This is a genomic window from Pseudomonas sp. BCRC 81390 (assembly GCF_030341915.1).
Classification (GTDB): domain Bacteria; phylum Pseudomonadota; class Gammaproteobacteria; order Pseudomonadales; family Pseudomonadaceae; genus Aquipseudomonas.
Genome location: NZ_JATAAG010000033.1, coordinates 46,190 through 101,376, shown reverse-complemented (window position 1 = coordinate 101,376; position 55,187 = coordinate 46,190). Strand labels below are relative to the sequence as shown.

Here is a 55,187-nt window from a genome sequence, read left to right as displayed (position 1 = left end):
ACTACAGCAAGGAGACATTCGCCTTCGACCCGGCGAGCAACCTGCTGGATCCCGACGCGCCGCCTGGACCGAACCCGCACTCACCGCGCAAGATCAACGACAACGTGCTCCGCAGCTACTGCGGCACGCAATATCGATACGATGAACGTGGCAACCTGCTGGAGCGGATCGAGAACGGCAAGGCAGGTCATTTCACGTGGGACCTCTACAACCGGCTGCGGCGTTACGAAGATGATCGGCTGATCGTCAGTTTCGCCTATGACGCATTGGGCCGTCGTCTATACAAGAACTCACGCGCCAAGTACCGGGATCGGCCTCAGGCAGGGCCATTGTGGAACGAGAACGCTCGACGGCAGCGGGATGAGGAACTGGGCTGCGGATTCACCTGGTTTACCTGGGAGGGCGACACGCTTGCCACGGAATGCCGTGATCAGAAGGAACGGGGCGGCAGCACCACTCACTATGTGTTTGAGCCAGGGACGTTCATACCTGTAGCCCAAGCTGTGACCAATACTGTCTTGGACCTCCTGCCACAGCCCCTCTATGGCGATCATTACAGCATCGATAGAGATCCGATCTGGCTGCACAAGCCCAAAGCAGGGCCGATTGATGCGTTTGTTTGGTATCAATGCGATAAGCTCGGTACGCCTATGGAGCTGACTGACGAAGATGGGCGGATAGCCTGGAGCGGAGTTTATAAGTCTTGGGGATTTGCTAAAGAAAAGCTAAGTGACAAAGCTGGATTGGTGGATATTGGAAATCAGTTGCGCTTTCAGGGACAGTACTTTGATATTGAGACAAGGCTACATTACAGCAGACATAGATATTACGACGCGAATATTGGCCGATTCATCAGCACGGATCCGATTGGATTAAAAGGGGGATTAAACCCATATATTTATGCACCCAATCCATTTGAGTGGATCGATCCACTAGGTCTGGCAAAAGTTAAACCAAGCGGCACGCCAAAACAAGCACAACAAAAAGTAAGAAGAGAACAAGCTCCCACGGAAATTACAAGAATTGACGCCCCGGAAAAGGACGTACCCAAAAGCCAATGGCATGCACATTGCCCCTGCGGCTCGGGGTACAACCTAGACGGATCCATTCACGACAAAGGAAAAGGAGAAGTCACATTCTCGAAAAAGACTATAGAATGGCTTAATACTCATGGTTGGAGAATTGAAAAATGATGAACATACAAAGCACTTTCAAAGAAATAACTCAAAACGAACCTTGGAACGAATTAAGCACATTTTTTGACGAATACGAATCATTTGAGGAGATCCCTCTTGTATCTCGATACAAAAAAATATTCAAACTAACCCGTGAATTCCAAACTCCAGCCATCACAGCATTCCTAGTAAACACTGCTTTTTTCACTTTAAACTCAGCCATGCTTTTCGCTCGACTAAACAGAATTCGCACCAACACCCGATTCTACGCGTTAACCTTTACTGATTTCACCACAACCAACCCTGAAGAACCCCCGATACCTAACTTCTTCATACACGCAAGAGAGTCAAGAGAAATTTTCTTAAAACGCTTAACTTCAAGTGGATCACAAAACAATTCGCCAGAATTAAACCTGATCAAAGAGATATTTATAGAGTGCCACTTAGAACCTATATTTTCCTTCTACGAAAGTAGATTTTTCGACGACGCATGCAACGAAGAATTCGTCAGAGTCTTTGCAGTACTTCGATAGCCATATTTGCATGATATTGAACGGAGCATCAATTGATGCTCCGCCCCAATGCCCGCCAATGCATCAACTCACAGAGATCAAGCCACCACGCCTTTCCTAAAACACGGGATGCCGAGGGGGGATTATGGCGATATGACTACGATCAACGCGGCAACATCATCGAAGCCATAAGGGTGAGCGTTTTTTCTCAACGCTGAGCGAGAAGTGGATCAAGTGCCAGACAGAAGTCTGCGTTGAGGATCTGGAGGCGTCGATCGACACTACCTGTAACCTACACCCAAAACCCAAAGCCATTTCGGGGGCACAAGAAGGCCGAGGACATCCTTGCCTCAGTCGCTCGTGCGGCACGAGCGCTGGGCAAATGATTTTTCAATGGCATTTTCTGAAACACCACAGCTGTGCGGAAGCGGGTGTGACCGCGACGAGGCTGCTAAGCAGCCGTTCGGTCAGCCCTCGAGTGTGGCCATGTCGATGACGAAGCGGTACTTCACATCACCGGCAATCATCCGCTCGTAGGCCTGGTTGATGTTGCGAATATCCAGCAATTCGATATCGCAGCGAATGTCATGCTCGGCGCAGAAATCCAGCACTTCCTGGGTTTCGGCGATCCCGCCGATCAGGGACCCCGCCAGCACCCGACGCTTCAACACCAGATTGGCCGCGTGCACAGCCGGGTCGATCGGTTCGATCAGGCCTACCAGAATATGCACGCCATCGAACTTCAGTGTTTCCAGGTAGGGATTGAGATCATGCTGCACCGGAATGGTGTCGAGCAGGAAGTCGAACCGCCCGGCTGCTGCGCGCATCTGCCCGGCATCGGTGGACACGATCACATGGTCGGCACCCTGGCGACGCGCTTCCTCGGCCTTGGCTTGCGAACGGGTGAACAGCGTGACCTCGGCGCCCAGGGCCTTGGCCAGCTTGATGCCCATGTGGCCAAGGCCGCCCATGCCAAGGATGCCGACCTTGTGCCCGGGACCGACGCCATGGTGCTTCAGCGGCGAATAGGTGGTAATGCCGGCACACAGGATCGGCGCGGCGCTGGGCAGGTCCATGCCGGCTGGAATGCGCAGCACGAAGTGCTCGCTGACCACGATGCTGCTGGAGTACCCACCCATGGTATTGCTGCCGTCGACCCGGTCCGGGGTGGCATAGGTCATGGTCGGGCCTTCCAGGCAGTACTGTTCCAGGTCCTTGGCACAGGCTTCGCAGTGGCGACAGGCGTCGACCATGCAGCCGACCCCGACCAGGTCACCGACCTTGTGCGCAGTCACTTTATCGCCCACTGCGGTGACGCGGCCGATGATTTCGTGGCCAGGCATCAGCGGGTACACGGCAATGCCCCACTCGTTGCGTGCCTGGTGGATGTCGGAGTGACACACGCCGCAGTACAGGATCTCGATGGCGACGTCGTCCGGGCGTGGGCTGCGGCGCTCGAAAGTCATGGGCGCCAGGGGGCTGGTGGGCGTCTGGGCGGCGTAACCGATGGCGGTATACATACAGGACCTCGCTGTGAAGTGAAACGGTTCAGTCGGCGCATTTTGCGCGCCATGGACCGCCCCGCCCACCGCTGATCCTCCGGCATTCATGCCTGATTCTCCGAACATGTCTTGCCGCAGCTGGCGCCCAGCCTACAATCTGCGATGATCAGGCTGTCTGATTCTCTGCCCTGGTTGACCATGCAACTGACCCGCCACGTCGACGCCAATGCAGCGCTTTGCGTGCTGATCCGCCGCCTCGCCACACGCCCCGGCTTCGTGCCGACACACCTGCCCCAGGTGCAGGTACTGAGTTGGGACCATTACGTGGCCAGCAGCCCGCAGATCTACGAACCCAGCCTGATGATCCTGGCCCAAGGCAGCAAACTGGCACGCCTGGGGCTTCGAACCCTGGAGTACGGCGCCGGGCATTATCTGGTGCAGGCATTGTCGGTGCCGTTCATGTGCGAAACCTTTGCCACCCCCGAAGCGCCGCTGTTGGGCGTAGCGGTACACATCGACCGCGGCGTGCTCGGGGAGCTGGTGCAAAGCATGGACCTGGCGCCGGATGCAGCGGTGCAGGCACAAACGCCGCAATCGATGACTTCCGCGGCGCTCGATGCACCGATGCGCGAATGCGTGGAACGCCTGTTGCACTGCCTGCAGGACCCGCTGGATGCCAAGGTGCTGGGGCCGGCGCGGGTACGCGAAGTGCTGTATACCGCTTTGCGTGGCCCACAGGCGGGCGTATTGCGGGCATTGGTCGAGCAACAGGGGCATTTTGCCCGCATTGGCGCCGCCCTCGCCCACCTGCGCGAGCACTACGCCGAGCCGCTGAGCGTGGAGGCGCTGGCCGCGCGTGCCAACATGAGCGTGTCGACCTTTCACGAGCATTTCAAGCGCTGCACTGACATGGCGCCGATGCAATACCTCAAGCGCCTGCGCTTGCTCAAGGCCCAGCAGATGCTGATTGGCGAAAGCCTGGGGGTGGCCCAGGCGGCCCACCGGGTGGGGTACCAGAGCACCTCGCAGTTCAGCCGCGAATACAAGCGCCAGTTCAACCGCAGCCCAGGCGACGAATTACCCTATCAAAGCTTGCCGGTTTGAGCTGAAGGGCTTTGCCGCCGGGCAATCTCGAACCGTCACTGGCGCTCGACCATCGCCATGATGGCCGCCTGCAGTTCGGCCTTGGCCGCCTCAGCTTCCAGTTCTCCCGCCGCAGCCGCCTGCGACAAGGCGTCCGCTGCCCCCACCAACAGGCGCATGCCAGCAGCCCCGACGGTACCACTGGGAGAAAAGCCGGCCAGCGCCTCCCGACACTTGTCCAGAAAGGGCTGCTCATAGGTCCGCTTGAGCGCTTCCATCTCCGGCGACCCGGCCAACGCGGCCGAGACGCCGGGTATTTCCGCCCCCTGGCTCACCACGCAGTCGACGTAGGCCTCGGCTATCACCCAGGCGCGGCTGGCCAGGCTGGCGTCACAGCGCGCCAGGGCCTGTTCCAGCATGCGCGACTGGCGGGCATCGTATTCCTGATACAGCGCCACCAACAGCCCGGTACGGGTTTCGAAATGGTCGTAGACCACCGGCTTGGTCACCCCCGCCTGCTCGGCCAGACGGCCCAGGCTGAGGGCATCGGTGCCCTCCTCGCGCACCAGCTGCCAGGCCATGTCGAGCAGCTGGCGACGGCGCTCGTCACGGCTCAGGCGCTTGCGCGTGCGGGTTGGATCATCGCTTGACATCGTTTACCTACCAAAAGTAACTTACTAGACGTAACTTACCTTGAGTATATAGCGCTGAAGGTCACCCTGCATCCTCATCCAGGAGATTTACCATGCATGCTTTGATCGTCATCGGTCATCACGACCCGCAGTCCCTGACCCACGCCTTGGCCCGCCAGGTTGCCGATGGCCTCGCCCAGGCAGGCCACAGCAGCGAAATCGCCGACCTGGCCAGCGAAGGTTTCGACCCACGGTTCGGTCTGGCCGACCATGCCGTGCACCGCCGGCTGGCTGCCCCGCCAGCGGATGTAAGCAAGGAGCAGGCACGCATCGAACGCGCCGATGCCCTGGTGCTGGTGTACCCGATTTACTGGTGGTCGCTGCCGGCCTTGCTCAAGGGCTGGGTTGAGCGGGTGTTCAGCAACGGTTGGGCGTTCGACTATGACGGCAGCTCCACCGTGAAGAAATTGCGCGGCATGAAGGTGCACCTGGTCGGCGTCGCCGGCGCCGACCGCGGTACCTTTGAACGGCATGGTTATGGCGAAGCGATGCGCGTGCAGATCGAGCACGGCATTTTCGACTATTGCGGCGCCGAGGTGCTCAGCTCCACCCTGCTGTACGACAGCGAAGGTATCGACCCGGCACCGCACCTGCGCACCGCGTGCGCACTCGGCGAACGGTTGTTCGCCGCTTGCAAAGTGACGGCCTGAGTCAGTTCGACAGTGGCCACTGCGCCAAGGGCCAGTAGGCGCCCTTGCGCGACTCGTAGAGGGTGAAATGGCGGGCAGCGAGGAAGAAATCCGGCGTGCTGCTGGCTTCTGGCGGCTGGCCGCGAAAATCCCTGGCCAGTGTCAGGTGCGGGCGATAGTCACGGCTGGCCGCTTCCACGCCTAGCGGCAACAGCGCTTGCTGCAGGCCGTACACCAGCTGCAACAGCGCCGCAGGAGGCTGTTGTGCCTCCAGCACCAGGGCGTTGGCCCGCTGCCACACCTGCAAGCGATCAAGCAGCAGACGAGGGGGTGTGGTGGGTAGCGCCAGTTGATCGACCGCCGCGCAAATCGCAGGCACCTGAGCGGCATTCACATCGCCGAGAAACAGTAGTGTCACATGGAAGTTGGCGGCTGGTACCGGCTTGCCGCTGCGCAGGTTAAGACCGCGTCGCCACTCGGCCAGCGCCCGGCGCTGGGCATCGCTGACCGGCAAGGCGAAAAACAGCCGCTTGAAAGGGGTGCTGCTGCGTACATCCTGACTCATGAGAGCTCCCGAACATGAAACGTTTGCGCGAAGCCGTAGCGTATTACACCTAAGTCGCCCCGGTGTTTCGTAACAATAGGTACAAACTACCCCCATGATTGTTTATGCTGGCTGGCTAACGCCATGGCGCATGGCTATTTTTCGACAAGTAAACGTCCATGAAAATTGCACTCGTACTCCTCTTCGCCCTCTCGATCGCCTATGTTCACCTGCGCGGTCGGGTTCGCCACAAGCTGACCCGTCAGTTGGGCGACCACTCCAGTTTCCTGGCCCCGGTCAACAGCTTCCTGTACTTGTTTTCCAAGCACCCGGCCAAGCCTTACCTGCCGGTGGAAGCCTTCCCGGAACTGCAAACGCTGCAGGACCACTGGCAGGAGATCCGCGAAGAGGCGCGCCAGCTGCTGCATGTGGGCGAGATCAAGAAGTCCGACAATTACGATGACGTCGGTTTCAATTCCTTCTTCAAGACCGGCTGGAAGCGCTTTTATCTGAAATGGTACGGCGAAAGCCACCCCTCGGCGATGACCCTGTGCCCGCGCACCACCGAGTTGCTCAAAGGCATCGGCACGGTCAAGGCCGCGATGTTCGCCACCCTGCCACCGGGCGCCAAGCTGGTGCGTCATCGTGACCCGTATGCCGGCTCGTACCGCTACCACCTGGGCCTCGACACACCCAACGATGACGGTTGCTACATCGACGTCGACGGCGAGAAGTACTCGTGGCGTGATGGTGAAGGTGTGGTCTTCGACGAGACCTACATCCACTACGCGGCCAACACCACCGAGCACAACCGCATCATCCTGTTCTGCGACATCGAACGCCCGCTCAAGTACCGCTGGGCAACCGCGTTCAACCGCTGGTTCAGCCGCAACGTCATGGCGGCCGCCGCCGCGCCGAACGATGCTGGCGACAAGACGGGTGGCATCAACCGGCTGTTCACGCGTATCTACAAGATCCGCGAACGGGGCAAGGCGCTGAAAAAACGCAACCGCACCCGCTACTACCTGGAAAAGTGGGCGTTCGTCGCCGCGCTGCTGCTGGTGTTCATCTACATCTGACCGGCCCTCGGGCGATTGCAGAAGCGGCCTTGCTGGGCCGCTTCAAGCCCGCCAGCACCAAAGTACAAGTCTCACTTCCCGCGCTTCGACTAGCCTGAAAGCTCCACTCGCAACCTTACCAAGGTGAAGACAATGAGCATGATGGACTGGGACGCCTACCGTAAGCAGTTGATGGCCGGTATCGGCGATCTCAAGCAACTCTCCCCCGACACCGTTGCCGGCTACATGACCGCCAGCGGCGCGGGTGCCAAGACCAACCACCTGGACGCCAAGACCCGCGAGCTGATCTCCCTCGCCGTGGCCGTGACCACCCGCTGCGATGGCTGCATTGCCGTGCACTCGCAGCAAGCCGTCAAGCACGGCGCCAGCCGCGAGGAAATCGCCGAGGCTCTCGGCGTGGCCGTGGCGATGAACGCCGGTGCCGCGCTGGTGTATTCGGCGCGGGCCCTGGATGCAGTGGGCAAGGCCACCGACTGAGGGCAACCGGCGCCGTCGCCCTTGCGCGACGGCGCCGCGCCCACCAGACTGGGCAGCCCAGCCCTTTCAGGTACCCGCATGATCCATATCCGCCCCATGACGGCCAAAGACTTCGAGCACTTCTGGCCCACCTTCCAGACTGTTGTCCAGGCCCGGGAAACCTATGCATTCGACCCGGCGCTGAGCTTCGAACAGGCGCGCCAGCTGTGGCTGGAAATGCCGTTGCGCACGCTGATCGCCGAGGCGGACGGCGAACTGCTTGGTTCCTATTACCTCAAGCCCAACGCCGCCGGGCCTGGGGCGCACGTGGGCAATTGCGGCTACATGGTCTGCGAACGCGCCCGTGGCCGGGGTGTGGCGCGGTTGATGTGCGAACATTCGCAGAAACTGGCACGCCAGGAAGGCTTTCTGGCCCTGCAGTTCAACTCGGTGGTAGCCAGCAACGAAGTGGCGGTGGCGCTGTGGCACAAGCTCGGTTTCGAAACCGTTGGCCGTTTGCCCAAGGCCTACCGCCATGCCAGCCTCGGGTTGGTCGACTGCCTGGTGATGTACAAGTGGCTCGCTGATGAACCGGTGGTGGAAAAACCGCCGCTGCTGATCGGGCGCAAGAATATCGAGGCGCGGGTTTCGCGGCGACGCGGGCGCTAAGCGCTTCTTCCTGAACCGGCCTGTTCGCCGGCCTACCCGCGAAGGGGCCGGCACGGGCAAAAATCTCTACCAACCCGGAAGAATTTAGTTATAAGATAACGTTTCATTTGACATCCATTCCTAGCAGCGACCCGCCATGACCAGCGCCATTGCCACTCCCACCCTGCTCACCCAGCGCCTGCAGAGCATCGATGCCCTGCGCGGCCTGGTGATCCTGTTCATGCTCCTCGACCACGTGCGCGAGACCTTTTTCCTGCATCGCCAGGTCAGCGACCCGATGGCCATCGACACCACCGAGCCCGCGCTGTTCTTCAGCCGCACCCTGGCCCACCTGTGCGCCCCGGTGTTCGTCCTGCTGACCGGCTTGTCGGCCTGGCTGTACGGCGAGAAACACCAGGGCCGCGGCGATGTCTCGGCATTCCTGTTCAAGCGCGGGCTGTTCCTGGTCGTACTGGAGTTCACCATGGTCAACTTCGCCTGGACCTTCCAGCTGCCGCCAAGCGTCATCTACCTGCAGGTGATCTGGGCCATCGGTATCAGCATGATCGCCCTGTCGCTGCTGGTGTGGCTGCCACGTGGCGCGCTGATCGGCCTGGGCGCGACCCTGGTCGCCGGGCATAACCTGCTCGACACTGTGCACTTCGAGGTCGGATCTACCCTGCATGTACCTTGGGCGATCCTGCATGATCGCGGCTGGCTGGAGGTCTCCGACAGCCTGCGCCTGCGCACCTCCTACCCGGTATTGCCGTGGATCGGCGTGATCGCCCTGGGCTATGGCCTGGGCCCTTGGTTCGCCCGTAGCAGCGATAGCGCTCAGCGCCAGCAACGCTTGCTGCTGGCCGGCCTGGCTGCGTTGCTGGGCTTTCTCGTGCTGCGCCTGTTCAACGGTTACGGCGAGGCACCGTGGGGCGTTTACCCCACGCTTACACAAACCCTCATGAGTTTCTTCAACATCACCAAGTACCCGCCCTCGCTACTGTTCCTGGCACTCACCCTGGGTTGTGGCCTGCTGTTGCTGCGCGCCTTCGAACGCGCCGGCCAGGCGCGCTGGCTCAATGGCCTGGCGGTATTCGGCGCGGCGCCGATGTTCTTCTACCTGCTGCACCTGTATGTGCTCAAGCTGCTGTACCTGGCCAGCGTGGCGCTGTACGGCCGCAACCAGGGTGACTACTTCGGTTTCGATGGCATCGGTGCCGTATGGCTGTGGGCGGTGCTGCTGGCGGTTTCACTGTACCTGCCGGTGCGCTGGTTCGCCCGTCTCAAGGCGCGGCGACGTGACATCGGCTGGCTGAAGTACTTGTGAAAAGCGTTTCACCCGGCGGCACGATGGTCTACCATGCCGGCCGCCGGTTTCCATCACGGAATCAATAGGGAATCCCAGGCCCAAGCAAACGGGCCAAACGGAACTGCCCCCGCAACTGTAGGTGCCGAGCCTGCTCCACCGATGCCACTGGGTCGCTGACCCGGGAAGGCCGGAGCCAGGCCATGACGCATCAGTCAGGAGACCTGCCGGCCTACATTCACCAACCGGCGGGGTGTCCGGGATTGGCCATCAGTGTTGCCCCTGCCGTCAGCAGGGGCCCGGCGATGCCTGTCCGTGCGTTCCTCACCCGAACTGTCCGATAGGAGATCGCCCAGCATGCTGCCCCGTTTCGCCACCTTGCTCGCCGGCCTCGGCCTCACTGGCCTGGCCCAGGCCGCAGCCACCCATTATCCGCTGACGATTGAAAACTGCGGCAAGCCGCAAACCTTCGTCCAGGCACCGCAACGCGCCGTCACCATTGGCCAGGCCAGCACTGAAATGCTCTACGCACTGGGGCTGGGCGACCGGCTGGCAGGCACCTCGCTGTGGTTCAACAACGTACTGCCCGAGTACCAGGCACAGAACGCCAAGGTGCCACGCCTGGCCGACAACGAGCCCAGCTTCGAGGCGGTGGTCGGCAAGCGCCCGCAACTGGTGACCGTGCAGTTCGAATGGATGGTTGGTGCCCAAGGCGCGGTGGCCACCCGCGAACAGTTCGACGAATTGAACATCCCCACCTACCTGCTGCCGTCGGACTGCGAAGGCAAGGACAACCTGGTCGGTGCCGACGGTACCCGCCTGCAGGCGTTTCAGGTCGAAAGCATTTACAAGAGCATCAGCCAGCTGGCCGAGATCTTCGACGTACAGGCACGCGGCAGTGCCCTCAACGCCGAGCTGAAAGGCCGCCTGGACAGTGCCAGGGCGCAGTTGGCCGGCAAGGACCTGTCCAGCACCTCGGCGCTGTTCTGGTTCTCCAGCGCCGACCTGGGTATCGCACCCTATGTAGCGGGCCGCCAGGGCGTTGCCGATTTCATGCTGCGCACCCTCGGCGTGCGCAATGTGGTGACGTCCACCGAAGAATGGCCGACCGTAGGCTGGGAAACCCTGGCCAAGGCCAACCCCACCTGGCTGATCATCGCCCGCATGGACCGTCGCCGCTACCCCGCCGACGACTACCAGAAGAAGCTGACGTTCCTGCACAGCGACCCGGTCACCCGTAACATGGAGGCGGTGCAGCACAACCGCATCATCATCCTCGATGCCGACGCCATGCAGGCTGGCATTCGCCTGTTCAGCGGCCTGCAGACCTTGTCCGCGGCCTTCGCCAGCGGCAACGCAGGCCAGTGATGATGCGCCTGTCATTCGCCGTCGCAATGGCCCTGGCAGCGCTGCTGCTGGCCGTGCTGGCCGGTACCGCCATCGGCGAGAGCGACCTGCCACCCACTGTGGTCGCCCAGGTCCTGGCCAACCAGCTGTGGCAGGCCGGCTACCCGGTCGACCCGATCGATGCAGGGATCGTCTGGAATTACCGCCTGACCCGGACCCTGGTTGCCGCGGCCTGCGGCGCCGGCCTGGCTACCTGCGGCGTGGTCCTCCAGGCGCTGTTGCGCAACCCGTTGGCCGAGCCCTACCTGCTGGGGTTGTCCGCCGGCGCCTCGACCGGCGCGGTGCTGGTCGGCTTGCTGGGCTTCGGTAGCCTGGCGTTGAGCATGTCCGCCGGTGCCTTCCTCGGCGCCCTGGCGGCGTTCGCCCTGGTGCTGGTACTGGCGCGCACGGCCGGCGGTGGCAGCGGCAACGCCCAGGTCATCCTTGCCGGAATCGCCGGCTCGCAACTGTTCAACGCCCTCACCGCGCTGCTGATTACCATGTCGGCCACTGCCGAGCAGGCACGCAGCATCCTGTTCTGGCTGCTGGGCAACCTCAGCGGCGTGCGCTGGCCTTCGGTGTGGCTGGCCGTGCCAGTGGCATTGTCCGGGCTGCTGGTGTGCCTGTGGCACCGCCGCACACTGGATGCGTTCACCTTCGGTGCCGACTCCGCGGCATCGCTGGGCATACCGGTACGGCGTACCCAGTTGCTGCTGATCAGCTGCGCAGCCCTGGTCACCGCAGTCATGGTATCGATCGTCGGTGCCATCGGTTTCGTCGGGCTGGTGATTCCCCATGCGCTGCGCCTGCTGCTCGGCCCCGGGCACAGCCGCCTGCTGCCAGCCAGCGCACTGGGTGGCGCATTGTTCCTGATTGCCGCCGACATCCTGTCGCGCATCCTGATTCCCGGCCAGGTGATTCCCGTGGGAGTGGTTACCGCACTGATCGGCGCGCCGGTGTTCGCCTTGATCCTGGTCAGCCGTCGGGGGCGCCCATGACCGCCATGACCACTGTGGCCGTTTCGCCCCTGAGTTGCCAGGGCCTGGGCCTGCAACTGGCTGGCAATGCCGTGTTGCGCGAGATAGACCTGCATGTCGTCGCGGGCGAAACGCTGGGTATCGTCGGCCCCAACGGCTCCGGCAAATCCTCATTGCTGAAGGTGCTTGCCGGGCTGCGCAAGCCAGGCAACGGCAGCGTGCAGTTGCTGGGCGAACCGCTGGCGCAGTTGCCCCGCCGGCGTATTGCGCAGGCCCTGGCGCTGGTCGAACAACAGGCAGACACCCTCGATGCAATCAGCGTGTTCGACGCCGTTGCCCTCGGCCGCACCCCCTGGCTGTCGGCATTGGCGCCGTTCTCGCGGGAGGACCAGGCCATCGTCGAGCAGGCCTTGGCCGACCTCGACGCGCTGCACCTGCGCACGCGCCTGTGGGGCTCGCTGTCCGGTGGCGAACGCCAGCGCGTGCACATCGCCCGCGCCCTGGCGCAGCGGCCGCAGGTATTGCTGCTGGACGAGCCGACCAATCACCTGGATATCCAGCACCAGCTGAGCCTGCTGCACCAGGTACAAGCACTGCCGGTCACCACCCTGGTGGCGCTGCATGACCTCAACCAGGCGCTCACCTGCGACCGCCTGGCGGTGCTCGACAAGGGCCGCCTGGTTGCCCTTGGCAAACCCCTCGAGGTACTGACGCCCGAGCGCCTGTTGAGCACCTTCGGCGTGCATGCCCATTACCTCACCGACCCCTTCGACGGCGCGCGCATCCTGCGTTTCCGCGCCCCTTGAACAGGAAGTTCCACGCATGTCGCGCCCTGTTGCCCTGCTGCTCGCCAGCACCCTGCTGGCCCCGATCGCCCTCGCCGATTCCGCGCAATCGCAAAGCAACGGCTTTCTTGAAGATGGCAGTTGGAACCTGCTCAACCGCAGCGTATTCGACCAGCGCGACTACCGGCACGGTGGCCGCAACAGCGCAGCGCGCAACGCCTACAAACCGCGCAATGAACGTAACGGCAAGGCTGAGGAATGGGCCTATGGCCTGATGGCAACCTTGCAGTCCGGTTTCACCCAGGGGCTGATCGGCGTCGGGGTCGATGCGCATGCCTACCTGGGCGTGCAGCTCGACAGCGGTGGCGGGCGGGCGGGCAAGGCGCGCCTGCTCGCGGTCGATAACGACGGGCACCCCAAGAGCAACTACAGCCGTGCCGGCGCGGCACTCAAGCTGCGCTGGTCCGATACCGTGCTGGCCTACGGCGAGCAGAGGGTCAAGACCCCGGTGTTCAGCGCCTCCGACAGCCGCCTGTTACCCGAGACCATGACCGGCCTGTTGCTCACCAGCAACGAACTCGACCACCTCAAGCTGGTGGCCGGGCACTTCACCGAAAACACCGACCGCAATGCGTCCAGCCATGACCAGGGCTTCGTGGTGAACTATTCCAACGGCCGCCAGGGCAACAGCTTCGACCTGGCTGGCGTGGTGTGGAACCCGGGCGCCGCTTTCCGCGGCAGTCTGTACACTTCACGCTACCAGGATAGCTGGAACCAGCATTATCTCGGCAGTACCTTCAGCCACGCCTTTGACGAACGCCGCAGCCTCAGCCTGGACCTCAACCTGTATCGCACCACCGACACCGGCAAGGCGCTATCCGGGCGCATCGACAACACCACCTGGAGCCTGGTCTCGCGTTACGACCAAGGGCCGCACGGTTTCAGCGTGGGCTGGCAGCAGGTACATGGCGATACGCCGTTCGATTACGTGACGCGTGGGGCGATCTACCTGGCCAATGCGGTGCAGATGTCGGACTTCAACGCGCCGAACGAGAAATCGTGGCAGGCACGCTATGACCTGAACCTGGGCGCCTATGGCGTGCCGGGTCTGAACCTGACGGCGTTGTACGTGCGCGGGTTCGATATCGATGGCACGCATGTCGACCCGGCGGGTGGCTATGCCTACCTGGGGTACGGTAAGGGTGGCAGGCATTGGGAGCGCGACCTGGAAGCGCGCTATGTGGTGCAGAGTGGCAGGGCCAAGGGCGCCGCGTTTTCGTTGCGGCATAACCTGCATCGAGGGAATACCGCCCAGGCGGAGCTGGACGGGGACCAGATCCGCTTGGCCGTGGAATGGCCATTGTCCGGCGCGCTCTGATCGCCCCCTCAGCTGAACCGGGGCTGCCAGGCAGCCCCGGCCCCCGTCAGACCACCGAACTGGCAGCAGGCTGCAAGCCCCACTGCGCCCACTCCTGGACCTCCATCGCCTTCACCACCTCGGCAAACGTGCGCTCCAGTTCCGCACTGACATTGCCGAACGCCTGGTAATTGGTCAGCAGGTAGCGTTTTACCGTCCTGGGCCAGCGCCGCTCCTGGTGCGCCGCATTGATGATGCTCTTGGCATCATGGTAAGTCGCGCCACGCCAGAGCGCCGTCAGGCGGTTCTCGAAATCGGCGAAGGTCCACAGGTCATTGCGGTCTTCGAACTCGTCCAGCAGTTTGAGTTTGTACGGGGCCATATGTGGCATCGCGAATCTCCCTTGGTGCATTCGAACAATCCGTGCACCGTGGAAGGTACGCAAGGCAGGCAGGTTTTGAAATGAACGCGTCGATCACCCAACCAGGCGTTTTGTAGGCATTTTCTGAACCGCCATCGCCGCCACCCGCGCATGCAAAGGCAGATGACGGGGTCGTCGCGGCCCGGCCGACATCGGTATAATCCCCACTATCACTGCCCGACCAGGCCACACCATGCCGCGCCTTCTCACGTTGCTGTTACCCCTGCTGCTGGCAGCCGCCCTCACTGCCTGCGACCAGAAGCCCTCGCGTGAACAACAGATCCTCGCTCAGCTGCCCCTGCAGGACGCCTACGCGCACAACATCGCGCGCATGGCCGCGCTGCTCGGTCGCAGGCACCCGCAGCTGTCGCAGGCGACCATCGAGGATGTGCTACGCAAGCACCTGACCGTCGAAGACCAGCGCCAGGACCTGTTCCGCCTTTACAGCGAAAAGAACTTCAGCGACGCTGAGTTTGCCACCCTCGTCGAGGCCACCCAGGATCCGGCCAAAGCCCGCGCCCTGGAAGACACCGAAGCCGGCAAGCGCCTGGGCGAGAAGCTCACTGCCCTGATGCGCGAGACGGCCCGCGACGTGAAGGTCCAGGCCCTGGCCGAGCAACGCATGCAGCAAGTGGAAGACGAACTCGAAGCGCTGGAGAAGGCAGGTTCATGAATACGGTTTCCCATCGCGCGCATAACGCGTAAGGTTATTCCTGTTTCGTAGATGCTTATTCCATTATTCGAGGTCAGGATTGCCAAACAGCAAGCACGGATTGCGCCTGGATCTACGCACCCTCATCCTGGTGCTCTGCGCCCTCACCGCCTTGGTCATGCTGTGCGCCAGCTATTTCGCCAGCTACCGGGTGCAGCGCCAGCTGTTGATCGATCACGCCCTGGAAGCCAACCGGGTGTATGCGACCAAGCTGGCCAGCATCACCGAGACCTTCATCAGCAATGCCCAGCAACAGTTGTCGTTCAGCGCCGGGGTGCAAGGGCGGCAGCTGGCTGATGCCCAGGCACTGCAAGCCGAAACAGAACGCGTGCTGAACCAGAGCATGGCCTTCAATTCCACCTTCGTGCTTGATGCCGACGGGGTGCTGCTGGCCATTTCCCCGGCGTCACTGCGGCATCTGGTTGGCAGCCGCATGCACTCGCCCGGGGTCGAGGAAGCGCTGAATGCGCGCAGCCCACTGGTGTCGACGCCCTACATATCGGCGGCCAACAACCTGGTAGTAGCCTTGTCGCACCCGATTTTCGACAGCAACGGTCGCTACCGGGGCTACGTTGGCGGCAGCTTGTACCTGCGTGAGCGCAACATCCTCAACAGCTTGCTGGGTGAACATTTCTACAAGGACGGCTCGTACCTGTACGTGGTCGACCGCAACCGTCGCCTGCTCTATCACCCCGACGGCCAACGGGTGGGCAAAGTGGTTGAAGGCAATGTCTTGATCGACCAACTGGCGACCTTGGGCAACGGCACCCGCCAGCTGACCAACAGCCACGGGGTGGCAATGGTTGCCGGTTTCGCCACCGTGCCCAGCGCCGGCTGGGGCGTGGTGGCGCAGCAGCCGCTGGCGCAGACCGTCGCGCCGTTGAACCGGCTGATCCTGAACGTGGTGGGCACCTCGGTCCCCTTGGCGCTGGTTGGCAGCCTGTTGCTGTGGTGGCTGGCCATGATCATTGCCCGACCACTGTGGCAACTGGCCGCCGGCGCCCGCTCGATGGACCGCGCCGGCACTGCCGAGCGCCTGCATCGGGTGTCGGCCTGGTACTTCGAGGCTGCCCAGCTCAAACGTGCGCTGCTGTTCGGCCTCAACTTGTTGCATGAGCGCATCGGCCGGCTCAACCGCGACGCCCAGACCGACCCGCTGACCGGCCTGGGTAACCGCCGCGGCCTGGAGTTCAGCTTGTCATTGCTGGAGGCCGAAGGGCGGCCGTTTGCCGCCATCGTACTGGATATCGATCATTTCAAGCGGGTCAATGACAACCACGGCCATGAAGTGGGTGACCAGGTGCTGCGCCGGCTGGCGGAGTTGATGCGCCGCTGCTGCCGGGAAGGTGACCTGCTGTGCCGTACCGGCGGCGAGGAGTTTCTGATGCTGCTGCCCGGGGCCAGCCCGGACGTGGCGGCGGTAGTGGCCGAGCGGCTACGGGTGACGGTCCAGGATACCCCGGTCGAGCCAGTAGGTGCGGTGACGATTTCGCTGGGAGTGGCACACTGGCAGGGCGAGACTGGTGGCGAGCCAGGCTATGTGCTGAGTGCCGCCGACCGGGCGCTTTACCGGGCCAAGCAGGAAGGACGCAACCGGGTGGTCATTGCCTGAGCCACTGGCCCTGGAATACCAGAAGACCGCGAAGAAAGTTCCTACTGTGGCTCGTCGATCCTTCGAAAACTGCACGTCGGCGGCGGTCGGTATGAACCACAGGTTCGCTGGCTGCGCTCGATCCTCGATTACCCGTCCAGCGGCAGCACCTGCCGACAGCGCCAAACGAGACATTTCCTACACACAAGCCACACCCTCCCCTGTGCGTTCTGATTGATAATACTGGCTGTGACTCAGCGGCAAGAAGCCCGCCCCATACCTTCATCAAGGAAGTGACTATGTTCAGAACGCTGCCCGCGGCACTTATGGCCGTCACACTCATCGCTTTGCCAGGTTGCCAGCACCAGTTGGCCTCCGAGGCGGAAAAGCAGGCACGCCAGACATTCGTCAGCGACATGCAGCAAGCATTGACGCTGGGCATCGCCACCGCTGATACAGGCCCGCAAATTGGCGTGGTCATGCTGAATGTCAAGCTCGATTCATCCTCCGCACCCGTCAGCTGCAAAGCCAGCAGGGCTCCGTTCCGGTACGAAATCCGGATGCCTGCCGAACTGATACGCACCGGCTTCAAGTCACTGGCCAGTGTGGTGGAGGCGCAGTGCTGGAAGACCATCTATCCCGTGGTGCCCAAGGCCCTGCGCGACGACAACGGTACTGCGGAAATCCGTGCGCCGCTGTTCGTGGTGCTGCCGGCGTCCGCGCAAGCACCTGGAACTGAACGGCGCCAGAGCAACGCGCAGCGTGACTTCTTCTGGCAGCGGCTGTTCAGCGACCTGCCGGTAGACAGCATTGGCCGGGCCTCGGTTTATTACGAGGCAAATGCCCAAGGCGAGGTGCAAGGCTGCCTGGTGCAGATTCATCCCCACCCGCTACGGCCGGACGATTTCCGCCTCGATGGCAACCTGCAGGCCCGGCTCAACAGCCGCTGCATGGCGCTGGACCTGGCCACCCTGCCGGGTTTCAAGGCCGAAAGTGATGGTTTGGCGAAAGGCTACAGCGAGATGGAGTATGCCCCCTGGAAGGTGCGCGTGCGCTGAAACGCACCTAGGCCGAGGCCACCGCGCCGATGAAGTTGGCCAGCTCCGCTGTTCGCGGCGCGGCGAACACCTCACGCGGGTTGCCCATTTCATGCACCTTGCCCTGGTGCATGAACACCAGCTTGTCGCCCACTTCGCGAGCGAAGCGCATCTCATGCGTGACCATGATCAGGGTCATGCCCTCGCTGGCCAGTTGGCGCACCACACCGAGTACTTCATTGACCAGTTCGGGGTCGAGCGCCGAGGTGATCTCATCGCACAGCAGCACTTTCGGTGACATGGCCAGGGCACGGGCGATCGCCACGCGCTGTTGCTGCCCACCGGAAAGTCGCTCGGGATAGGCATCGAACTTCTCCGCAAGCCCCACTCGCGCCAGCATCTGCTCGGCCAGGCGGCGTGCTTCGGCGCGGCCGGCTTTCTTCACCACCTGCGGCGCCAGCATCACGTTTTCGCCCACGCTCAGGTGCGGGAACAGATTGAACTGCTGGAACACCATGCCCACCTTCTGGCGCAACGCACGCAGGTCGGCGCGGCCGGCGTCAAGGTATTCGCCATCCACTTCGATCACCCCGTCACTGATCGACTCCAGGCCATTGAGGGCACGCAGCAAGGTGCTCTTGCCCGAGCCGCTGCGGCCGATGATGGCCACCACCTCACCCTCTTCGATGCTAAGGTCGACGCCTTTGAGCACGTGGTTGTCGCCGTAGTATTTGTGCAACGCAGACACTCTAAGCAGCGGCATGCAGCCTCCTTTCCAGGTAACGGGCGCTCAGCGAGAGCGGATAGCAGAGGATGAAGTAGCCCAGCGCGACCAGGCCGTAGACCATGAAGGGCTCGAAGGTGGCATTGGCGAGCATGCCGCCGGTCTTGGTCAGCTCGGTAAAGCCGATGATCGAGGTAACCGCCGTGCCCTTGACCACCTGCACCGAAAAACCCACGGTCGGTGCCACGGCGATACGCAGCGCCTGGGGCAGGATGACGTAGCGCAGCTGCTCCAGCCGGCTCAGCGCCAGGCTGCCGGACGCCTCCCACTGGCCACGCGGGATCGCTTCGACGCAACCGCGCCAGATTTCGGCGAGAAAGGCACTGGTGAACAACGTCAGGGCAATGGCCGCAGCCATCCAGGCCGATACATCGAGGCCGAACAGGGCGATACCGAAGAACACCATGAACAGCTGCATCAGCAGCGGCGTGCCCTGGAACAGCTCGATATAGCCGCGCGCCAGGCCGCGCCACAACCGCTGCGCGGACAGCCGTGCGACCAGCACCAGCAAGCCGACAGCACCACCACAGAGGAACGCCACCAGCGACAGCAGCAAGGTCCATTGCAAACCGATCAGCAGGTTGCGCAGAATGTCCCAGAAGGTGAAGTCCATCAGCGTCTCCCCATCAGCAGGCGCTGCCCCAGCCACGCCAGCAACTGGCGCAGGAGGATGGCCATGAGCAGATACAGCGCGGTGGTCAGCAGGTAGGTCTCGAACGCGCGGAAGTTGCGCGACTGGATGAAGTTGGCGGCGAATGACAGCTCTTCGGTGGCGATCTGCGAACACACCGCCGAACCCAGCATGACGATCACGATCTGGCTCGACAGCGCCGGCCAGACCTTGGCCAACGCGGGTCGCAGCACCACGTGGCGGAACGCTTCGAAGCGGCTCATGGCCAGCGCCGCGGCCGCTTCCAGCTGGCCTTTTGGAATGGCCTGGATACCGGCACGGATGATTTCGGTGGAATAGGCGCCCAGGTTGATCACCATGGCCAGCACCGCCGCCTGCCACTCGGTAAGGCGCAGGCCCAGCGCCGGCAGGCCGAAGAAGATGAAGAACAACTGGACAATGAACGGCGTATTGCGGATCAGTTCCACATACAGGCCGAACAGCGTATCGAAAGGCCGCACGCGCCAGGCACGTACACCGGCGCCGAGCACGCCGATGGCCACGCCCAGCAGCGTGCCGACTGCGGTCAACTGCAAGGTGAAGCCGGCGCCCTTGAGCAGCAGGTCGACCTGGGCCAGCACGGGGGCGAAGTCGAATTCATAGGCCATGTCGGCAGGCTCCGGGCGACATTCAGAGGTCCGTCGGCAGCGGCTGCTTCAGCCATTTTTCCGCATTGCGGTTCAGGCTGCCATCCGCCTTGGCGGCGTCCAGCGTGGCGTTGACCTTTTCCAGCAGCGCCGGCTCGTTCTTGGCCAGCCCCACGTAGACCGGCGAGTCCTTGAGCTTGACCTTGACCACCGGCACCTTGGCCGGGTTCTTCTCGGCAATGGCCGCCATTACCACGCTGCCACTGGCGATCAGTTCGACCTGGCCGGAAAGGTAGGCGGCGATGGTCGAGTTGTTGTCCTCGAAGCGCTTGATCACCGCGCCCTTGGGCGCTACGGCGCTGAGTTCCATGTCCTCGATCGAGCCCCGGGTGACGCTGATGGTCTTGCCGGCGACCGCGGCGATACCGGCGATGTCGACTTCCGCCGGGCCGAACACCGCCAGGTAGAATGGCGCATAGGGGCGCGAGAAGTCGATCACCGCGGCCCGCTCGGGGTTCTTGCCCAGGCTCGAGATCACCAGGTCGACCTTGCCGGTGGTGAGGAACGGGATGCGGTTGGTGCTGTTCACCGGTGTCAGGGCCAACTTCACCCCCAGCTTGTCGGCCAGCAGTTGCGCGGTATCGATGTCCAGGCCGCGCGGCTTGAGGTCGGGGCCGACCGAGCCGAAGGGCGGGAAGTCCTGCGGCACTGCCACTTTGAGCACGCCACGGGCTCTGATGTCGGCCAGCGCATCGGCCTGGGCGGTGGGCAGTGCCAGGGTGCCGCTGCAGAACAGGCTGGCCAGGAACAAGGTGCGGAATGTCTTCATCGAACGGCCTCGCAGAGATCAACGGAAAGAAGGTGTTGGCCAGGCAGTGCACAGGGCATGCCAGCAAGTGCCGCCACCCCGCACGAACCGGGGCGAAAGCCGGCATTGAACGGTCTTACTGGTCTGAACAGTCAGCCCACGGCGACTGCCGAGCAAACGGCTACGCCCCGCTTTTGTGCAGCCTGCCCGCACCTTGCGCCAGCGCGGCGCAACGCTTGCCAGCGCGGGGCAATAGCCGTAAAAAGCCAGGGTCATCGCCCTCCGACCGGTCTGAACAGCATGCTCGACATCCTCCCCCGCGCCGTCCCCGAACAGGCCCTGCAAGGCATCCGCAAGTTGATTGATGAAGGCGCCTATCAGCCCGGCGATGCCCTGCCCTCGCAACGCGACCTGGCCGAGCAGCTGGGGGTCAGCCGGGCGTCGTTGCGCGAGGCCCTGTCATCTCTCAGCGCCCTGGGCCTGGTCAGCGTGCAGCCGGGCAAGGGGGTGTTCGTGCAGGTGCCGGCGCCCGCGGCTGTCGCCTGGCCCTACGCCGAACAGGTATCGGCCAGCGACACCTTCCAGCTGCGCTACGCCCTGGAAGGGTTTGCCGCTGGCCAGGCGGCACTGGCGCTGACCGCGGACGACATTGACCGCCTCGAGGAGAATGTCGAGGCGATGCGCCGGGAACTGCTTGCCGGCCGCTTCGAAGCGGCCGCCCGGCTGGACTTCGCCTTCCATCAGTTGTTGCTGCAGGCCTGTGGCAACCACGCCATGCTGCAGGTGATCACCGCTGGCCAGGACATTTTCCTGGAAAGCCAGAAGCTGCCGTTCATTCGCCCGGAGCGGGCCATGGAAACCTGGCAGGAACACCGCAAGATTCTTCGCGCCCTGTGCCGTCGCTCCCAGGCTGCGGCGCAGAAGGCGATGCAGGAGCATATCCGCAATGCGGCTTCACGCACCGGGGTGGTGTTTTCGGTGTAGCGCCTGCCCGAGGCGGTCGAAACAGGCATCCGGAGGTCGCCCTGAACGAAGCGGGCCTCCGCCAGGCTCGGTCTACTGGCCCTGATAACAACGATGGCGCGCTGAAGTGCGCCACATTCATCCAGGCTGCCTATGGAAACCGGAGAGCTTCCGTATGTCTGCATCGCATGAGGTATCCCCCGCCACCCTGCGCCGGGTGATCGCCGCCTCGGCCATCGGCAATTTCGTCGAATGGTTCGACTTCGCCGTCTATGGGTTTCTCGCGACCCTGATCGCCAGCCAGTTCTTTGCCAGCACAGACGCCAGCGTGGCCTTGCTGAAAACCTTCGCCGTGTTTGCCGTGGCCTTTGCCCTGCGCCCGCTGGGCGGCATCGTGTTCGGCGCGCTGGGTGACCGCCTGGGGCGCAAGCGCATCCTGTCGCTGACCATCCTGCTGATGGCCGGCTCGACGACCCTGATCGGGCTGTTGCCGACCTATGCCAGCATCGGCCTGGCAGCCCCCGCGCTGCTGACCCTGGCGCGTTGCCTGCAAGGCTTTTCTGCCGGTGGCGAGTATGCCGGGGCATGCGCCTACCTGATGGAACATGCGCCCAACGACAAGCGTGCCTTCTATGGCAGCTTCGTGCCGGTCTCGACCTTTTCCGCCTTTGCCTGCGCGGCGGTGATCGCCTATGGCCTGGAGGCCAGCCTGTCGGCCGAGGCCATGAATGCCTGGGGTTGGCGCATCCCGTTCCTCATCGCCGCGCCACTGGGGCTGGTTGGCCTGTACCTGCGCTGGCGCATGGAGGAGACTCCGGCGTTCCGCGAAGCCCTCGCCGAAGGCAAGGCGCATGAACATTCGCCGCTCAAGGAAACCCTGCGCCGCCATGGCCGGGCGATCCGCAACCTGGGTGCCTTCATCTCGCTCACTGCGCTGTCGTTCTACATGTTCACCACCTACTTCGCGACCTACCTGCAACTGGTCGGCAACCTGACCCGCGCGCAGGCGCTGCTGGTAACCACGGTAGCCTTGCTGTTCGCTGCGGTCGGCTGCCCGCTGGCAGGGGCGTTCTCGGACCGCGTCGGGCGGCGCAGGACCATCGGCTTCACCTGCCTGTGGGTGATGCTGTGCGTGTTCCCGGCCTACTGGCTGGCCAGTTCCGGTTCGATAGCTGGTGCGCTGCTGGGCGTAATCCTGCTGGCGATCGGGGCGTTGTGCAGTGGCGTGGTGACCGCGGCGTTGCTCTCGGAAAGCTTCCCTACCCGCACCCGCTATACCGCTTCGGCGATTACCTACAACGTGGCCTACACGCTGTTTGGCGGTACCGCGCCACTGGTGGCGACCTGGCTGATCGGCCAGACCGGGAGCAACCTGGCTCCGGCGTTCTACCTGGTGGTGATCGCGCTGGTGGCGTTGCTGGGTGGGTTGGCGTTGCCGGAGACTTCACGGATTTCGCTGCATGAGGAGGTGGAAGGCGACGGGGTGAGGGCTGCGGCTCGTCGAACAGTCTGAGTATCCGGGGCCGCTTTGCGGCCCCGACAATCTCAACCTTCCTGCTCCTCTTCGCGCCGGTACGCCCACTGGTACAACGCCGGCAACACCAGCAAGGTCAGCGCGGTGGACGACAGGATCCCGCCAATCACCACCGTCGCCAATGGCCGCTGCACCTCCGCCCCGGTCCCGCTGGCCAAGGCCATCGGAATGAACCCCAGCGACGCCACCAGTGCCGTCATCAGCACCGGTCGCAAGCGCGTCAGCGCGCCCTCCTCGACCGCTACCCGCAGCGTGCGCCCTTGTTCGCGCAGGCCGCGGATGAAGGCGATCATCACCAGCCCGTTGAGCACCGCTACCCCCGACAAGGCAATGAACCCCACGCCAGCGGAAATCGACAGCGGAATGTCGCGCAACCACAGCGCCAGCACCCCACCGGTGAGGGCGAAGGGAATGCCGGTGAACACCAGCAGGCCATCCCTGAGGTTGTTGAACATCATCAACAACAGGGCCATGACCAGCAGCAAGGCCACCGGCACCACCACCTGCAGGCGCGCGGCCGCAGACTGCAACTGCTCGAACTGGCCACCCCAGCGCGTCCAGTAGCCCGGCGGTATCGGCACTTGCTCGAGCAGGCTCTGTTCGGCCTCCTCGACGAACGAGCCCAGGTCCCGCCCACGCACGTTGGCGCTGACCACCACTACCCGCTTGCCATCTTCGCGGCTGACCTGGTTCGGGCCCAGCTGCAGGTTCAGCGTGGCCACTTGCGACAACGGAATGAAACCGATCTGCCCGCCGCCGGCATTGGCCGGTACCGGAATCAACAGGCTGGCCAGCCCGTCGACATCCGTGCGCAGGGTCTCCGGCAGGCGCACGACCATGTCGAAACGGCGGTCGCCTTCGTACAGCGTACCGGCCGTACGGCCGCCCACGGCGATGGCGATGGCGTCCTGCACCTCACCGACGTTGAGGCCATGCCGGGCCGCCTTGTCACGGTCGATATCGATGGTCAGCACCGGCAGGCCGGTGGTCTGTTCGACCTTCACCTCGGACGCGCCCGGCACACCCTGCAGGCTGCTGGCGATCTGCCCGGCGGTGCGGTTGAGCACGTTCATGTCATCGCCGTACAGCTTCACCGCCACATCGCTGCGCACCCCGGAGATCAGCTCGTTGAAACGCAGCTGGATGGGCTGCGACAGCTCATGGTTGCTGCCCGGCACGCTGGCCGCGGCACGTTGTACCTCGGCAATCAGTTCCTCGCGCGGCTTGCCCGGGTCCGGCCATTGCGCGCGCGGGCGCAACATCACATAGGCATCGGAGATGTTCGGCGGCATCGGGTCGGAGGCAATCTCGGCGGTGCCGGTGCGGGCGAACACCCGCTGCACTTCCGGCACCTGGGCAATGATCGCCTGCTCCAGGCGCTGCTGCATGTCCACCGACTGCGACAGGCTGGTACCCGGCACACGCAGGGCCTGCAGGGCGAAATCGCCCTCGCTGAGGCTGGGGATGAACTCGCTGCCCATGCGGCTGGCCAGCAGCCCGGACAGCAGCACCAGGCTGGCGGCAGCGGCGAACGCCAGCCGGCGTCGGCCGAGTACCCAGGCCAGCAGCGGCGCATAGCGCTGGCGCGCCGTCCGCATCAGCAAGCCTTCCTCTTCCTTGACCTTGCCGGTGACGAACAGGGCAATGGCCGCCGGTACGAAGGTCACCGAGAGGACCATCGCACCGAGCAGGGCCATGACCACGGTGAAGGCCATGGGGTGGAACATCTTGCCCTCCACCCCGGTCAGGGCAAAGATCGGCAGGTACACCACCATGATGATCAGCTGCCCGTAGATCAGCGGCCGGCGCGCCTCACGAGCGGCGGCGAACACCTCGTGGAAGCGCTCGGCACGGGTCAGCATGCGCCCATGGCGTTGCTGGGCATGGGCCAGGCGGCGGATGGCGTTCTCCACGATCACCACCGCGCCGTCGACGATGATGCCGAAGTCCAGCGCCCCAAGACTCATCAGGTTGGCGCTGACCTGGTTGGCGAACATGCCGGTGAAGGTGAACAACATCGACAACGGGATGACCATGGCAGTGATCAGCGCGGCGCGAACATTGCCCAGGAACAGGAACAGCACGGCGATGACCAGGATGGCGCCTTCGATCAGGTTCTTCTTCACCGTGGCGATGGCTTTCTCCACCAGGTCGGTGCGGTCGTACACCGTCACGGCGGCCACGCCCTTGGGCAGGTTGCGGTTGATTTCCACCAGCTTGGCGGCGACCGCCCGCGATACCGTACGGCTGTTCTCGCCGATCAGCATGAACACGGTGCCCAGCACCACCTCCCGGCCATTTTCGGTAGCCGCACCCGAGCGCAACTCCTCACCCAGGCTTACCTGGGCGACATGGCTGACCCGGATCGGCGTGCCGTCGGCGGTCGAAATGATGATGTTGGCGATGTCCTCGGCCGACGCCACCTGGCCCGGCGCGCGGATCAGCCATTGTTCGCCGTTGCGCTCGATATAACCGGCACCGACATTGGCGTTGTTGCGTTCCAGCGCCGCGACCAGGTCGTTGAGAGTGAGCTTGTATGCCGCCAGGCGCTTGGGCTCCGGTGCGATCAGGTATTGCTTGGCATGGCCACCGATGCTGTTCACTTCAGCCACCCCCGGCACCGTGCGCAACTGTGGCTTGATGATCCAGTCCTGGATCACCCGCAGGTCGGTGAGGGTGTAGGGCGTGCCGTCCTCCTTCAGGGCGCCCGGCTCGGCCTCCACCGTCCACAGGAAGATCTCCCCCAGCCCCGTGGAAATCGGCCCCATGCCGGCTTCGATGCCGTCGGGCAACTGCTCGCGGGCCACTTGCAGGCGCTCGTTGACCAGTTGTCGGGCGAAGAACAGGTCGGTGCTGTCATCGAAAATGACCGTGACCTGCGACAGGCCCGAACGCGACAGCGAGCGGGTCTGCTTGAGCCCGGGCAGGCCTGCCATGGCGGTCTCGATGGCAAAGGTGATGCGCTGTTCGGTCTCCAGTGGCGAAAAACCGGGCGCGGCGGTATTGATCTGCACCTGGACGTTGGTGATGTCCGGTACAGCATCGATCGGCAGTTTCTGGTAGCTATGGATACCCACCGCGGCCATCAGGACCACGGCCAGCATCACCACCAGGCGCTGCTCGATGGCAAATTGGATCAGGCGTTCGAACATGCTGGCATTCCCGGGTCAATGGCTGTGTGCAGCCGAGCCTTTGCCCAGCTCGGACTTCAGGACAAAACTGCCGGCGGCGGCTACCTGGGTACCGGCGGCCAGACCGCTGGTGATTTCCACCTGGCCGCCGTCACGCCGGCCGGTCTGCACCGGGCGCGCCTCGAAACCTTCTTCGCTACGGGCAAACACCACGGTCTGTTCCTCCCAGGTTTGCAATGCGCTTTCCGGTACCACCACGGCAGCCCTGAAGCGCTCGAGGCTGACGGCAACATTGACGAACAGCCCGGGGCGCCAGGCGCCGTTGGGGTTTTCCAGGCTGGCGCGGACAGTGGCGGCGCGATTCTGCTCGCCGAGCAGGTCGCCAACGTAGTTGACCTGGCCCTCGACCCGGGCGCCCAGGTCTGGCGCGCTGACCGTGACGCTGCGACCGGTCACCACCTTGTCCAGGTCGCGCGGGGCAACGGCGAAGGTGGCCCAGACCCGGTTCAGGTCGGACAGGGTGAAGGCGTTACTGGTCGCATCGACCACTTCACCCACGCTCAGGTGCTTTTCCACCACCACCGCATCGAACGGCGCGCGCAATTCATAGCGATTACCGACACCAGCCGGGCCTACGGCGGCCACCTTCTGCCGGGCGTTGGCCATGGCGATCTCGGCCTCCTGCAGCGCCTGGCGGGCCTGCAGGTAGTCCTGCTCGGCGCTGATGCGTTCCTGCCACAACTGTTGCTCGCGCTGGAAGGTCAGACGCGCCAGCTCCAGGCGGCGCTGGGCGGCCTGCTGTTCGCTGCGCAGGTCAGATATCTGCTGGCTGGCAATCACCGCCAGTACCTGGCCACCCTTGACCGCCTGGCCCAGTTCGGCCTGCACCGCCTCGACCACGCCTGGCACACGCGGCACGACATGCGCCGTGCGGTCTTCGTCGAAACGGATCTCGCCCGGGAAGCTGATGGCATTGCCCAGTTCGCCAGGGCCGGCGGTGGCCAGCTGTACACCGGCAGCTTCGATCTGGGCGCGGCTCAGGTGCAGCTTGCCTGGTTGCTCGCCATGGCTTTCGCCGGCCGGTTCTTCGTCATGACCGTGGCTGTCTTCGCCATGGTCGTCGTGAACGGCTTGTGCACTGGAAGCCTGGCCGAGGGTGCTGGTCCAGACCAGGCCCGCGAGGCCGAGTGCGGCAAGCGCAGCGACCAGAACGGCGATCTTGCGTGGATTAGTCATTGTTGCTCCTGCTGTGCGGGTATTTACTGAGGTCGTCGAGGTCGCCATAGATCCGCTCGACCTGCGCCCGCGCATCGGTCGCCGAAGCCAGCGCCTCGAGGTACAGCCCACGCGCCTCGATCAACGTGCGCTGGGCGTCGAGGACATCGAGAAAGGCGAACTTGCCCATTTCGAAGCCGCGGGTGGCGGTGTCTACCGCCTGCTGCGCAGCAGGCAGGATGGTGCGGTCATAGGCCTGCACGTCCTGCATCGCCGTCGCCCACTGCTCGACAGCGTTGCGCGTTTCACTGCGCAGGCGCAGCGCCACGCCATTACGCAGATCCCGCGCCTGGTCGGCCCGGCGGGCTGCAGCCAGCACGTTGCCCTGGTTGCGGTCGAACAACGGCAAGGGCAGCGACAGGCCGACCACATTGACCCGCTCGCGGTCTTCGCGGCTGTACTGGCTACCGAGGCTGACGGTGAGGTCGGGAATACGCAGGGTCTTTTCCGAGCCGAGGGACGCGTCGCCGCGCTCGACCTGGGTAGCAGCCAGGCGCCACTCGACGGTCTGCTCGACCTGGTCGAGCAACGCCTCAACGCTGGGCGCTGCGCCGGGCGACAGGTTGGTCACCTGCAATTGCCCGAAGCTTGCCTGCGGGCTGCCGGTCAACCGTGCCAGGGCCTGGTAGGCCGCGCTGCGCTGGGTGCGCGCGCGGCGCACCGCAGCCTCGGCTTGCGCCTGCTGCACCTGGGCGCGGGTAATTTCCACGGGTGACGCCTGGCCGGCAGCTACCCGCCCCTGCACCACCCGCAGCCCACGCTCGGTCAAAGCCTGCGATTGCTGCGCCAGCGTCACTGCGGTTTGCGCACGCAAGGCGGCGTGGAAAGCCTGCACCACATCGGCACGCAGGCCATTACGTTGGCGTTCCAGGTCCAGCTGGGCAATGGCCTGGCCGGCCTTGGCCACGGCAATGCGCGCGCCACGCTTGCCGCCCAGTTCCAATGGCTGGCTGAGCGTGACAGTGGTGGTGCTGGTGTCGCGGCGAGTGTCCTCCCGCTCCCAGGCCAGTTCCGGGTTGGGGATCAGCCCAGCCTGGCGCCGCTCGCCATCGGCGATACCGATTTCCCGGCCAGCCGCAGCCAGCTCAGGGTTATGGGCAAAGGCGGCGGCCAGCGCCTCGGGCAGGCTCAGGCTCTGGCTGGCCTGGGCGCCGGGGGCGCCCGCCAGCAACAGGCAAAGCATGGCGATCTTGCGCGGGATGGGCACGTAACAGCTCCTCGTCAGCGAACGTTGGCGAGGCACTGTAGAAAGCGCTGCTTATCGGGGCGGTGGCGTGGAAATTACAATTTTGTAATCAATCCTGCGGACACCATGGTTCGATAATCGCCCACTTTTACGGAGCCAGGGCTTGGCTGGATTGACTAAACTAACCAGTCGGTACAAAACTGGATGCATCCAACAACAACAAAGCGATGCTTGTCATGAAGCCTGTCATTCTCGTGCTCAATGGCCCCAACCTGAACATGCTGGGCACCCGGGAGCCTGCCCAGTATGGTTACGAAACCCTTGCCGACCTGGCGCAGGGTTGTGCCGACACAGCCCAGGCCCATGGCCTGGAAATCGAATTCCGCCAAACCAACCATGAAGGCGAACTAATCGACTGGATCCACGCCGCCCGTGGTCGTTGTGCCGGCATCGTGATCAACCCCGGTGCCTGGACCCACACCTCGGTCGCCATCCGCGACGCCTTGGTCGCCGCCGAGCTGCCGGTCATCGAAGTGCATCTGTCCAACGTGCACAAACGCGAACCCTTCCGCCACCTGTCCTTCATATCCTCTGTCGCCGTCGGGGTGATCTGCGGCTTGGGCAGCCACGGCTACCGCATGGCCCTCAGCCATTTCGCCGAAATGCTCCGGGAGCCCACTGCATGAGCCAGCAAGCCATTCTCGCAGGCCTGATCGGCCGTGGCATCCAGCTGTCACGCACCCCGGCCCTGCACGAACACGAAGGCGATGCCCAGGCCCTGCGTTACCTGTACCGACTGATCGATGCCGACCAGCTGCAACTGGACGACAGCGCCCTGCCCGGCCTGCTCGACGCCGCGCAATACACAGGCTTCACCGGGCTCAACATCACCTACCCGTTCAAGCAGGCAATCCTGCCACTGCTCGACGAACTGTCGGAAGAAGCCCGCGGCATCGGCGCAGTGAACACAGTGGTACTCAAGGATGGCAAGCGGGTTGGCCACAACACCGACTGCCTAGGCTTCGCCGAAGGCTTGCGCCGTGGCCTGCCCGATGTGGCGCGGCGCCAGGTGGTACAGATGGGTGCCGGTGGCGCAGGTTCGGCCGTGGCCCATGCCCTGCTGGGAGAAGGCGTCGAGCGGCTGGTGCTGTTCGAGGTGGACGCGGCCCGCGGGCAGGCCTTGGTGGACAACCTGAATACCCACTTCGGTGCGGGCCGCGCCGTGGTTGGCAGCGACCTGGCTACAGCACTGGCCGAGGCGGACGGCCTGGTCAACACCACGCCGGTGGGCATGGCCAAACTGCCTGGTACACCGCTACCGATAGAGCTGCTGCATGCGCGCCTATGGGTGGCGGAGATCATCTACTTCCCGCTGGAAACCGAACTGCTGCGCGCGGCCCGGGCACTGGGCTGCCGCACGCTGGATGGCAGCAACATGGCGGTGTTTCAGGCGGTGAAAGCGTTCGAGTTGTTCAGCGGACGGCAGGCGGATGCGGCGCGGATGCAGGCGCATTTCGCCAGCTTTACCTGAACGCACAGCCTTGCGCTGCACCGGTGGCAGCGGCCTTGCTTGACACAAGGCCGCTGCCACAGTCGCTACAGGCCACTCACTGCTTCTCATCCAGCAACGCCTGTATCACCTGCTCCTGCCCGGCGTAATCGCCCTCGCCAAAATGCACATGGCGCACCTGGCCCTTGCGGTCGACAAAGTAGTGCGCCGGCCAGAACTGGTTGCCCCAGGCGTTCCACACCTTGTAGTCGTTGTCGACGGCCACCGGGTAAGCAATCCCCAGCCTGGCCACCTTGTCACGCAAGGTGCCGACATCGTGCTCGTAGTCGTACTCCGGGGTGTGCACGCCGACCACCACCAGGCCCTGGTCGGCATAGCGCCGTGCCCACTCGTTCACATGCGGCAGGCTGCGCTGGCAGTTGCTGCAGTCCCAGGTCCAGAAGTCCACCAGCACCACCTTGCCCTTCAGCGCCGGTGCATCCAACGGCGCCGAATTGAGCCACTGGCTGGCCCCCGACAGCGACGGCATGGTGCCGTAACTGTCACGGGCCATCAGGTGCCCGGCCAGGCCAAGGCCGGTCAGGGCCAGGGCGATACCGCCCACCTTCAGCATCAGGCGGCGATCAATTTTCATGGCAACCGCCAGTGGCGTAGCTGCGGTACTGCACGCTTTGCAGCTGGCCCTTGGAGTCGAGGTAGTCCATGCGGGTGTTCACCAGGCCGCAGGCGTTGCTCTGGTCATCCTGCACCGACAACACTTTCTGGACATCCAGGTGGTCGCCGTAGCGGTACTGCATCACGGCAGCGTCGTCCATCGGTGCGCTGGCAGCGTGGGCGGCCAGAGTGCCGAAGCTGAGCACGGCGAACAGGCTGGCGCTGGCGAAGGTCTTGAAGTTCATGGCATCTCTCCTGTGTGACGCTTTGGGGGTGGGGAGTGCTGCTCCCCGGTCGAGAGCCATTTCACGCCCGCCAGGTATCCCGTATGTGTCACCCAGCGTTGTGATCTGCTTCCTCCTGTATCGGCCCACGGGCCAGATACACTGCAATACAAAACCCCGCAGGCAAGCGCGCAGGCGCTCGGTACACTGCGCCCATACCCTTTGCACAGGAACGCAGCGCATGGAACACGTCGATCACATCCTGATCGTCGACGACGACCGCGAAATTCGCGAACTGGTCGGCAACTACCTGAAGAAGAACGGCCTGCGCACCAGCATCGTCGCCGACGGCCGGCAGATGCGCGCCTTTCTCGAAGCCAACAGTGTCGACCTGATCGTGCTCGACATCATGATGCCCGGTGACGACGGCCTGTTGCTGTGCCGCGAGCTGCGCGCCGGCAAGCATCGCAACACGCCGGTGCTGATGCTGACCGCACGCAACGACGAGACCGACCGCATCATCGGCCTGGAAATGGGTGCCGACGATTACCTGACCAAGCCGTTCTCGGCCCGCGAGCTGCTCGCACGCATCAATGCCGTGCTGCGCCGTACACGCATGCTGCCGCCCAACCTGACCATCAGCGAAAGCAGCCGGCTGCTGGGCTTCGGCCAATGGCGCCTGGACACTACCGCGCGCCACCTGCTCGACAGCGAAGGCACCCTGGTGGCCCTGAGCGGCGCCGAATACCGCCTGCTGCGGGTGTTTCTCGACCACCCGCAGCGAGTGCTCAGCCGTGAGCAGCTGCTCAACCTGACCCAAGGCCGCGAGGCCGACATTTTCGACCGCTCCATCGACCTGCTGGTCAGCCGCCTGCGCCAGCGCCTGGGCGACGACGCGCGCGAACCCAGCTGCATCAAGACCGTGCGCAGCGAGGGCTATGTATTCTCGCTGCCGGTGCAACTGCTCGAGTCGCCGTCATGAAGTGGCCACGCACCCTCGCCTCGCGCCTGGCGCTGATCTTCTTCACCGGCCTGGTCCTGGCCTATGGCCTGTCGTTCGGCCTGCAGGCCTACGAGCGCTATATCAGCAGCCGCTCGATGATGCTCAGCACCCTGGAACAGGACGTGGCCACCTCGGTAGCCATCCTCGATCGCCTGCCCGCAGCTGAACGCGCCGCCTGGTTGCCGCGCCTGGAGCGGCGTACCTACCGCTACCGTCTGGACCAGGGCCTGGCGGGCGAAGCGATGCCCAGCAGCGACCCACCCATGGCCGCCGATTCGATCGTCAAGGCTATCGGCAGCGACTACCGCCTGACCTTCCAGGAAATACCCGGGCCGAACGTGCACTTCCAGGCGCACCTGAGCCTGGCCGACGGTGCGCCGCTGACCATCGATGTGACCCCGTCACCGGTGCCGGTGGCCCGCTGGCTACCGGTGGTGTTGCTGATCCAGTTGGCCGTCTTGTTGCTGTGCACCTGGCTGGCCGTGCGCCTGGCAATCGGCCCGCTGACCCGCCTGGCCCAAGCGGTGGACAACCTCGACCCGGACAAGCCCGGTGTACAACTGGACGAGAGCGGCCCACGCGAGGTGCGCTACGCCGCGGTAGCCTTCAACGCCCTGCAAGCGCGGATCGCCGCCTACCTGAAAGAACGCATGCAGTTGCTGGCGGCAATATCGCATGACCTGCAAACACCGATCACACGCATGAAGCTGCGGGTCGAGGTGATGGACGACGGGCTGGAAAAGGACAAGCTGTGGAATGACCTGGGCGAAATGGAACACCTGGTGCGTGAAGGCGTGGCCTATGCCCGAAGCATGGACACCAGTACCGAGCCTCCGTGCCGGGTCAACCTCGATGCCTTTCTCGACAGCCTGGTGTTCGACTATCAGGACAGCGGTGCCCAGGTCGAGCGCCGCGGCAGCAGCGGCAGCCTGCTGCAGACCCGGCCGCATGCCCTGCGCCGCGTGCTGGTGAATCTGGTAGACAACGCCCTCAAGTTCGCCGGGGCTGCCGAGCTGGAAATAGCCAGGGAGGGCGACACGACAGTCATCCGCGTACTCGACAACGGGCCGGGCATACCCGCTGGCGAGCTGGATGAAGTGCTCAAGCCATTCTACCGCGTGGAGGGTTCGCGCAACCGTAGCACCGGTGGCACCGGGTTGGGCCTGGCGATTGCCCACCAGTTGATCCAGGCAATGGGCGGCCGGCTGACACTGAGCAACCGCACGAGCGGCGGGTTGTGCGCGCAGATCGAACTGCAATGACAGCTTTTGCAGGTGCGGCCCTGTCGCGACGCAAGGCCGCTGCTACCAAAAGCGGGCCTTGCCTCTACAGACAGATACACAACCCTACTTCCGCCGACACACTGCAGATACCCCGCTCCAACACACTCCCGTGCACCACCACATTGCGGGAGCCCCCTGATGAAACCCCTGACGCTACCCTCCGGCTGGAAGCTGTTCGCTGTCCTCGCCGGCCTGACCCTGGCGATGACCGCCGTGGTCCTGGCCAGCGAACCTGACCCCGACGGCCTGCGCAGCGCCATCCGCGCCACCGCGCGCAGTTCGTTCGCGCTGTTCCTGCTGGCGTTCCTCGCCTCTTCCCTGGTGACCTTGCTGCCAGGCACCCACAGCCGCCGCGTCCTCCAGGAACGGCGCTACCTGGGGTTGGCATTCGCCTTCTCCCATACCGTGCACGGCGTGCTGATCTACCGCTATGCCCAGCAGTTCCCCGAATTGTTCTGGGCCAACCGCACGCTCACGTCCAGCCTGCCCGGCACCGTCGGCTACCTGTTCTTGCTGCTGCTCACCGTCACTTCGTTCAAGGCCCCCATGCGCCTGCTGGGTGGCCGTGCCTGGCGGGCCCTGCACAGTACCGGCATGTGGGTACTGGCGGCTGTGTTCTGCCTGTCGTTCTACAAACGCATCCCCATGGGGGGCTGGTACCCGCTGGCGTTCGCCCTGATGTTCAGCGCCATCGCCATGAAACTCACCGCCAAGCTGGCCCGCCAGCAACGCCGTAACGCCCACGCCCTTTCCTGAGGAGAACACCGCATGACCACCTTGACTCGCACCCTGGGCACTTTTGACCGTTTCGGCGCCTGGGGCGCCGACCTGCCGTTGCGACTGTTCCTGGCCTGGGAGTTTTTCGAATCTGGCTGGGAGAAATTCAATGGCAGCAACTGGTTCGCTGATTTGCAAGCGAACTTCCCGTTCCCCTTCAACCGGCTGCCCGCGGAGCTGAACTGGCAGCTGTCGATGTGGGCGGAACTGATCCTGCCGTTGCTGCTGTTGCTAGGCCTGGGTACCCGGCTGGCATCGGCGGGGTTGATCGTGGTAACGGTGGTGGCGATTGCCGCAGTGCATTGGCCAGCGCACTGGTCTAGTCTGGCCGAGCTGGCCCAGGGTTATGCCATTACCGACCAGGGTTTTGGCAATTTCAAATTGCCGCTGATCTACCTGGTGGCATTGCTGCCACTGCTGCTCAAGGGGGCTGGGCGATTGAGCCTGGACCATTGGCTCAGAGGGCGGCTCTGCAGGTGAGCAGCCGAGGGCTGCTTTGCAGCCCATCGCCGGCACGCCGACAGCGATAGCACATGGCTTGAGGGCAATGCTGTCCAGGTGGGAGCTGGCTTGCAAGAGCAAGGGGCGCAACGCGCCCCCACCTCACATCAACATGTCCCGATAATGACCCCTTGCTCGCGCAGCCCTTCCAGCAATGCCAACCCCTGCTGCACATCCCCGCCCAACGCCTCCAGCCGCGCCCGCCCACTGCCCTGCTCCAGCGCCAGCAACCGATACGCCAGCGGTGCCAGGCGCGCGAAGCGCACCTGCAACTGCGCATCGCGATACACCAGCAACAGGGTCGGCGCCTCAGGCGCAGCCACAGGCTGGTAATCCGCACCGATCCGCTCCACTGGCCAACGATAAGCCAACACCCGCGCCACACATGACAACAGCGGTTCTCCTTCGAGCAAGTCGCCCACCGGATCGTGAGCCGGGTCCTCGGCATCACTCAGGTACAGCTGCGCCTCGATCCACTCATAGTGCGCCAGTTCCAGCTGCCAGGGCGCATCCAGTTCGACCCCTTGCAGATAATCGACAAAGGCCTCGGCGAGTTCGGTGAACAACGGCGTATGGCTGCGATAGTTGGCATAGAAGTCCCGCACCCGGGCGTGCCAACGCTGTTCACCCAATGCCTGGCGCATCACGGGGAAACTGCCGCCGAGCAGGCCTTCGATAGCACCATAGAACAACTCACGGTAAACCCTCAGCCGCCGCGCCTCCACGCCGGGTGGCGGGGCATGGCGCTGAGGATCGCGCAGGTGGCGGGCCAGGGTGTACTGCTGTTCGCGCAAGGTCTCATTCATTGGCTTGCCCCTCCGCCCCACGCTGCACCGTGCGGATGCGCGCCGTCTCGGCGAGCAGTTCGGCCAGCGGTGGGTAGTTGAAATCACGCTCGAGCACGGTCGGCTGCACGCCAAAGCGCGCACAGGCATGCGCGAACAGCGCCCAGACATCTTCCTTCACCGCGGCCCCATGGGTGTCGACCTTGAGGTCTGGTGCTTCGTCGTAATGACCCGCGATGTGCATGCCGGTCACCCGTGCCTGGGGCAAACCTGCAAGAAAGGCCCGGGCGTCGTAGCCATGGTTGCAGGCGTTGACGAAGACATTGTTGACGTCCAGCAGCAGGTCGCAGTCGGCCTCCTCGATCACCGCACGGATGAAATCGAGTTCGCTCATCGCCTGGTATGGCGCGGCGTAGTAACTGATGTTCTCGACCGCAATGCGCCGCTCCAGGTGCTCTTGGGCCTGGCGTATGCGCGCGGCCACATGGCGTACCGCTTCGTCGGTGAACGGGATGGGCATCAAGTCATACAAGTGCCCGTCATCGCTGCAGTAGCTCAGGTGCTCGCTGTACAAGCGCACCTGGTAGCGATCGAGAAACTGCCGGGTCTGGTCCAGGAAAACGCGATCCAGCGGCGCGCTGCCCCCCAGCGACAACGACAGCCCGTGGCAGGCAATGCTAAAACGCTCGGCCAACTGAGCCAGGCCTTTGCCGTAGGCACCACCCACGGCGATCCAGTTTTCCGGCGCACATTCAAGAAAGTCCACCGCGCCAGAATCCATGGCCAACAGCTCCGGCAACAGCCCGCGGCGCAGGCCTAGCCCTGCCTGCAAGGACCGATGAGACGATGATGCAAGGTGCATAACGGTTCTCCAACAGGCACAACGCCCCACCTGACCAGCAGGGGGGCGTTGCGCGTGACATGGGATTGACAGTCAGGGCTTGCCGGTCAGATGGCTGAACAGCCCTTCAGGCATGCTTTTGCCGTTGGCCTGGTAGATCGCCTTGAGGTGATCCGCAGCTTCCTGTTCGGAAATGAAGCCATCATGGTTGCGGTCGATCTTGTCGAAATCGCCAGCACGGTCCTTGGCCACGACCAGGAACTCATCGCGCGAGACCTTGCCATCGTGGTTGCTGTCGGTCCTGGCGAACGACGCGTCACCACACTTGCCTTCGCCGCACTTGCCTTCAGCCCCGGCCTTGGCGCTGGCACCGCACTTGCCCTCACCGCACTTGCCTTCACTCTGGGTGGCCTTGCCGCTGCCGCCGCACTTGCCTTCACCGCATTTGCCTTCGCCAGGCACCTTGGCTGACGCCAGCTGGTAACCCTGAGCCAACGGCTCGACGGCAAACGCACTGCTAGCCAATGCCATGCTGCCGATCAGCGCAGCGCCGAACAGGCCGAGGGTGTTTCGTACTTGAGTCATGGTGTCGCTCCACTGTAGTAGGAATGTGGAGCCATTAGGCCGTTGCGGTATGTCGTGGATGTATCCCGCAGGCTGCGGTTTTGTATGGCAGTAGGTCGGCCGCGCGGCCAGATACAGTGTGATACACCAAGGCCCGACGCTACGTCAGGCGCTGGTGCAGGGTCAGTCTTCCAGTGGCTTGGGCGGGGCTGCCGGTTTGGCCGGCTTGCCCGGTTTGCTGTCCTTGGCCTTCGCTTCCGGTGCTGCCGCGACAGGCTCAGGCGCCGTCACGGCCTTTTCGCTGGCAGGCAGTTCATCGACCGCCTTGAAGATCACTTTCGGGTCAAGAGCCTCGCCGCTGTCGTCATCCTTGAGCATGTGCCGCTCACCGTCCTTGCCCACCAGGATCACCTTGGTACCCTTGCCCGCACCCAGTTTCAGCTCACGGATCAAGGCCATGGTGGTCTGCTGCTCGAGGTTCTTGTCCTCACGCTTGCCCATCATCTGCGCCACGCTGTAAAGGACCAGGCCGCGCTCTTTGAACGCCGCTTGTATCGCCGGGTCCTCGAGCGCCTTGTTGAGCCCGCGCAAGGTCGGGTCGGCGCTGCTCGGGGCAATAACCACCAATGGCCTGGCCTTGCCCAGTTCCTTGGCCAATGGCGCGTCGCTGTCGGCAGCCAGCAGTGGGCCAGCGACAGCGAGCAAAGTGGCGAGTGTCAGTGACCGGACGAGCATGTGCATCTCCTTGTTCTTTCGATAAACCAAAGACTGCGGATCAGGGAGAAAGATCCGGCGTGCAAGCCTAAACCAGCTGTGCCCGAATGCGCCTGGGCTAAAGGTAACAGCCAATGTCCACGGCTGACGCGTCAATTGCCTACAGTCCCAAGCGCTACTTTCAAGCAATGAGCATAGCCCAAGCGCTCAACGACGGGACTGGCCTATTGGCCTTGGCCTGCCTCCAATGGCGCCAGTTGGTCGCCGATGGCCTGACGGGTAAGCCTCAGCATCAGCGATCTTCGCGCCACCTCGCGCTCACGCTGCACGCGATTCATCTCGGCCAGGTAGTCCCCTTCGGGCATACCTGCGGCAGCCTCCATCAACTGGTCAATCCGGGAATGGAAGGCTACATCCAGCGCCTCGAAACGATCGCCGTTGGCCTGCAGCAAATGCTCGCGCCAGAAATCGCGATCAACCAAGGCCTGGCTCAAGCGTTCAGGGGTTTCCAGCGCCAGCACTCGATCACGTGCCTGGTCGATACGGGTCTGCTCAACCCCGGCAACTTCGGCAAAGAGCATGTCGCTGGGCTGCGCCGGCAGATGCAGCTGCGTGCGCAAGCCCACGCGGTAAGCCAGCACCAGCTCGATCTGGTCCGGATCTGCGCCCTCGTCGCGGCGTGCCTGGTAATCCTGCTGGGCAATGCGATCAACTTCGTCGAGCCGCCACAGTTGCCGGGCCAGACGCAGCAGCGCTTGCTGCTCTGCCCCGACTGCGGCGTCGCTACGTGCGCGCCAGACCAGCATGCGTAGCTCCAGACCGCTGAATGCCAGCGAAGCGCTGTCCTGACAGGTGACGGGCAAACTTGCCTGGGCGAACAACTCCTCCCGCAGGGTATCGTGTTCACACATGGCGCGGAGCATGGTAAACATCCGCATAGCCAACGCCCGAGAGTGCTGTTGATATTCGGCCGTTTGCACCAGTCTGGCGAGCAAAGCGAAGAAGTCGACACAGCCATCGTAGACCTCCAGTTCATCCCACATCGCTGACTGCTCGGTGCGGTTGCGGCTATCTGCGGCGTCCAGCCAACGCTGCCGGGCCGCGCCGTTACTTGGCACCGGCTCCACATCTATGGGCCAGCCATTCTCAGCCAGGAAGGCCCGCAGGCGCTGCGCATCACTGTCAACCAGCGGGTTGCCATCCAGCCGGATGTGGCTGCTGACCCATGACGGGGCGCGGAAGAAGCCACTGGGCAATACGCGAATACGGTTGTCGCGCAGGTCTGCCAGTTCCAGCTCGAAACTCGCCAGCAGCCCCCTCGGTATCACCTCCAACCCGGTGGCGCGCAAAAGCAGGCGCCGCAACTGCGGCATGCTATGAACGGTAAAGGCCCGGCCCAGCGGGTTGTAGGAAAGATTGATGTACTGCAAGTGCGTGCAGCGCGAGATCAACCGGCATTGCTGGGCATCAAGCACGATCTGGTTATCGAACAGGTCCAGTTCGCGCAACTGGCTCAAGCTGTCCAGGTCCGTAGGCAGCCGGCTCAGTCGATTGCCGGCCAGCTCAAGGATGTTGATGTTGGGAAATGCCCGCAAGAATCCTTGAGGTACGTTACTGATGCCGATCGCCATCAACGAAAGCTCCCGAACGTGGGAAAAACTGATGGTTTGCGGCAATACCGGCAGGTCATCCAGCTCGAGGTTGCGGATGGTCAATCGGTACGCAACGGGCAACGCACCGCCAGCCCTGGCCGCGCGGCGCTGCCAGCACGCCTGCAGGCCGGAAGCCAGGCTGCGCCGGTCGGCTCGCTGTGCACGATCAGCACCTCGCCCACTCCAATCTTGCAGCGCGGTATTCAAGGTCGCCAATTCGCTGTTCAGCCGGGCCAGTTCGGTCTCCACCTCCAGCCCGGCAGCACGCACCTGCGTCAGCCAGGTATCGATCTGGGCATCATCGAGGGTCGGGTAAATCGCACGGACCCTGGCATTCAGTGACCGAGCCGTGCCACGGCCACGCCCACTGAGCGGGTAACCCAACCGCCCGGAGGCCAGCCGCTGCGGCGGCAAGAACCAGCCCGGCGCCGGGACCTGTCCGAGCATTCTGGCCAGTTGCGGTCGCTGCTGACCCGCCAGCGCGCCGAGTAACGCCCGCAGATTGGCAGCGAAGGGATGGCCCAGGCCCATCACCTGGCGCTGATGCTGGTCATAAGCAACGGCCATCACTTCGAACAAGTCACCTGGGCCGGCCAACGAGTGGTTGCCGGCATCGAAAAGTTGAAACTGGCCGTCAAGGTGCAGCAGGTTCAACGACCGCGTGCTGCCCTCGGCGCCCTCCTCCACCAGCAGCGGCCCTTCCAGCGAACCTTCGAACAGACGCCAGCGGATGCCCAGCGGCGCACCTGGCAGCCTGGCGCTCAAGCACAGGGCGATCCGGGCGGTGTCGGCTGTTTGCGGCGTGTCCAGGTACAGCCCCTCGAGCGCCCTGACCAGCCGAATTCGCCGAATGCTCGAGCGCGCAGCCGTGGCCAGGCGCAGCGGCACACGCCGTTGCGTGCGCAGGGCCTGCCGTTCGGCGCTGCTGGCATTGGCCAGGAGTTGACGCGCCGCCAGCCTGTGCAGCCCAGGAAACTGCCGGCGCAGCTGCGCCATATCCGCCGTTTCGCTCGGCTGCGCGCTTTCATACAACGCCCGGAACAATGAAGGTCGGCGCAACTGAGCCAATTCGGCCAAGCCCTGATCATCCGGCATTGTTCCCTCCGCCAGTGCCAGCAAGTGACGCATGGCTTCGGCATCGTGCGTTACCCGGCCATCGTCAAGCGTGGCAATCAGGTCATTCAGCTGCCGATCGATGGCAAAACGGGTCACGCTATCGACCAGTTCGGCGTCGGGTGCATGGCCATACGCATGCAAGGCGCGTAATTGGCCATCGTCCATCTCGTGGGCAAACATGACCAGGTCGATCTGGCGATCATCAAGCTGGCCGAACACTCCGCCCAGACGCCGGAACATGCGGGGGGTATCCGTCCACTCAGCGGGATGGTCGCTCCACAGGCGCCAGGCACCTGCGCCATTGTGGCATAACAGCGGCGCATGACCGGTACGAGCACGCAGGCGCCAATTGCCGTCCTCGGCGCTTTGTTGCACCGGGTAGTAGCGCCCCTCCATTTCCACCCACTGCTCATTGCCCAGACGGTGTACGCCCTGCTCGTCGCGCACCGCTTGCATCGGCGGCCTGGGGCTTTCGAACGACGCGAGGTCTGCCTGCCACAACCGCTGGCTGCCATCGCCAAGCTGGGTCGGCAGCAACCCGTCGACCCAGGCCGAACGGGCCCAGGCGCGACGGGCGACACTGACGCCCGCTGCCGTAGCGGCCAGCAGCGCCACGTCAATCGCGACATTACTCAGGTGCTCGAGCGCCTCGGCTCTGTCGCCCTCGTGCCAGGCTTCCACGCCGTAAAATACCTCACCCAGCATCTGCCAGGCGCTTATCGTCAACATTGCCAGGCCCAGCGCAGGTACGAACAACCCGGCCAGGGTCAGCAATGCCCAGCCCTCGGCCTGCAGCCGTTGATCATGGGCTTGCTGGACGGCGAGATCGACGGCTGCAGTGGGCACGGCAATCATTGCCGCGTCATCCTTGAATTGCCTGACCTTCGCCAGCGCCAGCTTGTCGAACAGTGGCGCCGAATAGCTGTACATGCGCTCCTGCAGATCAGCGTTGGCCAGGTCCGACAGCCCGCGATAGCAATCGATGACCGCGCTGAAGAATGCCTGGCTGTCACGCCGAAGCACGAACCTGGCAAAAAAACGTTGGTAAGCCGGGGTGCGCAAGTGTTTGCCCAAGGCATTGGCGAAATGGCGCAGATCAACATGCGCCTGCCAGGGTGCATGAGGATCGCCAGGAATGTGCACCAGCACACGGTTGCTCGAGCTGTAGAAGGGGCTGTAGGTCTCGTCGCGAACATCTAGCACGGTAATTTGCTGCATGGCGCAACCGAGCAGCATCAGCTGCTTGGTCATTACCGGGCGGCCCTCCAGGGTCAACGGTTGGTGCAGCCCGCAAAGGCGTACCAGCAGCTGGTGTTCTGCCTCGCTCACATGCCCTTTGATCAAGGCGGCATGGGCATCGGCCAGCATGCTGTAGCGGTGGGCACGCGCCAGCAGCGAAACCATCTGCGGGTACTGGACACTGGGCTGCGGATCGGTTTGCCCTGCGTTGGGCAAGCGTGAATCGAGGTAGCGCTGGTAGCGCCCGCCCAGGTCAAGGGTACGACACAGGGCAGCAAACGCTACCGCGCTGGGTAGCTCGCGCGCGTCATCATCCGGGTCCACCAGCGCATTGCCGGCCAACTGCCCGTCATCACCAGCCTGCTCTTCGGTGAAGTTCTTGAGCGCTGCCGCAAGCACGGGCATCCGTCGGTAAACCGGTCGCGTCACGGGGTAGCCGATGGGCTGCGCAGTAATGACCGGCTCGCGCTCGCCCCAGCGCAGTTCCAGGCGCCTGGCGTCGTAGCCCTTGCCCCAGGCTTCGTCCATCGCCCACTGAAGGCGCGGCAAGGCGAACGCCTCGATGCCTTGGCAACCCGCCATCAGGCCATGGGCCAACTGGCTGAAATGCAGGCTCAGGGTCCAGGCTTCGCCAAGCTCACGTAACTGCTCGACACTGGCGCTGCGCAGCCAATCGGGGAGCCGCTGGGCAACCAACCAGTCCTGATAGGCATGGGACGCCTGCGTTGCAGCCACCGGAAGATCATTCGTTGTGGTAGTCATTGCCAGTTTCCTCCAGAGAAACCGGCAAGCTAGCGGGCCTCGAGGGCGGCAATGGGGTGCCTGGCTAACACCTGATCAAAACAACGGAAGCTGGTGATCGATGAGCGTCACGAAATCATCGCCGACCATTGGCAGGATGGCATCGGCCACGGGCTGCAACTGGCGCGACAGATAGTGCTCGTAGTCGATCGGAGATTGCAGGTTTTCCAGCGGCTCGGGGCCAGACGTGGTGATGACGTAGCTGATCCAGCCACCACGCTGGTACTGCGTAGGACGGCCCAAGTGGCGGTTGTAGTCATCGGCCAGCCGCGCGGCGCGAACGTGCGGTGGTACGTTGCGCTGGTAGTCGGCCAATGGTCGGCGCAGGCGCTTGCGGTAAACCAGCAGGTCGTCCTGCTGCCCCGCCAGCGTGCGGTTGACATAGGCGCGTACGTACTCGCGGTAAGGCTGGCCGCGAAACACCCGGCCATAGAGTTCCTGCTGAAATTGCCTGGCCAGTGGTGACCAGTCGGTACGCACTGATTCCAGGCCCTTGTAGACCATTTCTTCGCGGCCGTCAGCCCGCTGCACCAGTCCCGCATAACGCTTTTTGCTACCCTCGTCGGTACCACGGATGGTGGGCATCAGAAACCGCCGGTAATGCACCTCGAACTGCAACTCCAGCGCGCTTTCCAGGTTCATCGAGGCGCGCAATTGTTCACGCCACCATTGGTTGACCTTCGCCGCCAGCGCAAGCCCGATACGCGCTGCCGCCTTCTCGCCATGAGGGCCTTTGAGCCAGACGAAGGTAGAGTCCGTGTCGCCATAAATGACCTCATAGCCTTCGGCTTCCACCAACGCCCGGGTCTGACGCATGATCTGATGGCCACGCATGGTGATCGACGACGCCAGGCGCGGGTCGAAAAACCGGCAACCGCTGGAGCCCAACACGCCGTAGAAGGCATTCATGATGATTTTCAATGCCTGCGACAACGGCGCGTTGCCTTCCCGCTTGGCGGCTTCGCGGCCCTGCCACACCCGCTCGACGATGGCCGGCAGGCAGTGCTGGCTGCGCGAAAAACGCCCGCCGCGGAAGCCTTCCACCGAGTGTGCCTCGTCGGGCAGGCGCAAGCCTTCAACCAGCCCGACCGGGTCGATCAGGAAGGTACGAATGATCGACGGATACAGGCTCTTGTAGTCCAGCACCAGCACCGAGTCGTACAGGCCCGGGCGCGAATCCATGACGAAACCACCGGGGCTGGCTTCATCGGGGCGGCTGCCCAGGTTAGGCGCGACGAAGCCCAGGCGGTGCATCTGCGGGATGTACAGGTGACAGAACGCCGCCACCGACCCCCCACTGCGGTCCACGGCAAGGCCGGTAACCGACGAACGTTCCAGGAGAAATTCGAGCAGGCGGGTGTGGGCGAAAATACGCGTGACCAGCTCGCAATCTTTGAGGTTGTAGCGCGCCAGGGCCGGTTTGTCCTCGGCGAAGCGGCGGTTGATTTCATCCATGCGCTGATACGGGGTGTCGATGGCCTTGCCTTCGCCGAGCAAGGTCTGGGCGACACTTTCAAGGCTGAACGACGGAAAGCTCCAGGTGGCCGAGCGCAGTGCCTCGATACCGTCAATCAACAACCGCCCCGGGGCATCGGCGAACACGCGGCCGCCACTGGCATGGCTGCGCAGGGTCATCGGTGCCCCCTTGCGCCCCAATGCCAGCGGCACCTGCAACAGCTTGGCGTGCTCATGCAACAGGCGCAGGTCGAACTGGACCAGGTTCCAGCCGATGATTGCGTCGGGGTCATGCTCGGCGAACCACTGGTTGAGGCAAGTGAGCAACGCAGCGCGGTCGGCGCAATAGTGCAAGTCGAAGTCGAGGCCGGCGGCGGTACCGTTGGCCGGGCCAAGCATGTACACCTGGCGCTGGCCGCAGCCTTCCAGAGCAATGCTGTACAGCTCGCCCCGCTCGCTGGTTTCTATGTCCAGCGACACCAGGCGCAGTGGCGGGCGATAACCCGGCAAGGGTTTGATCTGGGCATCGCAGAGCACGCCGTGCGCATCAGGTCGGCCGGTGAACTGCACCGGGGCGGTGATGAAGCGCTCCATCAGGTAGCGCTCGGGCGGGCGGATATCGGCTTCGAACACCTCGATACCGGCCGTGCGCAGGCGTTGCTCCAGTTGCATCAACTGCCGGTGCTGGCGGCAGTACAGGCCCAGCACCGGGCGTTGGTCGAAGTCCTTCAGTTGCAACGCCCGCAGTTCCACGCCGGGTTCGTTGCCCAGCAGTACCCGGGCATGCGCTTCCTGCGCCTGGGGAATGAACGCCACCGACACCTGCGGCGCCAGGCGCAACAGCCGCGGCCCCTGGTCGGTGGCCAGCCAGAACTCCACACAGGTGCCTTCGGGCGTGTCATGCCAATGCCGGGTCAGGACAAAGCCCTGCTGCAACTCCACCGCGTCGACCTCTGAATCGTTTGTTGTGCTGATCGTGGCGATTCTACCTCCGGCGCAGCGGCGCCGCGCATTTTTATAGGATCAGGGGCGCCGCCCCACGGCTAACAGGCGGACCGGCGAACTGCGTCTAGCGAGCGCCAGTCACGAACCCATGACGCCGCCCGGCCCAGGCCAACAGCCAGGCAACCCCGACCAGCCCCAGCACCACTCCGCCAAACCACTCCACCCCTGCCCCGCTCAACAACAACCCGCCAATGATTCCGCCCAGGGCAATGGCGCTGTTCCACACCGTCACCAGCATCGACTGCGCCACATCCCCGCCCTCGCCTGCCGCATCCGCACAGGCGGTCTGCAGCAGGGTCGGCGCGCCGCCGTAGGTCACGCCCCACAAGGCGATGCCCAGGTACATCAGCCACGACGACGCCTGCCCCAACACCAGCGTGGCCAGGGCAAAGCCGGCCAGGCTCAGCAACACCAGCGTGCGCAGATGCCGGTCTACCAGCCCCCCCACCAGGCCGATCCCGGCCAGCGCCGACAGGCCAAACACCAACAGCGCCGGGCCGATGTCGGCGGTCATGCCGGCTGCCGCCAGCAACGGCACGATGTAGGTATAGAAAATGTTGTGGCCCAGGATCCAGCAGAGAATCACCAGCAGCACCACCAATACCCCCGGCGTGCGCAGCACCTGCAGGGCCGCCGGACGCTTGCCGGCAGGATGCCCCGGGTAATCCGGCACCGAACGCAGCACCCAGGCCAGCAGCAGTAGCGCTGCCACGGTGACCACCACGAAGGTGGCCCGCCATCCCAGCCCAGCGCCCAGCCAGGTGGCGATCGGCAGCCCGAGCGACAAGGCAATCGGCTGGCCGAGCATGGCCACCGCCATGGCCCGGCCCTGCAGCGCCACCGGCACCATGCGCCGGGCATGGCCGGCAATCAGGCCCCAGGCCAGCCCGGCCGCAGCGCCGGTGAAAAAGCGTAACACCAGGGTCAGGGTGTTGGACGACGACAAGGCGGTCAGGCCGTTGAACAGCACGAAACCGACGATCGCCAGCAACAGGGCGCGGCGGCGATACCAGCCCTGGGTCAGGCTCACCAGCGGGATGGCCGTGAGCAGCGAACCCAGGGCATACGCCGTAACCCATTGCCCGGCCATGGCCTGGCTGATGTGCATGCCGTCGGCGATCTGGCCGAGCAGGCCGGCCGGCAAGGTTTCGCTGAGGATGGCGATGAAGCCGGTCATGGCCAGCGCCAGCAGCCCGCTGAGCGGTAAGCGTTCACTGCTGGCGGCCAGCAGCGGTGTGGAGGATGTCTGGGACATTGCAGATGCCTTGAGTAGGAAAACCAGGCGGACAGTCTGCAAGCCAAGGTCATTGCGGAAAAAGACGGTTACAATGCCGTTCACCCAGGACACCAGTGTCCGCAATCAGAGATACAGCATGGACAGCCTCAGCGGCTTCGTGGTCTTCAACCGGGTAGCCGAAACCCGCAGCTTCGTCGCTGCCGGCCAGTCGCTGGGCATCAGTGCCTCGGCCGTGGGCAAACGCGTGGCGCGCCTGGAAAGCCGCCTGGGTGTGCGCCTGTTCCACCGCAGTACGCGCAGCATCACCCTTACCGCCGAAGGCGCGCTGTTCCTCGAGCGCAGCCGGCGCATCCTGGCCGAAATCGAGGCCACCGAGCAGGAACTGTCCCAGGCCAGCGAGACCCCACGCGGTCGCCTGCGGGTGAGCATGCCGCAGGTCACCGGGCTGGTGATGCCGGCGCTGGCCGAGTTCATGGCACGTTACCCACAGGTGGAGCTGGACCTGGACTTTTCCGACCGCATGGTGGACATCGTCGGCGAAGGCTTCGATGTGGTGATGCGTGGCGGGCAGCCGGGGGATTCACGGCTCACTGCCAAGTTCCTGGGGTACTTCCAGCACTGCCTGGTGGCTTCGCCGGAATACCTGCGCGAACGCGGCACGCCCCTGCACCCGCGCGACCTGGCGGCGCACACCTGCCTGCACTACCGCTTCCCCAGCAATGGCAAGCTGGAAACCTGGCCGCTGCGCCAGGAGCATCCCGAGCAGGGCTATGACATCCCCATCTCGATGGTCTGCAACCATGTCGAGACGCGCGTCTGCTTTGCCGTGAACCACCGCGGCATCACCTGCCTGCCGGACTTTACCGTCCGCCGCGAACTGGCCAGCGGTGCGCTGGTCAGCGTACTGGACAATTTCATGGAGCGGCGCGGCAGTTTCTACCTGCTCTGGCCGTCCGGGCGACAGATGCCAGCGAAACTGCGGGTATTCATCGACTTCATGCTCGAACGTGTATTCAACCGTACAGGTAATTGATGTCCTTGCAGGCCAATGCCGGCACCTGGCCAAGCAGGAACTCGCGCAATTTGTGCATCTGCCGCGCCTTGGGGCTGGCCTTGAGCCAGGTCATGTAATAGCCGTCGCCAGTGGCCACCGCGTGCTTGAACGGCGTGACCAGGCGCCCCGCCCCCAGGTCGGCGCTGGCCAGCACCAGGTCTACCACCGAAATACCCAGGCCTTGCTGGGCGGCAGAGATGCCCTGGTCAAGGGTATCGAACACTTGCCCGTGGTCGATGCTGATATGCAGCGCGTCCATGCGTGCCAGCCAGCGCCGCCAGTCACGCCGGTCGGGCGACGGGTGCAGGAATTCGCACTGGGCCAGGTCGGCCAGGTCCGGTTGCGCCTGGGCCATGTAGTCGGGGTGGCACACCGGAATCAGCCATTCGTCGAACAGCTTGAAGCTCTCGATATCGGCAGGAAAACGCCCGTTGGCCAGCAGGATCGCACAGTCGTAGGGCTCGGAATAGAAGTCCACGCTGTCGATATCCATCCACACGCTGGACAATTGCACGCTGCAGTTATCCTCGACCTTCTTGAAGGCATCCAGCGCCCGTAGCAGCCAGCGCACGGTGAGCGTGGACGGGGCTTTCAGGCGCAGGCCGTAGCGGTCCTGGCGCAGCAGCGCGCAGGCATTTTCGATGATCTTGAAACCCACCTTGAGCTCTTGCGCCAGCAGGCGGCCGTGCTCGGTCAGGGCCAGTTTCGGCCCGCGCCGCTCGAACAGGTCACAACCGAACATGGCTTCGAGCGTCTTGATGTGATGGCTGACGGCCCCTTGTGTCAGGGCCAGTTCTTCCGCGGCACGGGTAAATGAGCCATAGCGAGAGGCCACCTCGAAGGCACGCAGCGCGTGCAAGGCCTGAATCCGTTCCGACATGGCGACGCCCCGAGCATGAATGAGACTAATAGTAGGTCATAGTTCCACGCGTTTTACAACGCCCGGATCGTCTCGGAAAATGCAGGTAAATAATAAAGATAACCAAGATCCTGCCTGCATATGACTGGAAAGTTCATCTAATTATCGCCTGGGGAAATCATGTTTACGGGTTATGGAACTTGCTATCGCCTGGACGCGCTGGAGCTGGCCGCTGAACATGTCCGGTACACGCAACACTGGACCTACAAAACCATAGAACATTTTCGCACTGTCCTAGCCAACCCCGAATTCCCATGCCTGTTTGGCCGCAAGGCGGTGAACGGCGCTACCTGCCACATACTCTTCGCCCGCGCCGAGCAACTGGCCGACGACATCGCCCAGGGCCTGGCCGACTACGTGCGTACGATCGCCCCGATCCCACCCAAGCAACGTATCGGCAGCCCGCTGGTGGTATTCCTCGAAACCGCTGCCGACCATACCCTGGCCGAACAGCAGGCGCTGGCCTGGAAGGTGTTGCGTGGCGTGCATGCGCGCGATCCACACCCTTGGCCGCAAGGCATCCCGACCGACCCCGAAGACAATGGCTGGTCATTCTGCTATGCCGGCATGCCGCTGTTCATCAACATGAACTTTCCCGGCCACCAGCAGATGAAAAGCCGCAACCTGGGGCCGCACATCACCTTCGTCATCAACCCCCGGGCCAATTTCGACGAAGTGGCCAACGCCAATACCGAAAGTGGCCAGCGAATCCGCGAACGCATTCGCGAACGCGTGCGCCACTACAACGACGGGGTCATGCCCGACACCCTTGGCTTCTTCGGCGATGCCGACAATTACGAGTGGAAGCAGTACCAACTGCAGGAGGCAGGGTCGCTCAACCCTTCGCGCTGCCCATTCCACGCCCATGCCGCACAACCGGCCACACCCGACCTACTGATCGAGACCTGACCGTGAATACCGCACTCACCGCTACCTACGCCCTCACCGTACTGCTGCTGATCGCCACCCCTGGCCCGGTGGTGGCCTTGATCGTCAACACCGCAGCCGCCTCCGGCTCGCGCAAAGCCATTTTCACTGCCGTGGGCACCAACTGGGCGTCACTGGTGCTGATCGGCGCGGCCGCCTGGATCATCCTCACCAGCGCGGCCATCGACAAGACCTGGCTGAGCGCCATGAGCCTGCTGGGCTGCCTGTTCATTGGCTACATCGCCGTGGGCACGCTCAGGGAAGCGCTGGCGGCGCCTGCATCCGAGGCACCGGCTGAAACCGCCAAGCCCGGCCGCGGCGGGCTGCTGCAGGGCTTCATGGTGGGCATTTCCAACCCGAAGGACATCATCTTCTTCATCGCCTTCTTCCCGCAGTTCATCCAGATCACCGAGTCGTTCGGCAAGAGCATGGTGGTACTGTCGCTGCTGTGGGTAGCTATCGACTTCGCCGTGCTCAGCCTGTACATCTTCGCCATCGGCAAGATCGCCTCGCAGCGCAGCAACCGCATGATCAGCCTGGCCTCGGGCGTCGCCCTGCTGCTGATCGCGGCTGGCGGCCTGCTGTACAACCTCAGCGAACTGGCAGCCTGAAAGTGTGCAGGCGCCCGTTGCAGCAGAAGGAGAACCCATGACCGCGACAGACCCGAACCGGGCGCCTTCACCGTTGCAACAGGACTACCAGCGCTTTCTCCTGCTGGGCAGCCGGCGTGCCCCGCACACCGTGCATGTCCATGAAACCGGCTACCGCTCCGGTACCATCAACACCGATGCCCTGGGCCTGCGTTATAGCCATTGCGCCGGCAAACGCTTTTCGCCTTCCGAGCGCGGCAGTGCGGCCCGCATCAACCTGCTGGTGGGTGGTTCCACCGCCCTGGGCATCGGCGCCAGCTCCGATGAACATACCGTGGCTTCGCACCTGTCGATGCTCACCGGCGAAGTCTGGCTGAGCCTGGCCGGTTGCGGGCTCAACGCCAGCCAGGAACTGCTGATGTTCCTCACCCACCAGCACCGCCTTGGTCAGATCGGGCATGTGGTGGTGCTGAGTGGCATCAACAGCCTGGCCCACGAAGCCCTCAGCGAAGTCCTTGGCAACCAGCACGACCCGCAGCACGCCAAGGCCTACCAGAGTTTTCTCAACAGTTTCAGCGAAGGCCTGCAGCCTGCCGCGCCGCCCCGCCGGCCATCACTGTGGCGGCGCATCAGCCAGGCATTGGGCGCGCCCACTCCGGTCGAAACGCCAGTCACCTGGCCATTGTCGTCCCCGGAAAAACGCATGGCGCGTGCCGCCGACCATATCGGCCGAACCTTGCGCCAGTGGGACCGCCTGCTGGCTGACAGCCACGCCACCCTCACCTTCATCCTGCAGCCGCTGCTGCCCTGGTGCCGGGACAGCCTGCCGGCTGGCGAGCAAGCCATGCTGGACGCGCTGGAGCGGCGACCGGCAAATTTCGACCGGCTGCTGGACGGCGCCTTCGACAGCCAGTTGCATTCGGCCTTCTTCCGCCGCATCAAGCGCCAGGCCGACCCGGTCCCCTGCTACGACATGAACAGCATGCTCAGCAGCTCGCCGGTGTTCGGCGCTGACCTGTTCATCGACCGCCTGCACCTGAACGACCTGGGCAACAATGCGCTGGCCAAGGTGATTACCGCCAAGCTTGGCCTGGCCCAGGAAAAACACGCCCAACGCAAGGCCTCGCCAGTCAAGCTCGTCTGAGAGTCGGCAGGTGGTCTTCCGGCGAGGCCCTCGGGTGGCTAGAATAGGCCGTCGTTCCGACCTGCCCGAGGCGCCCGCTTGACCGCCATGAACATCGAAGCCGTCCATCAGTACCTGGCAACGCTCGGGGTCTGCCTGTGAGCCGCATGCTTCGCTTGCCCTCACTGCTGATCGCCCTGATGCCTCTGGCCGCGCATGCCCACGAGGTGCGTATCGACCCGCATGCCGACCTGCTCTACCGCCAGGCCTTGCCATTGCTGGAGCAGGCCGACAGCCAGGATGACAGCGCCAGTACGCTGCGTACGGCGGTGACCGGCGACCCGGAACTCAGCCGCCAGGGCCAGGCCATGGCCCATACCCTGCCCACGGCGGTTGCCTTGCTGAAGAAATCCGTGGAGCTAGGCCACCCGGTCGCACAGTACCGCCTGGCGCTGTATTACATGACCTACCTGCCTGCGGCACAGATTCCGGATGCCGCCTGCCCATTGCTCGAAGCCAGCCTCAAGCAGGGCTTTGCCGCACCGGCGCCGGCCATTGCCACCTGGTGCCCCCCCTACAGCGTCAGCGACGAATACCGGGCTGCGCTGGAAGCCATCCCCAACATGGCCACGGTTTATGCATCCTACTACCCGCAGCCGGCCACGCGCCTGGCCTGCAACCGCAACAGGCCGCAGGGGCTGGAAATGCAGTGGGGGCGTCAGCGCGACTACCAGGCCGAGGTGTACCGCCTGCTCGGCGACCTCGACCCGCAACACCGCCAGAGCCTGCTGCAAAAGGCCGTCGAGATAAATGGCTGCGTAACGGCGCAACAGCACCTGACCAGCCATCCCTGAGCGCCCTCTGCAGGAACTGCGTCGACCAGCAAGATCGTTCAAGCCATTCCCGCGCGCCTTCTGGCATGCTGGCCTACCTAGTACATGTACTGCAGCCATCATGCCCCACATTGCACGCCAAGCTTACCTCCACGGTGCCATCGCCAGCTTGCCGCTGTCGCTGGCTGTCGCCCCCTGGGGCCTGCTGGCCGGTTCCATGGCCATCGAAGCCAACCTCAGCGCCTGGGAAGGGCAAGGGCTATCAGCCATTGTCTTCGCCGGGGCCGCGCAACTGGTCGCCATCGGCATGCTCAAGGGCGGCGCCAACCTGGCGTCGATCCTGCTGACCACCCTGCTGCTGACCTCACAGCACCTGCTGTATGGCCTGTCGATGCGCCCGCTGCTGTCCAGCCAGCCATTGCGCTGGCGGCTGGGCCTTGGCTTCCTTTTGACCGACGAGTTCTTTGCCCTCACCAGCCAGTACGACCAGCAACAGTTCAACCGCTGGTATGCCCTTGGCGTTGGGCTGACGTTCTACATCGCCTGGAACCTGTTTACCTTGGCCGGCATCCTGTTGGGGCAGAACATTCCCCATCTGGACCAGCTCGGCCTGGACTTCTCCATCGTCGCCACTTTCGTCGCGCTGATCGCACCGCTGGTGCGCAACCTGGCCACGGTGGTATGCGTGGCAGTGTCGCTGTTCTGCTCGGTACTGTTCAGCCACTGGCAATGGGAAACCGCCCTGGTGGCGGCAGGCCTGCTGGGCATGAGTGCCGGTTTCATCTGCCAGAAATTCAGCGGAGCCCGCTCATGACCTGGCTCCTGATTTTCGCCATGGGCGCCATTGTGTTCCTCAACCGCTATGCATTCCTGGAGCCACGCCTGCCGTTGCGCCTGAGCTCAAATGCCCGGCAATTCCTCGGCTTTGCCGTTCCGGGCATGCTCACCGCGATCTGCGCCCCGATCATCTTCATGCACGGGCACCAGCTCGACCTGAGCCTGCTCAACCCCTACCTGCTGGGTTCGCTGGTGGCCATTGCCCTGGTGCTGTTGACCCGCAGCGTGCTGCTGAGCATGCTGGTGAGCATGTTGATCTTCTACGCCCTGCGCAGCTGGCTGCCATGAGCACGCCCCTGCGCGAGCAGACACACCTCTGGCAGGCGCCGGCACTGGGCGACGTCGAGATGCTGCATGCACGCTATTTCCAGCAGCGCTTCGCCCCGCATGTGCATGAAGGTTACGTGTTCACTGTGATCGAGTCGGGTGCCCAGCGCTTCTGGCACCGCGGTAGCGAGCACCTGGCGCCGGTCGGCAGCATGGTGCTGATCAACCCTGACGAGTTGCACACCGGGGCCACCGCCCACGAAGCGGGCTGGCGCTACCGTGGCTTCTACCCGGAGCATGAGCGGGTAACCGGGGTGCTCGAGGAGTTGGAACTGGGCCGCCAAGGCATGCCCCGTTTCAAGGACAGCGTGATCCATGACCCGGCCCTGGCCAGCGCCTTCAGCCAGTTGCACCAGCTGTCCGAAGCCGGCGCCAGTGCCCTGCAGCAACAGACCGCCTGGCGCCAGGCGGTGCTGGCCCTGGTGCAGCGCCACGGGCAACGCGCCGAACCTGCGGCCCCCGGCCAGGAACCGCTGGCGGTGGCCCGCGCGCGCGAACTACTGGAAAGCCAGCTGGCCGACCCGCCCTCGCTGGAAGCGCTGGCGGCGGCGGTCAACCTGTCACCGTTCCATTTCGCCCGGGTGTTCCGCCAGGCCACCGGCCTGCCGCCCCATGCCTGGCTGAAGCAGCGCCGCCTGGCCCGGGCACGGGAAATGCTCAAGCGGGGCTGGGCAGCCTCGGAGGTGGCGTTCGACCTGGGCTATGCCGACCAGAGCCATCTGAGCCGGCAGTTCAAGCAGGCTTATGGGGTGACTCCCGGGGCCTACCGCAGCGCCTGCCTGCCGGCCTGAGCTGCGACAGCCGGCCACAGGTATTTCCGCCAGCCGCTGCTACACTGACAGAGCTGAACGGAGGATCCTGCCATGTCCGAAAGAGAGCTCACCACCCTGCTGTCGCTGATGAACCAGCGCCAAGCCTGCCTGAGCAGCGCCTGCAAGGAAATTGCCGACTGGATCGACCGGCAGGGCGATGTGCCCGCCGCCGGCAAGATCCGCGCGAGCCTGAAGGCCTTGGAGGCTGACGAGGCCAAGGTGCGCAAGACCCTGACCTCACTGACGCTCGACCGGCCACTGCCGAAGTTTCGCAGCTGAAAATGAACAGGGCCGCAAAGCGGCCCGGTTGCACATCTGTCAGTGGTTCATGTGCATGTGCTCATGCCCGCTGCCCGCCTCGGCGGTGAGCGCTCGCACTTCAGCCTGCACGTCGACGGTTTCCCTGGCACCCTTGGCATCTTCGATAGTCAGGGTCAGCGGCACTTTGTCACCCTCCTTTACCTGACTGCTCAGCCCCATCAGCATCACGTGCAGGCCATTCGGATCCAGCGTAACGGCCTTGCCGGCTGGCAACTCGACGGTTTTCACCTCACGCATGCCCATCACGTCGCCGTTCATGGTCATCTCGTGCACCTGGACGGTCTTGGCCACCTGGGACGCCACGCCCACCAACTTGCTGTCGCTGCTGGCGGTCAGGGTCATGAAGGCCCCGGTGGACTGCTGGTGCGGCACACTGGCACGCACCCAGGCATCGCTCACGGTGGTCTCGGCCAGGGCTGGCAAGGCCAGGCCCATCAGGGCCAGGGCGGCCAGGCCGCGCTTGAACGGTTGCATCGACATTCAGCAGATCTCCATCAGGGTAACCAGGTCTTCGGCGCATTCCTGGGCGGTCAGGGCATGGCCCAGGCTCAGGCGTAACGTGCCGCGCGTATCGTAGACATAGCTGGTGGACGAGTGCGAGACGGTATAGGTATCCCCGGCCGGGACCTTCTCGTAGAACACCTTGAATTCCTTGGCTACTGCGGCGATCTCTTCGGGGGTGCCGGTGAGCGCGGTGAACGACGGGTCGAACGCCTTGACGTAGGCATCCAGCACTTCCGGGGTGTCGCGCTCCGGGTCCAGGGTGATCAGCACCACCTGGAACAGGTCGCGGTCGCGGCCTTTGAGCAGCTTGCGAATCTGTGCGGCCCGCGCCAGCGTGGTCGGGCAGACCGCCGGGCACTGGGTAAAGCCGAAGAAGATCATCGGCATGCTGCCGTAGAAACTCGACAGGGTGCGCACGTTGCCCTGGGTGTCCTTGAGGCTGAACTTGCGCCCAAGGATCTCGTTGCTCATGTTCTTGCCGTACTTGAACTCGAGCCCCCGGGCCGGGCTGCAGCCTGCCAGCAGGCCAAGCCCGAGAACGCCCATCCCGGCGACAACTGCGCGCCGGGTATATAGATCATTCATGAAACCGTCCTTTACAGGGAAGGTGCCGGCCCTCGGGACGGGCCGGACGAAAAGCCGGGGCATTCTGGCATGACACCCCGAGGGGTTCTACCCGAGCAAGACGAAGGACGGCTGCAGCCCTTTGAATACGGGCTGCGGCCTGTTGTCGCAGGGCTTGAAACCGTAAC

At 63.9% G+C, this 55,187-nt stretch carries 55 protein-coding genes, 1 pseudogene and 1 riboswitch (1 of these 57 cut by a window edge); of the genes and pseudogenes, 33 read left to right on the top strand and 23 right to left on the bottom strand.

From position 1 onward, the window contains the following. From QSV36_RS12780 to QSV36_RS12775, 3 genes and pseudogenes are all read left to right on the top strand, one after another. Positions 1-1,193: the 3' portion of an RHS repeat-associated core domain-containing protein gene (locus tag QSV36_RS12780; RefSeq protein WP_289132030.1), read on the top strand. It extends 3,295 nt beyond the left edge of the window; only the last 1,193 of its 4,488 coding nucleotides appear in the window; its start codon lies off the left edge, out of view; its stop codon occupies positions 1,191-1,193. Then, a complete protein-coding gene (locus QSV36_RS25920) occupies positions 1,190-1,708 on the top strand; it encodes an Imm15 family immunity protein (RefSeq protein ID WP_353853234.1) in 519 nt (172 codons plus the stop codon). Before QSV36_RS12780 ends, QSV36_RS25920 begins: the two co-directional genes overlap by 4 nt. 175 nt (positions 1,709-1,883) lie before the next feature. Beyond that, positions 1,884-2,073: pseudogene (locus tag QSV36_RS12775) on the top strand (IS630 family transposase); the annotation flags it as partial. 81 nt (positions 2,074-2,154) lie between these two features. On the opposite strand, the gene calA reads toward QSV36_RS12775, so the two are convergent. Continuing rightward, positions 2,155-3,207: a vanillin reductase gene (calA, locus tag QSV36_RS12770; RefSeq protein WP_289132028.1), complete on the bottom strand. Its 1,053-nt coding sequence runs from the start codon at positions 3,205-3,207 to the stop codon at positions 2,155-2,157. 180 nt (positions 3,208-3,387) lie between these two features. Between calA and QSV36_RS12765 the strand changes: the two genes are divergently transcribed. Then, on the top strand, positions 3,388-4,293 hold the full coding sequence (locus QSV36_RS12765; RefSeq protein ID WP_289132025.1) for an AraC family transcriptional regulator: 906 nt from the start codon (positions 3,388-3,390) through the stop codon (positions 4,291-4,293). A gap of 35 nt (positions 4,294-4,328) precedes the next feature. Here QSV36_RS12765 and QSV36_RS12760 read toward each other — a convergent pair whose 3' ends face one another. Further along, the gene (locus QSV36_RS12760) at positions 4,329-4,925 is read right to left on the bottom strand and encodes a TetR/AcrR family transcriptional regulator (protein WP_289132023.1); all 597 of its coding nucleotides are present in this window, start codon (positions 4,923-4,925) and stop codon (positions 4,329-4,331) included. A 92-nt stretch (positions 4,926-5,017) separates the two neighbouring features. On the opposite strand from QSV36_RS12760, the gene QSV36_RS12755 reads away from it, so the two are divergent. Next, complete coding sequence (locus tag QSV36_RS12755; RefSeq protein WP_289132022.1) at positions 5,018-5,614, top strand: NAD(P)H-dependent oxidoreductase; 597 nt, start codon at positions 5,018-5,020, stop codon at positions 5,612-5,614. Position 5,615: 1 nt separating this feature from the next. On the opposite strand, the gene thpR is transcribed toward QSV36_RS12755, so the two are convergent. Then, positions 5,616-6,158 carry an RNA 2',3'-cyclic phosphodiesterase gene (thpR, locus tag QSV36_RS12750; protein WP_289132020.1) on the bottom strand — a complete coding sequence of 181 codons (543 nt, stop codon included), beginning with the start codon at positions 6,156-6,158 and terminating at the stop codon, positions 5,616-5,618. Between the two features lie 158 nt (positions 6,159-6,316). On the opposite strand from thpR, the gene lpxO reads away from it, so the two are divergent. The 8 genes from lpxO to QSV36_RS12710 all read left to right on the top strand — a co-directional run bounded on the left by lpxO (position 6,317) and on the right by QSV36_RS12710 (position 14,149). Continuing rightward, entirely contained in the window at positions 6,317-7,216 is a 900-nt protein-coding gene (gene lpxO / locus QSV36_RS12745; protein ID WP_289132018.1) for a lipid A hydroxylase LpxO, read from the top strand. Positions 7,217-7,348: 132 nt separating this feature from the next. Further along, a complete protein-coding gene (locus tag QSV36_RS12740) occupies positions 7,349-7,693 on the top strand; it encodes a carboxymuconolactone decarboxylase family protein (protein WP_225777259.1) in 345 nt (114 codons plus the stop codon). Positions 7,694-7,771: 78 nt separating this feature from the next. Then, positions 7,772-8,341: a GNAT family N-acetyltransferase gene (locus QSV36_RS12735; RefSeq protein WP_289132015.1), complete on the top strand. Its 570-nt coding sequence runs from the start codon at positions 7,772-7,774 to the stop codon at positions 8,339-8,341. 136 nt (positions 8,342-8,477) lie between these two features. Then, entirely contained in the window at positions 8,478-9,644 is a 1,167-nt protein-coding gene (locus tag QSV36_RS12730; RefSeq protein ID WP_289132013.1) for an acetyltransferase domain-containing protein, read from the top strand. 27 nt (positions 9,645-9,671) lie between these two features. Next, positions 9,672-9,869: riboswitch (cobalamin riboswitch) on the top strand. Between the two features lie 111 nt (positions 9,870-9,980). After that, positions 9,981-10,991 (top strand): ABC transporter substrate-binding protein, encoded by a 1,011-nt coding sequence (locus QSV36_RS12725; RefSeq protein ID WP_289132012.1) that lies wholly within the window; start codon positions 9,981-9,983, stop codon positions 10,989-10,991. After that, positions 10,991-12,007: a FecCD family ABC transporter permease gene (locus tag QSV36_RS12720; RefSeq protein WP_289132010.1), complete on the top strand. Its 1,017-nt coding sequence runs from the start codon at positions 10,991-10,993 to the stop codon at positions 12,005-12,007. The genes QSV36_RS12725 and QSV36_RS12720 overlap by 1 nt, the downstream gene beginning before the upstream one ends. Further along, positions 12,004-12,792, top strand: a complete 789-nt coding sequence (locus QSV36_RS12715) for an ABC transporter ATP-binding protein (RefSeq protein ID WP_289132008.1) — start codon at positions 12,004-12,006, stop codon at positions 12,790-12,792. Before QSV36_RS12720 ends, QSV36_RS12715 begins: the two co-directional genes overlap by 4 nt. A 16-nt stretch (positions 12,793-12,808) precedes the next feature. Beyond that, positions 12,809-14,149 carry an OprD family porin gene (locus QSV36_RS12710; RefSeq protein ID WP_289132006.1) on the top strand — a complete coding sequence of 447 codons (1,341 nt, stop codon included), beginning with the start codon at positions 12,809-12,811 and terminating at the stop codon, positions 14,147-14,149. Positions 14,150-14,195: 46 nt separating this feature from the next. On the opposite strand, the gene QSV36_RS12705 is transcribed toward QSV36_RS12710, so the two are convergent. Then, entirely contained in the window at positions 14,196-14,519 is a 324-nt protein-coding gene (locus tag QSV36_RS12705; protein WP_289132004.1) for a hypothetical protein, read from the bottom strand. Between the two features lie 223 nt (positions 14,520-14,742). On the opposite strand from QSV36_RS12705, the gene QSV36_RS12700 reads away from it, so the two are divergent. The 3 genes from QSV36_RS12700 (at position 14,743) to QSV36_RS12690 (ending at position 17,910) form a co-directional block, all read left to right on the top strand. Next, positions 14,743-15,222: a hypothetical protein gene (locus tag QSV36_RS12700; protein WP_289132002.1), complete on the top strand. Its 480-nt coding sequence runs from the start codon at positions 14,743-14,745 to the stop codon at positions 15,220-15,222. A 79-nt stretch (positions 15,223-15,301) separates the two neighbouring features. Continuing rightward, the gene (locus tag QSV36_RS12695) at positions 15,302-16,873 is read left to right on the top strand and encodes a sensor domain-containing diguanylate cyclase (protein WP_289132000.1); all 1,572 of its coding nucleotides are present in this window, start codon (positions 15,302-15,304) and stop codon (positions 16,871-16,873) included. A gap of 305 nt (positions 16,874-17,178) precedes the next feature. Next, positions 17,179-17,910, top strand: a complete 732-nt coding sequence (locus QSV36_RS12690; RefSeq protein ID WP_289131998.1) for a hypothetical protein — start codon at positions 17,179-17,181, stop codon at positions 17,908-17,910. A gap of 7 nt (positions 17,911-17,917) precedes the next feature. Here the strand turns inward: QSV36_RS12690 and QSV36_RS12685 are convergent, their stop codons facing one another. The 4 genes from QSV36_RS12685 to QSV36_RS12670 are packed head-to-tail and all read right to left on the bottom strand — an operon-like array spanning position 17,918 to position 20,759. Next, positions 17,918-18,652, bottom strand: a complete 735-nt coding sequence (locus tag QSV36_RS12685; protein WP_289131995.1) for an amino acid ABC transporter ATP-binding protein — start codon at positions 18,650-18,652, stop codon at positions 17,918-17,920. Next, the gene (locus tag QSV36_RS12680; RefSeq protein WP_289132097.1) at positions 18,639-19,289 is read right to left on the bottom strand and encodes an amino acid ABC transporter permease; all 651 of its coding nucleotides are present in this window, start codon (positions 19,287-19,289) and stop codon (positions 18,639-18,641) included. Before QSV36_RS12680 ends, QSV36_RS12685 begins: the two co-directional genes overlap by 14 nt. After that, the gene (locus QSV36_RS12675; RefSeq protein ID WP_289131993.1) at positions 19,286-19,951 is read right to left on the bottom strand and encodes an amino acid ABC transporter permease; all 666 of its coding nucleotides are present in this window, start codon (positions 19,949-19,951) and stop codon (positions 19,286-19,288) included. Before QSV36_RS12675 ends, QSV36_RS12680 begins: the two co-directional genes overlap by 4 nt. Before the next feature lie 22 nt (positions 19,952-19,973). Then, a complete protein-coding gene (locus QSV36_RS12670; protein ID WP_289131991.1) occupies positions 19,974-20,759 on the bottom strand; it encodes a transporter substrate-binding domain-containing protein in 786 nt (261 codons plus the stop codon). A gap of 279 nt (positions 20,760-21,038) precedes the next feature. On the opposite strand from QSV36_RS12670, the gene QSV36_RS12665 reads away from it, so the two are divergent. Together QSV36_RS12665 and QSV36_RS12660 are read left to right on the top strand one after the other, a co-directional pair. Beyond that, positions 21,039-21,722, top strand: a complete 684-nt coding sequence (locus QSV36_RS12665) for a FadR/GntR family transcriptional regulator (RefSeq protein WP_289131989.1) — start codon at positions 21,039-21,041, stop codon at positions 21,720-21,722. 154 nt (positions 21,723-21,876) lie between these two features. Then, positions 21,877-23,214, top strand: coding sequence for an MFS transporter (locus QSV36_RS12660; RefSeq protein ID WP_289131988.1), 1,338 nt, complete (start codon positions 21,877-21,879; stop codon positions 23,212-23,214). Positions 23,215-23,246: 32 nt separating this feature from the next. Here QSV36_RS12660 and QSV36_RS12655 read toward each other — a convergent pair whose 3' ends face one another. From QSV36_RS12655 to QSV36_RS12645, 3 genes are read right to left on the bottom strand one after another with little or no spacing between them, the layout of a single operon-like run. Next, complete coding sequence (locus tag QSV36_RS12655; RefSeq protein ID WP_289131986.1) at positions 23,247-26,387, bottom strand: efflux RND transporter permease subunit; 3,141 nt, start codon at positions 26,385-26,387, stop codon at positions 23,247-23,249. Between the two features lie 15 nt (positions 26,388-26,402). Further along, positions 26,403-27,602 carry an efflux RND transporter periplasmic adaptor subunit gene (locus QSV36_RS12650; RefSeq protein ID WP_289131984.1) on the bottom strand — a complete coding sequence of 400 codons (1,200 nt, stop codon included), beginning with the start codon at positions 27,600-27,602 and terminating at the stop codon, positions 26,403-26,405. Then, complete coding sequence (locus QSV36_RS12645) at positions 27,595-28,848, bottom strand: TolC family protein (protein ID WP_289131982.1); 1,254 nt, start codon at positions 28,846-28,848, stop codon at positions 27,595-27,597. Before QSV36_RS12645 ends, QSV36_RS12650 begins: the two co-directional genes overlap by 8 nt. Positions 28,849-29,063: 215 nt before the next feature. Here QSV36_RS12645 and aroQ point away from each other — a divergent pair, with 215 nt between their 5' ends. Next, a complete protein-coding gene (gene aroQ, locus QSV36_RS12640; protein ID WP_289131981.1) occupies positions 29,064-29,513 on the top strand; it encodes a type II 3-dehydroquinate dehydratase in 450 nt (149 codons plus the stop codon). Next, the gene (locus QSV36_RS12635) at positions 29,510-30,358 is read left to right on the top strand and encodes a shikimate dehydrogenase (protein ID WP_289131980.1); all 849 of its coding nucleotides are present in this window, start codon (positions 29,510-29,512) and stop codon (positions 30,356-30,358) included. Before aroQ ends, QSV36_RS12635 begins: the two co-directional genes overlap by 4 nt. Before the next feature lie 76 nt (positions 30,359-30,434). Here the strand turns inward: QSV36_RS12635 and QSV36_RS12630 are convergent, their stop codons facing one another. Further along, complete coding sequence (locus QSV36_RS12630) at positions 30,435-30,950, bottom strand: thioredoxin family protein (protein ID WP_289132095.1); 516 nt, start codon at positions 30,948-30,950, stop codon at positions 30,435-30,437. Positions 30,951-30,960: 10 nt separating this feature from the next. Next, on the bottom strand, positions 30,961-31,236 hold the full coding sequence (locus QSV36_RS12625; protein WP_289131978.1) for a DUF2790 domain-containing protein: 276 nt from the start codon (positions 31,234-31,236) through the stop codon (positions 30,961-30,963). A gap of 220 nt (positions 31,237-31,456) precedes the next feature. Between QSV36_RS12625 and QSV36_RS12620 the strand changes: the two genes are divergently transcribed. The 4 genes from QSV36_RS12620 to QSV36_RS12605 all read left to right on the top strand — a co-directional run bounded on the left by QSV36_RS12620 (position 31,457) and on the right by QSV36_RS12605 (position 34,758). Further along, positions 31,457-32,197: a response regulator gene (locus QSV36_RS12620; protein WP_003250463.1), complete on the top strand. Its 741-nt coding sequence runs from the start codon at positions 31,457-31,459 to the stop codon at positions 32,195-32,197. Then, positions 32,194-33,480 (top strand): sensor histidine kinase, encoded by a 1,287-nt coding sequence (locus QSV36_RS12615; RefSeq protein ID WP_289131976.1) that lies wholly within the window; start codon positions 32,194-32,196, stop codon positions 33,478-33,480. Before QSV36_RS12620 ends, QSV36_RS12615 begins: the two co-directional genes overlap by 4 nt. 159 nt (positions 33,481-33,639) lie before the next feature. Continuing rightward, the gene (locus tag QSV36_RS12610) at positions 33,640-34,257 is read left to right on the top strand and encodes a ferric reductase-like transmembrane domain-containing protein (RefSeq protein WP_289131975.1); all 618 of its coding nucleotides are present in this window, start codon (positions 33,640-33,642) and stop codon (positions 34,255-34,257) included. A gap of 12 nt (positions 34,258-34,269) precedes the next feature. Beyond that, positions 34,270-34,758: an HvfX family Cu-binding RiPP maturation protein gene (locus QSV36_RS12605; protein WP_289131973.1), complete on the top strand. Its 489-nt coding sequence runs from the start codon at positions 34,270-34,272 to the stop codon at positions 34,756-34,758. A gap of 128 nt (positions 34,759-34,886) precedes the next feature. Here the strand turns inward: QSV36_RS12605 and QSV36_RS12600 are convergent, their stop codons facing one another. The 7 genes from QSV36_RS12600 to QSV36_RS12570 all read right to left on the bottom strand — a co-directional run bounded on the left by QSV36_RS12600 (position 34,887) and on the right by QSV36_RS12570 (position 46,206). Beyond that, positions 34,887-35,585: an HvfC family RiPP maturation protein gene (locus tag QSV36_RS12600; RefSeq protein WP_289131972.1), complete on the bottom strand. Its 699-nt coding sequence runs from the start codon at positions 35,583-35,585 to the stop codon at positions 34,887-34,889. Continuing rightward, the gene (locus tag QSV36_RS12595) at positions 35,578-36,426 is read right to left on the bottom strand and encodes an HvfB family MNIO-type RiPP peptide maturase (RefSeq protein WP_289131970.1); all 849 of its coding nucleotides are present in this window, start codon (positions 36,424-36,426) and stop codon (positions 35,578-35,580) included. The genes QSV36_RS12600 and QSV36_RS12595 overlap by 8 nt, the downstream gene beginning before the upstream one ends. A 72-nt stretch (positions 36,427-36,498) precedes the next feature. After that, positions 36,499-36,990: an HvfA family oxazolone/thioamide-modified RiPP metallophore gene (locus tag QSV36_RS12590; RefSeq protein ID WP_289131968.1), complete on the bottom strand. Its 492-nt coding sequence runs from the start codon at positions 36,988-36,990 to the stop codon at positions 36,499-36,501. Between the two features lie 162 nt (positions 36,991-37,152). Further along, positions 37,153-37,704, bottom strand: coding sequence for a DUF4174 domain-containing protein (locus QSV36_RS12585; RefSeq protein ID WP_289131967.1), 552 nt, complete (start codon positions 37,702-37,704; stop codon positions 37,153-37,155). A 203-nt stretch (positions 37,705-37,907) separates the two neighbouring features. Then, positions 37,908-42,452, bottom strand: a complete 4,545-nt coding sequence (locus QSV36_RS12580) for an NEL-type E3 ubiquitin ligase domain-containing protein (RefSeq protein ID WP_289131965.1) — start codon at positions 42,450-42,452, stop codon at positions 37,908-37,910. Positions 42,453-42,527: 75 nt separating this feature from the next. Beyond that, the gene (locus QSV36_RS12575; protein ID WP_289131963.1) at positions 42,528-44,888 is read right to left on the bottom strand and encodes a DNA polymerase II; all 2,361 of its coding nucleotides are present in this window, start codon (positions 44,886-44,888) and stop codon (positions 42,528-42,530) included. Positions 44,889-45,015: 127 nt separating this feature from the next. Continuing rightward, on the bottom strand, positions 45,016-46,206 hold the full coding sequence (locus QSV36_RS12570; RefSeq protein ID WP_289131961.1) for an MFS transporter: 1,191 nt from the start codon (positions 46,204-46,206) through the stop codon (positions 45,016-45,018). Between the two features lie 118 nt (positions 46,207-46,324). Between QSV36_RS12570 and QSV36_RS12565 the strand changes: the two genes are divergently transcribed. Then, positions 46,325-47,221, top strand: coding sequence for a LysR family transcriptional regulator (locus QSV36_RS12565; protein ID WP_289131960.1), 897 nt, complete (start codon positions 46,325-46,327; stop codon positions 47,219-47,221). Here QSV36_RS12565 and QSV36_RS12560 read toward each other — a convergent pair. Next, positions 47,202-48,122 carry a LysR substrate-binding domain-containing protein gene (locus QSV36_RS12560; protein WP_289131958.1) on the bottom strand — a complete coding sequence of 307 codons (921 nt, stop codon included), beginning with the start codon at positions 48,120-48,122 and terminating at the stop codon, positions 47,202-47,204. The genes QSV36_RS12565 and QSV36_RS12560 overlap by 20 nt on opposite strands. A gap of 159 nt (positions 48,123-48,281) precedes the next feature. Here QSV36_RS12560 and QSV36_RS12555 point away from each other — a divergent pair, with 159 nt between their 5' ends. The 8 genes from QSV36_RS12555 (at position 48,282) to QSV36_RS12520 (ending at position 53,889) form a co-directional block, all read left to right on the top strand. Next, positions 48,282-49,070, top strand: a complete 789-nt coding sequence (locus tag QSV36_RS12555; protein WP_289131956.1) for a YqcI/YcgG family protein — start codon at positions 48,282-48,284, stop codon at positions 49,068-49,070. 2 nt (positions 49,071-49,072) lie between these two features. After that, on the top strand, positions 49,073-49,699 hold the full coding sequence (locus QSV36_RS12550; RefSeq protein WP_289131954.1) for a LysE family translocator: 627 nt from the start codon (positions 49,073-49,075) through the stop codon (positions 49,697-49,699). A gap of 37 nt (positions 49,700-49,736) precedes the next feature. Further along, positions 49,737-50,822, top strand: a complete 1,086-nt coding sequence (locus QSV36_RS12545) for a hypothetical protein (RefSeq protein ID WP_289131951.1) — start codon at positions 49,737-49,739, stop codon at positions 50,820-50,822. A gap of 137 nt (positions 50,823-50,959) precedes the next feature. Next, complete coding sequence (locus QSV36_RS12540) at positions 50,960-51,655, top strand: SEL1-like repeat protein (protein ID WP_289131949.1); 696 nt, start codon at positions 50,960-50,962, stop codon at positions 51,653-51,655. 100 nt (positions 51,656-51,755) lie between these two features. After that, the gene (locus QSV36_RS12535; RefSeq protein WP_289131947.1) at positions 51,756-52,448 is read left to right on the top strand and encodes an AzlC family ABC transporter permease; all 693 of its coding nucleotides are present in this window, start codon (positions 51,756-51,758) and stop codon (positions 52,446-52,448) included. After that, on the top strand, positions 52,445-52,759 hold the full coding sequence (locus QSV36_RS12530) for an AzlD domain-containing protein (protein ID WP_289131945.1): 315 nt from the start codon (positions 52,445-52,447) through the stop codon (positions 52,757-52,759). Before QSV36_RS12535 ends, QSV36_RS12530 begins: the two co-directional genes overlap by 4 nt. Continuing rightward, a complete protein-coding gene (locus QSV36_RS12525; RefSeq protein WP_289131944.1) occupies positions 52,756-53,589 on the top strand; it encodes an AraC family transcriptional regulator in 834 nt (277 codons plus the stop codon). The genes QSV36_RS12530 and QSV36_RS12525 overlap by 4 nt, the downstream gene beginning before the upstream one ends. A 72-nt stretch (positions 53,590-53,661) precedes the next feature. Next, a complete protein-coding gene (locus QSV36_RS12520; RefSeq protein ID WP_225777216.1) occupies positions 53,662-53,889 on the top strand; it encodes a hypothetical protein in 228 nt (75 codons plus the stop codon). 39 nt (positions 53,890-53,928) lie between these two features. Here QSV36_RS12520 and QSV36_RS12515 read toward each other — a convergent pair whose 3' ends face one another. Beyond that, positions 53,929-54,411, bottom strand: a complete 483-nt coding sequence (locus QSV36_RS12515) for a copper chaperone PCu(A)C (protein ID WP_289131942.1) — start codon at positions 54,409-54,411, stop codon at positions 53,929-53,931. Next, positions 54,412-55,020, bottom strand: a complete 609-nt coding sequence (locus tag QSV36_RS12510) for an SCO family protein (protein ID WP_225777214.1) — start codon at positions 55,018-55,020, stop codon at positions 54,412-54,414. Positions 55,021-55,187 lie beyond the last annotated feature (167 nt).

What these genes read in the sequence shown, in the direction of transcription:
- QSV36_RS12585 (WP_289131967.1), bottom strand. Translation starts at nt 37,704, where the DNA reads ATGCTCGTCCGGTCACTGACACTCGCCACTTTGCTCGCTGTCGCTGGC.
- QSV36_RS12535 (WP_289131947.1), top strand. Translation starts at nt 51,756, where the DNA reads ATGCCCCACATTGCACGCCAAGCTTACCTCCACGGTGCCATCGCCAGC.
- QSV36_RS12620 (WP_003250463.1), top strand. Translation starts at nt 31,457, where the DNA reads ATGGAACACGTCGATCACATCCTGATCGTCGACGACGACCGCGAAATT.
- QSV36_RS12635 (WP_289131980.1), top strand. Translation starts at nt 29,510, where the DNA reads ATGAGCCAGCAAGCCATTCTCGCAGGCCTGATCGGCCGTGGCATCCAG.
- calA (WP_289132028.1), bottom strand. Translation starts at nt 3,207, where the DNA reads ATGTATACCGCCATCGGTTACGCCGCCCAGACGCCCACCAGCCCCCTG.
- QSV36_RS12755 (WP_289132022.1), top strand. Translation starts at nt 5,018, where the DNA reads ATGCATGCTTTGATCGTCATCGGTCATCACGACCCGCAGTCCCTGACC.
- QSV36_RS12690 (WP_289131998.1), top strand. Translation starts at nt 17,179, where the DNA reads ATGGCCGTCACACTCATCGCTTTGCCAGGTTGCCAGCACCAGTTGGCC.
- QSV36_RS12715 (WP_289132008.1), top strand. Translation starts at nt 12,004, where the DNA reads ATGACCGCCATGACCACTGTGGCCGTTTCGCCCCTGAGTTGCCAGGGC.
- QSV36_RS12670 (WP_289131991.1), bottom strand. Translation starts at nt 20,759, where the DNA reads ATGAAGACATTCCGCACCTTGTTCCTGGCCAGCCTGTTCTGCAGCGGC.
- QSV36_RS12720 (WP_289132010.1), top strand. Translation starts at nt 10,991, where the DNA reads ATGATGCGCCTGTCATTCGCCGTCGCAATGGCCCTGGCAGCGCTGCTG.
- QSV36_RS12760 (WP_289132023.1), bottom strand. Translation starts at nt 4,925, where the DNA reads ATGTCAAGCGATGATCCAACCCGCACGCGCAAGCGCCTGAGCCGTGAC.
- QSV36_RS25920 (WP_353853234.1), top strand. Translation starts at nt 1,190, where the DNA reads ATGATGAACATACAAAGCACTTTCAAAGAAATAACTCAAAACGAACCT.
- QSV36_RS12510 (WP_225777214.1), bottom strand. Translation starts at nt 55,020, where the DNA reads ATGAATGATCTATATACCCGGCGCGCAGTTGTCGCCGGGATGGGCGTT.
- QSV36_RS12730 (WP_289132013.1), top strand. Translation starts at nt 8,478, where the DNA reads ATGACCAGCGCCATTGCCACTCCCACCCTGCTCACCCAGCGCCTGCAG.
- QSV36_RS12545 (WP_289131951.1), top strand. Translation starts at nt 49,737, where the DNA reads ATGACCGCGACAGACCCGAACCGGGCGCCTTCACCGTTGCAACAGGAC.
- QSV36_RS12520 (WP_225777216.1), top strand. Translation starts at nt 53,662, where the DNA reads ATGTCCGAAAGAGAGCTCACCACCCTGCTGTCGCTGATGAACCAGCGC.
- QSV36_RS12660 (WP_289131988.1), top strand. Translation starts at nt 21,877, where the DNA reads ATGTCTGCATCGCATGAGGTATCCCCCGCCACCCTGCGCCGGGTGATC.
- QSV36_RS12725 (WP_289132012.1), top strand. Translation starts at nt 9,981, where the DNA reads ATGCTGCCCCGTTTCGCCACCTTGCTCGCCGGCCTCGGCCTCACTGGC.
- QSV36_RS12565 (WP_289131960.1), top strand. Translation starts at nt 46,325, where the DNA reads ATGGACAGCCTCAGCGGCTTCGTGGTCTTCAACCGGGTAGCCGAAACC.
- QSV36_RS12700 (WP_289132002.1), top strand. Translation starts at nt 14,743, where the DNA reads ATGCCGCGCCTTCTCACGTTGCTGTTACCCCTGCTGCTGGCAGCCGCC.
- QSV36_RS12600 (WP_289131972.1), bottom strand. Translation starts at nt 35,585, where the DNA reads ATGAATGAGACCTTGCGCGAACAGCAGTACACCCTGGCCCGCCACCTG.
- QSV36_RS12650 (WP_289131984.1), bottom strand. Translation starts at nt 27,602, where the DNA reads ATGACTAATCCACGCAAGATCGCCGTTCTGGTCGCTGCGCTTGCCGCA.
- QSV36_RS12580 (WP_289131965.1), bottom strand. Translation starts at nt 42,452, where the DNA reads ATGACTACCACAACGAATGATCTTCCGGTGGCTGCAACGCAGGCGTCC.
- QSV36_RS12625 (WP_289131978.1), bottom strand. Translation starts at nt 31,236, where the DNA reads ATGAACTTCAAGACCTTCGCCAGCGCCAGCCTGTTCGCCGTGCTCAGC.
- QSV36_RS12685 (WP_289131995.1), bottom strand. Translation starts at nt 18,652, where the DNA reads ATGCCGCTGCTTAGAGTGTCTGCGTTGCACAAATACTACGGCGACAAC.
- QSV36_RS12570 (WP_289131961.1), bottom strand. Translation starts at nt 46,206, where the DNA reads ATGTCCCAGACATCCTCCACACCGCTGCTGGCCGCCAGCAGTGAACGC.
- QSV36_RS12605 (WP_289131973.1), top strand. Translation starts at nt 34,270, where the DNA reads ATGACCACCTTGACTCGCACCCTGGGCACTTTTGACCGTTTCGGCGCC.
- QSV36_RS12705 (WP_289132004.1), bottom strand. Translation starts at nt 14,519, where the DNA reads ATGCCACATATGGCCCCGTACAAACTCAAACTGCTGGACGAGTTCGAA.
- QSV36_RS12595 (WP_289131970.1), bottom strand. Translation starts at nt 36,426, where the DNA reads ATGCACCTTGCATCATCGTCTCATCGGTCCTTGCAGGCAGGGCTAGGC.
- QSV36_RS12675 (WP_289131993.1), bottom strand. Translation starts at nt 19,951, where the DNA reads ATGGCCTATGAATTCGACTTCGCCCCCGTGCTGGCCCAGGTCGACCTG.
- QSV36_RS12530 (WP_289131945.1), top strand. Translation starts at nt 52,445, where the DNA reads ATGACCTGGCTCCTGATTTTCGCCATGGGCGCCATTGTGTTCCTCAAC.
- QSV36_RS12710 (WP_289132006.1), top strand. Translation starts at nt 12,809, where the DNA reads ATGTCGCGCCCTGTTGCCCTGCTGCTCGCCAGCACCCTGCTGGCCCCG.
- QSV36_RS12655 (WP_289131986.1), bottom strand. Translation starts at nt 26,387, where the DNA reads ATGTTCGAACGCCTGATCCAATTTGCCATCGAGCAGCGCCTGGTGGTG.
- QSV36_RS12615 (WP_289131976.1), top strand. Translation starts at nt 32,194, where the DNA reads ATGAAGTGGCCACGCACCCTCGCCTCGCGCCTGGCGCTGATCTTCTTC.
- QSV36_RS12740 (WP_225777259.1), top strand. Translation starts at nt 7,349, where the DNA reads ATGAGCATGATGGACTGGGACGCCTACCGTAAGCAGTTGATGGCCGGT.
- QSV36_RS12735 (WP_289132015.1), top strand. Translation starts at nt 7,772, where the DNA reads ATGATCCATATCCGCCCCATGACGGCCAAAGACTTCGAGCACTTCTGG.
- QSV36_RS12630 (WP_289132095.1), bottom strand. Translation starts at nt 30,950, where the DNA reads ATGCTGAAGGTGGGCGGTATCGCCCTGGCCCTGACCGGCCTTGGCCTG.
- QSV36_RS12590 (WP_289131968.1), bottom strand. Translation starts at nt 36,990, where the DNA reads ATGACTCAAGTACGAAACACCCTCGGCCTGTTCGGCGCTGCGCTGATC.
- QSV36_RS12765 (WP_289132025.1), top strand. Translation starts at nt 3,388, where the DNA reads ATGCAACTGACCCGCCACGTCGACGCCAATGCAGCGCTTTGCGTGCTG.
- thpR (WP_289132020.1), bottom strand. Translation starts at nt 6,158, where the DNA reads ATGAGTCAGGATGTACGCAGCAGCACCCCTTTCAAGCGGCTGTTTTTC.
- QSV36_RS12665 (WP_289131989.1), top strand. Translation starts at nt 21,039, where the DNA reads ATGCTCGACATCCTCCCCCGCGCCGTCCCCGAACAGGCCCTGCAAGGC.
- lpxO (WP_289132018.1), top strand. Translation starts at nt 6,317, where the DNA reads ATGAAAATTGCACTCGTACTCCTCTTCGCCCTCTCGATCGCCTATGTT.
- QSV36_RS12525 (WP_289131944.1), top strand. Translation starts at nt 52,756, where the DNA reads ATGAGCACGCCCCTGCGCGAGCAGACACACCTCTGGCAGGCGCCGGCA.
- QSV36_RS12515 (WP_289131942.1), bottom strand. Translation starts at nt 54,411, where the DNA reads ATGTCGATGCAACCGTTCAAGCGCGGCCTGGCCGCCCTGGCCCTGATG.
- QSV36_RS12560 (WP_289131958.1), bottom strand. Translation starts at nt 48,122, where the DNA reads ATGTCGGAACGGATTCAGGCCTTGCACGCGCTGCGTGCCTTCGAGGTG.
- QSV36_RS12610 (WP_289131975.1), top strand. Translation starts at nt 33,640, where the DNA reads ATGAAACCCCTGACGCTACCCTCCGGCTGGAAGCTGTTCGCTGTCCTC.
- QSV36_RS12555 (WP_289131956.1), top strand. Translation starts at nt 48,282, where the DNA reads ATGTTTACGGGTTATGGAACTTGCTATCGCCTGGACGCGCTGGAGCTG.
- aroQ (WP_289131981.1), top strand. Translation starts at nt 29,064, where the DNA reads ATGAAGCCTGTCATTCTCGTGCTCAATGGCCCCAACCTGAACATGCTG.